Origin of the sequence: Streptomyces sp. NPDC093064 (assembly GCF_044754605.1) — a bacterium.
In the GTDB taxonomy this organism is placed as follows: Bacteria; Actinomycetota; Actinomycetes; order Streptomycetales; family Streptomycetaceae; genus Streptomyces.
The window spans coordinates 113464-170150 of record NZ_JBIVPK010000014.1 but is presented as its reverse complement, the minus strand read 5'-3'; the positions used below and the strand labels follow the sequence as shown (position 1 = coordinate 170150).

49 protein-coding genes, 1 tRNA gene and 1 pseudogene (1 of these 51 running past the window's edge) are annotated in these 56687 nt (G+C 70.9%); 20 read left to right on the top strand and 31 right to left on the bottom strand.

Annotation, left to right across the window (positions count from 1 at the left end):
- From ACIQFZ_RS19440 to bldG, 3 genes are all read right to left on the bottom strand, one after another.
- Positions 1–965, bottom strand: the start of a protein-coding gene (locus ACIQFZ_RS19440) for a sodium-translocating pyrophosphatase (protein ID WP_383055817.1). Its footprint begins 1441 nt before the window's first position; the window shows 965 of its 2406 coding nt (coding positions 1–965); the start codon lies at positions 963–965; the stop codon falls past the left edge of the window.
- A 312-nt stretch (positions 966–1277) separates the two neighbouring features.
- Positions 1278–1709 carry an ATP-binding protein gene (locus ACIQFZ_RS19435; RefSeq protein WP_365429593.1) on the bottom strand — a complete coding sequence of 144 codons (432 nt, stop codon included), beginning with the start codon at positions 1707–1709 and terminating at the stop codon, positions 1278–1280.
- A gap of 106 nt (positions 1710–1815) precedes the next feature.
- Positions 1816–2157 carry an anti-sigma factor antagonist BldG gene (gene bldG / locus ACIQFZ_RS19430; protein ID WP_009189842.1) on the bottom strand — a complete coding sequence of 114 codons (342 nt, stop codon included), beginning with the start codon at positions 2155–2157 and terminating at the stop codon, positions 1816–1818.
- Between the two features lie 82 nt (positions 2158–2239).
- On the opposite strand from bldG, the gene ACIQFZ_RS19425 reads away from it, so the two are divergent.
- A complete protein-coding gene (locus ACIQFZ_RS19425) occupies positions 2240–4756 on the top strand; it encodes a DEAD/DEAH box helicase (RefSeq protein ID WP_402691763.1) in 2517 nt (838 codons plus the stop codon).
- 135 nt (positions 4757–4891) lie between these two features.
- On the opposite strand, the pseudogene ACIQFZ_RS19420 reads toward ACIQFZ_RS19425, so the two are convergent.
- From ACIQFZ_RS19420 to ssd, 7 genes and pseudogenes are all read right to left on the bottom strand, one after another.
- Positions 4892–5320, bottom strand: a pseudogene (locus ACIQFZ_RS19420) (Rv3654c family TadE-like protein); the annotation flags it as partial.
- 16 nt (positions 5321–5336) lie between these two features.
- Complete coding sequence (locus tag ACIQFZ_RS19415) at positions 5337–5684, bottom strand: TadE family type IV pilus minor pilin (RefSeq protein ID WP_402691762.1); 348 nt, start codon at positions 5682–5684, stop codon at positions 5337–5339.
- 49 nt (positions 5685–5733) lie between these two features.
- Positions 5734–5925 carry a DUF4244 domain-containing protein gene (locus tag ACIQFZ_RS19410; RefSeq protein WP_141359645.1) on the bottom strand — a complete coding sequence of 64 codons (192 nt, stop codon included), beginning with the start codon at positions 5923–5925 and terminating at the stop codon, positions 5734–5736.
- Positions 5926–6060: 135 nt separating this feature from the next.
- Positions 6061–6828 carry a type II secretion system F family protein gene (locus tag ACIQFZ_RS19405; protein ID WP_383055810.1) on the bottom strand — a complete coding sequence of 256 codons (768 nt, stop codon included), beginning with the start codon at positions 6826–6828 and terminating at the stop codon, positions 6061–6063.
- 29 nt (positions 6829–6857) lie between these two features.
- Positions 6858–7733, bottom strand: coding sequence for a type II secretion system F family protein (locus ACIQFZ_RS19400; protein ID WP_383055809.1), 876 nt, complete (start codon positions 7731–7733; stop codon positions 6858–6860).
- Positions 7726–8901, bottom strand: a complete 1176-nt coding sequence (locus ACIQFZ_RS19395) for a TadA family conjugal transfer-associated ATPase (protein WP_383055807.1) — start codon at positions 8899–8901, stop codon at positions 7726–7728. Before ACIQFZ_RS19395 ends, ACIQFZ_RS19400 begins: the two co-directional genes overlap by 8 nt.
- Positions 8902–8987: 86 nt before the next feature.
- Positions 8988–10091, bottom strand: a complete 1104-nt coding sequence (gene ssd / locus ACIQFZ_RS19390) for a septum site-determining protein Ssd (protein ID WP_365774563.1) — start codon at positions 10089–10091, stop codon at positions 8988–8990.
- 583 nt (positions 10092–10674) lie between these two features.
- Here ssd and ACIQFZ_RS19385 point away from each other — a divergent pair.
- Entirely contained in the window at positions 10675–11508 is an 834-nt protein-coding gene (locus ACIQFZ_RS19385; protein ID WP_365432943.1) for an HAD-IB family hydrolase, read from the top strand.
- Positions 11509–11878: 370 nt separating this feature from the next.
- On the opposite strand, the gene ACIQFZ_RS19380 is transcribed toward ACIQFZ_RS19385, so the two are convergent.
- Positions 11879–12742 carry an oxidoreductase gene (locus ACIQFZ_RS19380; RefSeq protein ID WP_365432940.1) on the bottom strand — a complete coding sequence of 288 codons (864 nt, stop codon included), beginning with the start codon at positions 12740–12742 and terminating at the stop codon, positions 11879–11881.
- Positions 12743–12842: 100 nt separating this feature from the next.
- On the opposite strand from ACIQFZ_RS19380, the gene ACIQFZ_RS19375 reads away from it, so the two are divergent.
- Complete coding sequence (locus tag ACIQFZ_RS19375; RefSeq protein WP_383055921.1) at positions 12843–13823, top strand: ATP-binding protein; 981 nt, start codon at positions 12843–12845, stop codon at positions 13821–13823.
- A gap of 6 nt (positions 13824–13829) precedes the next feature.
- Here the strand turns inward: ACIQFZ_RS19375 and ACIQFZ_RS19370 are convergent, their stop codons facing one another.
- Complete coding sequence (locus tag ACIQFZ_RS19370) at positions 13830–15092, bottom strand: hypothetical protein (RefSeq protein ID WP_402691761.1); 1263 nt, start codon at positions 15090–15092, stop codon at positions 13830–13832.
- A 319-nt stretch (positions 15093–15411) separates the two neighbouring features.
- Here ACIQFZ_RS19370 and ACIQFZ_RS19365 point away from each other — a divergent pair, with 319 nt between their 5' ends.
- From ACIQFZ_RS19365 to ACIQFZ_RS19340, 6 genes are all read left to right on the top strand, one after another.
- Positions 15412–17817, top strand: coding sequence for a bifunctional SulP family inorganic anion transporter/carbonic anhydrase (locus tag ACIQFZ_RS19365; protein WP_402691760.1), 2406 nt, complete (start codon positions 15412–15414; stop codon positions 17815–17817).
- Between the two features lie 130 nt (positions 17818–17947).
- Positions 17948–19912: an acetate--CoA ligase gene (gene acs / locus ACIQFZ_RS19360; RefSeq protein ID WP_365425322.1), complete on the top strand. Its 1965-nt coding sequence runs from the start codon at positions 17948–17950 to the stop codon at positions 19910–19912.
- A gap of 221 nt (positions 19913–20133) precedes the next feature.
- The gene (nhaA, locus tag ACIQFZ_RS19355) at positions 20134–21576 is read left to right on the top strand and encodes a Na+/H+ antiporter NhaA (protein ID WP_383055802.1); all 1443 of its coding nucleotides are present in this window, start codon (positions 20134–20136) and stop codon (positions 21574–21576) included.
- Between the two features lie 121 nt (positions 21577–21697).
- Positions 21698–22192 carry a phage holin family protein gene (locus tag ACIQFZ_RS19350; RefSeq protein ID WP_402691759.1) on the top strand — a complete coding sequence of 165 codons (495 nt, stop codon included), beginning with the start codon at positions 21698–21700 and terminating at the stop codon, positions 22190–22192.
- The gene (locus ACIQFZ_RS19345) at positions 22189–23139 is read left to right on the top strand and encodes an alpha/beta hydrolase (RefSeq protein WP_358733491.1); all 951 of its coding nucleotides are present in this window, start codon (positions 22189–22191) and stop codon (positions 23137–23139) included. The genes ACIQFZ_RS19350 and ACIQFZ_RS19345 overlap by 4 nt, the downstream gene beginning before the upstream one ends.
- 127 nt (positions 23140–23266) lie before the next feature.
- Entirely contained in the window at positions 23267–23446 is a 180-nt protein-coding gene (locus ACIQFZ_RS19340) for a hypothetical protein (RefSeq protein WP_365425314.1), read from the top strand.
- A gap of 21 nt (positions 23447–23467) precedes the next feature.
- Here the strand turns inward: ACIQFZ_RS19340 and ACIQFZ_RS19335 are convergent, their stop codons facing one another.
- The 3 genes from ACIQFZ_RS19335 to nth form a co-directional block, all read right to left on the bottom strand.
- Positions 23468–24667 (bottom strand): MarP family serine protease, encoded by a 1200-nt coding sequence (locus tag ACIQFZ_RS19335; RefSeq protein WP_402691758.1) that lies wholly within the window; start codon positions 24665–24667, stop codon positions 23468–23470.
- Between the two features lie 99 nt (positions 24668–24766).
- The gene (locus ACIQFZ_RS19330; RefSeq protein ID WP_402691757.1) at positions 24767–25471 is read right to left on the bottom strand and encodes an NUDIX hydrolase; all 705 of its coding nucleotides are present in this window, start codon (positions 25469–25471) and stop codon (positions 24767–24769) included.
- An 82-nt stretch (positions 25472–25553) separates the two neighbouring features.
- Positions 25554–26516: an endonuclease III gene (gene nth / locus ACIQFZ_RS19325; protein WP_402691756.1), complete on the bottom strand. Its 963-nt coding sequence runs from the start codon at positions 26514–26516 to the stop codon at positions 25554–25556.
- 308 nt (positions 26517–26824) lie between these two features.
- On the opposite strand from nth, the gene ACIQFZ_RS19320 reads away from it, so the two are divergent.
- Positions 26825–27499, top strand: a complete 675-nt coding sequence (locus ACIQFZ_RS19320; RefSeq protein WP_100568471.1) for a Crp/Fnr family transcriptional regulator — start codon at positions 26825–26827, stop codon at positions 27497–27499.
- A 71-nt stretch (positions 27500–27570) separates the two neighbouring features.
- Here the strand turns inward: ACIQFZ_RS19320 and ACIQFZ_RS19315 are convergent, their stop codons facing one another.
- The 4 genes from ACIQFZ_RS19315 to ACIQFZ_RS19300 all read right to left on the bottom strand — a co-directional run bounded on the left by ACIQFZ_RS19315 (position 27571) and on the right by ACIQFZ_RS19300 (position 30005).
- On the bottom strand, positions 27571–28401 hold the full coding sequence (locus ACIQFZ_RS19315) for an MBL fold metallo-hydrolase (protein WP_365425306.1): 831 nt from the start codon (positions 28399–28401) through the stop codon (positions 27571–27573).
- 43 nt (positions 28402–28444) lie between these two features.
- Positions 28445–29314: an NUDIX hydrolase gene (locus tag ACIQFZ_RS19310; protein ID WP_402691755.1), complete on the bottom strand. Its 870-nt coding sequence runs from the start codon at positions 29312–29314 to the stop codon at positions 28445–28447.
- A 71-nt stretch (positions 29315–29385) separates the two neighbouring features.
- The gene (locus tag ACIQFZ_RS19305; protein ID WP_365425302.1) at positions 29386–29850 is read right to left on the bottom strand and encodes a RidA family protein; all 465 of its coding nucleotides are present in this window, start codon (positions 29848–29850) and stop codon (positions 29386–29388) included.
- Positions 29847–30005: a DUF4177 domain-containing protein gene (locus ACIQFZ_RS19300; protein WP_009189813.1), complete on the bottom strand. Its 159-nt coding sequence runs from the start codon at positions 30003–30005 to the stop codon at positions 29847–29849. The genes ACIQFZ_RS19305 and ACIQFZ_RS19300 overlap by 4 nt, the downstream gene beginning before the upstream one ends.
- A 106-nt stretch (positions 30006–30111) precedes the next feature.
- Here ACIQFZ_RS19300 and ACIQFZ_RS19295 point away from each other — a divergent pair, with 106 nt between their 5' ends.
- Together ACIQFZ_RS19295 and ACIQFZ_RS19290 are read left to right on the top strand one after the other, a co-directional pair.
- The gene (locus tag ACIQFZ_RS19295; protein ID WP_365425300.1) at positions 30112–31089 is read left to right on the top strand and encodes an ArsA-related P-loop ATPase; all 978 of its coding nucleotides are present in this window, start codon (positions 30112–30114) and stop codon (positions 31087–31089) included.
- Entirely contained in the window at positions 31086–32462 is a 1377-nt protein-coding gene (locus tag ACIQFZ_RS19290; RefSeq protein WP_376652409.1) for an ArsA family ATPase, read from the top strand. The genes ACIQFZ_RS19295 and ACIQFZ_RS19290 overlap by 4 nt, the downstream gene beginning before the upstream one ends.
- Before the next feature lie 174 nt (positions 32463–32636).
- On the opposite strand, the gene ACIQFZ_RS19285 is transcribed toward ACIQFZ_RS19290, so the two are convergent.
- The gene (locus tag ACIQFZ_RS19285) at positions 32637–32975 is read right to left on the bottom strand and encodes a WhiB family transcriptional regulator (protein WP_172632898.1); all 339 of its coding nucleotides are present in this window, start codon (positions 32973–32975) and stop codon (positions 32637–32639) included.
- A gap of 637 nt (positions 32976–33612) precedes the next feature.
- Between ACIQFZ_RS19285 and ACIQFZ_RS19280 the strand changes: the two genes are divergently transcribed.
- Complete coding sequence (locus ACIQFZ_RS19280; protein WP_376652410.1) at positions 33613–35862, top strand: transglycosylase domain-containing protein; 2250 nt, start codon at positions 33613–33615, stop codon at positions 35860–35862.
- A gap of 129 nt (positions 35863–35991) precedes the next feature.
- On the opposite strand, the gene ACIQFZ_RS19275 is transcribed toward ACIQFZ_RS19280, so the two are convergent.
- Entirely contained in the window at positions 35992–36456 is a 465-nt protein-coding gene (locus ACIQFZ_RS19275) for a GatB/YqeY domain-containing protein (protein WP_402691754.1), read from the bottom strand.
- 151 nt (positions 36457–36607) lie between these two features.
- Here ACIQFZ_RS19275 and ACIQFZ_RS19270 point away from each other — a divergent pair, with 151 nt between their 5' ends.
- From ACIQFZ_RS19270 to ACIQFZ_RS19260, 3 genes are all read left to right on the top strand, one after another.
- Positions 36608–37534 (top strand): metallophosphoesterase, encoded by a 927-nt coding sequence (locus ACIQFZ_RS19270; RefSeq protein WP_365432276.1) that lies wholly within the window; start codon positions 36608–36610, stop codon positions 37532–37534.
- Between the two features lie 127 nt (positions 37535–37661).
- Positions 37662–38495, top strand: a complete 834-nt coding sequence (locus ACIQFZ_RS19265) for a Pr6Pr family membrane protein (protein ID WP_376652411.1) — start codon at positions 37662–37664, stop codon at positions 38493–38495.
- Between the two features lie 33 nt (positions 38496–38528).
- Positions 38529–38602 (top strand) — tRNA-Pro (locus ACIQFZ_RS19260).
- Between the two features lie 83 nt (positions 38603–38685).
- Here the strand turns inward: ACIQFZ_RS19260 and ACIQFZ_RS19255 are convergent.
- Positions 38686–39252, bottom strand: a complete 567-nt coding sequence (locus ACIQFZ_RS19255) for a site-specific integrase (RefSeq protein ID WP_402691753.1) — start codon at positions 39250–39252, stop codon at positions 38686–38688.
- A 433-nt stretch (positions 39253–39685) separates the two neighbouring features.
- Between ACIQFZ_RS19255 and ACIQFZ_RS19250 the strand changes: the two genes are divergently transcribed.
- Positions 39686–41026: an alpha/beta hydrolase family protein gene (locus ACIQFZ_RS19250; RefSeq protein ID WP_402691752.1), complete on the top strand. Its 1341-nt coding sequence runs from the start codon at positions 39686–39688 to the stop codon at positions 41024–41026.
- 517 nt (positions 41027–41543) lie between these two features.
- On the opposite strand, the gene ACIQFZ_RS19245 is transcribed toward ACIQFZ_RS19250, so the two are convergent.
- The 7 genes from ACIQFZ_RS19245 to ACIQFZ_RS19215 all read right to left on the bottom strand — a co-directional run bounded on the left by ACIQFZ_RS19245 (position 41544) and on the right by ACIQFZ_RS19215 (position 50176).
- Positions 41544–42431 (bottom strand): prohibitin family protein, encoded by an 888-nt coding sequence (locus tag ACIQFZ_RS19245; RefSeq protein WP_383055776.1) that lies wholly within the window; start codon positions 42429–42431, stop codon positions 41544–41546.
- A 665-nt stretch (positions 42432–43096) separates the two neighbouring features.
- A complete protein-coding gene (locus tag ACIQFZ_RS19240; protein WP_402691751.1) occupies positions 43097–43636 on the bottom strand; it encodes a Pycsar system effector family protein in 540 nt (179 codons plus the stop codon).
- Positions 43637–43722: 86 nt separating this feature from the next.
- Entirely contained in the window at positions 43723–45198 is a 1476-nt protein-coding gene (locus ACIQFZ_RS19235) for a DUF4407 domain-containing protein (protein ID WP_402691750.1), read from the bottom strand.
- A complete protein-coding gene (locus tag ACIQFZ_RS19230) occupies positions 45191–46264 on the bottom strand; it encodes a hypothetical protein (RefSeq protein WP_376652458.1) in 1074 nt (357 codons plus the stop codon). Before ACIQFZ_RS19230 ends, ACIQFZ_RS19235 begins: the two co-directional genes overlap by 8 nt.
- Positions 46261–48537 carry a hypothetical protein gene (locus ACIQFZ_RS19225; RefSeq protein WP_365429901.1) on the bottom strand — a complete coding sequence of 759 codons (2277 nt, stop codon included), beginning with the start codon at positions 48535–48537 and terminating at the stop codon, positions 46261–46263. Before ACIQFZ_RS19225 ends, ACIQFZ_RS19230 begins: the two co-directional genes overlap by 4 nt.
- The gene (locus ACIQFZ_RS19220; protein WP_402691749.1) at positions 48530–49339 is read right to left on the bottom strand and encodes a hypothetical protein; all 810 of its coding nucleotides are present in this window, start codon (positions 49337–49339) and stop codon (positions 48530–48532) included. Before ACIQFZ_RS19220 ends, ACIQFZ_RS19225 begins: the two co-directional genes overlap by 8 nt.
- A 93-nt stretch (positions 49340–49432) precedes the next feature.
- Positions 49433–50176, bottom strand: coding sequence for a Crp/Fnr family transcriptional regulator (locus ACIQFZ_RS19215; RefSeq protein WP_376652477.1), 744 nt, complete (start codon positions 50174–50176; stop codon positions 49433–49435).
- A 1314-nt stretch (positions 50177–51490) separates the two neighbouring features.
- Between ACIQFZ_RS19215 and ACIQFZ_RS19210 the strand changes: the two genes are divergently transcribed.
- The 3 genes from ACIQFZ_RS19210 to ACIQFZ_RS19200 all read left to right on the top strand — a co-directional run bounded on the left by ACIQFZ_RS19210 (position 51491) and on the right by ACIQFZ_RS19200 (position 54940).
- Positions 51491–52225, top strand: coding sequence for a YeeE/YedE family protein (locus ACIQFZ_RS19210; RefSeq protein WP_383055772.1), 735 nt, complete (start codon positions 51491–51493; stop codon positions 52223–52225).
- On the top strand, positions 52225–52641 hold the full coding sequence (locus ACIQFZ_RS19205; RefSeq protein ID WP_326803415.1) for a YeeE/YedE thiosulfate transporter family protein: 417 nt from the start codon (positions 52225–52227) through the stop codon (positions 52639–52641). Before ACIQFZ_RS19210 ends, ACIQFZ_RS19205 begins: the two co-directional genes overlap by 1 nt.
- 250 nt (positions 52642–52891) lie before the next feature.
- The gene (locus tag ACIQFZ_RS19200; RefSeq protein WP_383055770.1) at positions 52892–54940 is read left to right on the top strand and encodes an ABC transporter ATP-binding protein; all 2049 of its coding nucleotides are present in this window, start codon (positions 52892–52894) and stop codon (positions 54938–54940) included.
- A 253-nt stretch (positions 54941–55193) separates the two neighbouring features.
- On the opposite strand, the gene ACIQFZ_RS19195 is transcribed toward ACIQFZ_RS19200, so the two are convergent.
- Together ACIQFZ_RS19195 and ACIQFZ_RS19190 are read right to left on the bottom strand one after the other, a co-directional pair.
- A complete protein-coding gene (locus ACIQFZ_RS19195) occupies positions 55194–55949 on the bottom strand; it encodes a hypothetical protein (RefSeq protein ID WP_383055768.1) in 756 nt (251 codons plus the stop codon).
- Positions 55950–55956: 7 nt separating this feature from the next.
- On the bottom strand, positions 55957–56526 hold the full coding sequence (locus ACIQFZ_RS19190) for a sigma-70 family RNA polymerase sigma factor (RefSeq protein WP_365429259.1): 570 nt from the start codon (positions 56524–56526) through the stop codon (positions 55957–55959).
- Positions 56527–56687: the final 161 nt, after the last annotated feature.

The following is a 56687-nucleotide window of genomic DNA, read 5'->3' as shown; positions in this document are numbered from 1 at the left end:
ATGCCGCTGCGGTCGGCGCGGCGCGGCGCCACCGCGAAGATCCCGATCATGGCGGTGATCACACCGATGGCCGGCACGAGCAGCGGGAAGGCGAGCCCGTCGTTGCCGAAGGCCGCCTTGCCGAGGATCAGCGCGGCGACCAGCGTGACGGCGTACGACTCGAAGAGGTCGGCCGCCATGCCCGCGCAGTCGCCGACGTTGTCGCCCACGTTGTCGGCGATGGTCGCGGCATTGCGCGGATCGTCCTCCGGAATGCCCTGCTCGACCTTGCCGACCAGGTCGGCGCCGACGTCGGCGGCCTTGGTGAAGATGCCGCCGCCCACACGCATGAACATCGCGATCAGCGCGGCACCGAGGCCGAAGCCCTCCAGCACCTTCGGCGCGTCGGCCGCGTACACCAGCACCACACAGGAGGCGCCGAGCAGGCCGAGCCCCACCGTGAACATGCCGACGACGCCGCCGGTGCGAAAAGCGATCTTCATTGCCTTGTGCGAGACGGCGGTGAGATCCTTTTCCGGCTCACCCTCCGCAGGGGTCGCTTCACGGGCCGCCGCGGCGACACGTACATTGCTGCGCACGGCGAGCCACATGCCGATATAGCCGGTGGCCGCCGAGAAGGCGGCCCCGATCAGGAAGAACACCGATCGTCCGGCGCGCTGATTCCAGTCGTCCGCGGGCAGCAGCATGAGCAGGAAGAACACGACCACGGCGAATACGCCGAGCGTGCGCAACTGGCGGCCCAGATAGGCGTTCGCGCCTTCCTGGACCGCTTCAGCGATCTCCTTCATGCTGCTGGTGCCCTCGCCCGCCGCGAGCACTTGGCGCACCAGGACGCCTGCGACCACGAGCGCGGCCAGCGCGACGGCCGCGATGACCGCCACGATGATCCGATTGTCGTTGGTCAGCACTGCAGCTGCGAAGGTTGTGGGGTGGCCCAACTGATGAGGGGTAGAAAGCCCCGCCATTCGTCCTCCTTGACGCTTGGGCTGAGCTCAAGATGTGGACGGATTGTAGGTAGCGGAACCTGATCAAAACAGAGCGCGGCCAACCGAATTGCCCTTCACCTGCTCTTCAGCAAATGATCGACGTCACGCCACGGAACCCGAAAGAGGTAATGGTTCAAAACCATTGACCCTCGATCACTGCTTGATCAAATGATCTGCCGACCGGTCGTGAATTCATTCACGAATTCAATGTACCTGGTGGAGGCGGCCGTGCAACAAGAAGGGCCCTGCGAAGCAGGGCCCTCGTGTGGTGCGCCGAACGGGTGAGGTGCGTCAGGGAAGCGTCGCGACCGGCGGTGTGGTCGGCCAGGTCATCTTGATCAACCCGCCGTGCTCCCCTGCCGAAACCTCCACGTCGTCGACGAGGCCGCTGATGACCGCGAGGCCCATCTCGTCCTCTTCGGCCTCCGCCTCGTCCGCCGTGCCCGGGGCGTCCCCGGCGTGGTACGGCGCGTGCCGGGCCTCGTCGCCGACCTCGATGGAGAACTGCTTCTCCTCCTCGGTCAGCATCACCGTCACCGGTGCCGAGATCCCGCTGTTGCGATGCAGCCCCACGGCCCGGGAACAGGCCTCGCCGACGGCGAGTCTGACCTCGTCGAGGACGGCCTCGTCCACTCCGGCCCTGCGCGCCACCGCTGCCGCCACCAGACGGGCGGTCCTGACGTGCTCGGGCAGCGCGCTGAAACGGAGTTCGACGGTGGCCATGCATCCCCCTCGGAGCTACGGGCGTGCTGTAGGAGGACCGGGCCGCCGAAATGCCCGGCCCCCCGTTTGGGCTGTTCCACCCCGGTCACCTGCCCGGGGCCGGTGGTCAGTCTGTCGCTGCCACCGCTTCGTCCACCGAGGTGTGGATCGGGAACACCTTGGTGAGACCGGTGATACGGAAGATCTTGAGAATGCGCTCCTGGTTGCACACCAGGCGCAGCGAGCCCTCGTGGGCACGCACGCGCTTCAGGCCACCGACCAGCACGCCGAGCCCGGTGGAGTCGAGGAAGTCCACGCCCTCCATGTCGACGACGAGGTGGAAATTCCCGTCGTTCACCAGCTCGACCAGCTGCTCGCGCAGCTTGGGCGCGGTATATACGTCGATTTCGCCACCGACCTCGACGACCGTACGATCGCCGACGGTACGGGTCGACAGGGACAGGTCCACGGATCCTCCAGCACCTTGCTATCGAGCGGTCGCCCCTCAGGACACCTCGGCTTGAAGCCCCCGGGACGGTTCGCCAGCCGCGATGGCATTCAATCACTTACCGGCAGGCGTGCACGACGCCTTGGTCCCATTGTCCTGCACGTCGGTGACAGACTCGGTGCCGATGGCCAAGAATCACCGATCCGATCGATCCCCGGCTGCCCCCGCAACCCGCCTGGCGCCGGGCGCGGTTCTCGACCGGCTCGCCGCGGGGCAGAGCCGGGCTGCGCGCATCACTCATACGGAGCACTTGCCCCCGCGCGCGGGGCGCCATGCCGTCTGGCCCGACCGGATTCGGCCGGAGGTGATCGCGGCGGTCCAGGCGTGCGGGATCGAGCACCCGTGGGCGCACCAGGCGCGCGCGGCGGAACACGCCCTGGACGGCGACTCCGTCGTCGTCGCCACCGGCACCGCGTCCGGCAAGTCGCTGGCCTACCTCGTCCCGGTGCTCTCGACGTTGCTGGACGGTTCCGAGGCGGCCAACGGCCGCGGCGCCACCGCCCTGTACCTGGCCCCCACCAAGGCTCTCGCGGCCGACCAGTGCCGTGCGGTGAAGGAACTCGCCCGGCCGCTGGGCAAGGCCGTACGCCCCGCGGTGTACGACGGCGACACCCCGCCCGAGGAACGCGAGTGGATCCGCCAGTACGCCAACCACGTCCTGACCAACCCCGACATGCTGCACCGCGGGATCCTGCCCTCCCACCCCCGCTGGTCCTCCTTCCTGCGCGCCCTGAAGTACGTGGTCGTCGACGAATGCCACACCTACCGGGGCGTCTTCGGCTCCCACGTCGCCCAGGTCCTGCGCCGCCTTCGCCGGCTGTGCGCGCGCTACGGCGCCTCTCCGGTCTTCCTGCTGGCCTCGGCGACCGCCGCGGAGCCCGCTGTGGCCGCGCGCCGCCTCACGGGTCTGCCCGTGGTGGAGGTGGCCGACGACGCCTCGCCCCGCGGTGAACTGGTGTTCGCCCTCTGGGAGCCCCCGCTGACCGAGCTGCGGGGCGAACGGGGCGCGCCCGTCCGGCGCACCGCCACCGCCGAGACGGCCGACCTGCTGACCGACCTCACCCTCCAGGGCGTGCGCTCGGTCGCCTTCGTACGGTCCCGGCGCGGCGCCGAGCTGATCTCGGTGATCGCCCAGGAGCGGCTGGCCGAGATCGACCGTCCGCTGTCCCGGCGCGTCGCGGCCTACCGGGGCGGCTACCTGCCCGAGGAGCGCCGCGCCCTCGAACGCGCCCTGCACTCCGGCGAGCTCCTGGGCCTGGCCGCCACGACGGCCCTGGAGCTGGGCGTGGACGTGTCCGGCCTGGACGCCGTGCTGATCGCCGGATACCCGGGCACCCGAGCCTCCCTGTGGCAGCAGGCGGGCCGCGCGGGGCGCTCCGGTCAGGGTGCCCTGGCGGTGCTGGTCGCCCGCGACGACCCGCTGGACACCTTCCTCGTCCACCACCCCGAGGCCCTGTTCGACCAGCCGGTCGAGTCCACGGTCCTCGACCCCGACAACCCCTACGTCCTCGCCCCGCACCTGTGCGCGGCCGCCGCCGAGCTGCCGCTCACCGAGGAGGACACCGAACTGTTCGGCCCGGCCTGCGCGGAGCTGCTGCCGCAGCTGGAGGCCGCGAAGCTGCTGCGCCGCCGGACGAAGGCCTGGCACTGGACCCGCCGGGAGCGGGCCGCGGACCTCACCGACATCCGCGGCGAGGGCGGACGGCCGGTGCAGATCGTCGAGGCCGGTACCGGCCGGCTGCTCGGCACGGTCGACGCGGGCGCCGCGCACACGACGGTCCACGAGGGCGCGGTCCATCTGCACCAGGGCCGTACGTACCTGGTGCGCTCCCTCGATCTGGACGACTCGGCCGCCCTGGTCGAGGAGGCCGCCCCGCCGTACACGACGGTCGCCCGCGACACGACGGCGATCTCCGTCCTGGAGACGGACGTCGAGGTGCCCTGGGGCGACGGCCGCCTGTGCTACGGCTCCGTCGAGGTCACCAACCAGGTGGTCTCCTTCCTGCGCAGACGTGTCATCACCGGTGAAGTGCTCGGCGAGACGAAACTCGATCTCCCTCCTCGTACGCTGCGCACCCGCGCGGTGTGGTGGACGGTCACCGAGGACCAGCTCGACGAGGCCCGTATCAACCCGGAGATCCTCGGTGGCGCCCTCCACGCCGCCGAGCACGCGTCGATCGGCATGCTGCCCCTGTTCGCGACCTGCGACCGCTGGGACATCGGCGGCGTCTCCGTCCCGCTGCACCCCGACACCCTGCTGCCCACGGTCTTCGTCTACGACGGCCATCCGGGCGGCGCGGGCTTCGCCGAACGCGCCTTCCACACCGCGCGCGCCTGGCTCTCCGCCACCCGCGAGGCCATCGCCTCCTGCGAGTGCGACTCCGGCTGCCCGTCCTGCATCCAGTCCCCCAAGTGCGGCAACGGCAACGACCCGCTGCACAAGAGGGGGGCCGTGCGCCTGCTGACGGTGCTGCTGAAGGCGGCCCCGGAGGAGAAGGAAGCGGAGATGCAGACGGAGGCGGAGACGCAGGCGGAGGCGGAGATGGATGCGGAGGCTTAGCCCACGCGGGTGAAAGGCACAGGCGCCATCGGCCCTGTGGGAGCCGTAGGCCCCGCTATGGATCCCGCGGAAGCCGTGGACCCTGCCATTCCCTGCCGTGGATGCTGCGGGGGCCGTAGGCCCTGCCATGGGCCCTCCAGGCCCCGCCGGTCCCACCGGGACGTCTGCCTGCGCCGCCGGTCCCGCTCTCGCCCTCACCTCCGCGGTGAAGGGTCCCCGTTTCGCCGCCGCCGTGACGTCCGAGGTGTCGCCCACGATCGCGCACCGGACGAGCCGGGTGCCCTGTGCCCGGGCCACCTCGTCCGCCCGGGCGCACGCGGCGGCACCGCCCTCGGCCCAGTGGCCCGCCGCCGCCAGTGCCGCGAGGTCGGCGGCCCCGGCCGCGCGGTGCCGGTCGACCACCGCCTGCCCCAGGGCGAGACCGATGCCGAACACCACGCAGAGCAGGGCGATCGCCCCGACACTCCACACGGTGGCGGAACCGCGGTCGGACCGACGGCGTGTGCCACGTCCGCCACCGATGAGCCGGCGAAGGCCGCAGAGGACCGGAATGCGGCACCTCATGTCCCCGTCCTCCGCTTCATGTCCCCGTCCCCCGCTGTGCGCGCGTCCCGAGCGTGTCCTCCGCCTCCGCCACGGCCTCCTCGCTCAGCCGGAAGGGCAGCACCCCCAGCCCCGGCGGGTCGGCCACGACGACCACGTGCACGTGGTCTCCCCGGCGGGTCACCGTGACCTTCGCCCCGTGCGGTGCCACGTCCCGCGTCACTCGGGTGACCGCGCCGTCCGGGTCCTGGCGGGCGGCGGCCCGGGCCCCTGCCCGGGCCGCGTCCACGCACTGGATCTGCGCGAGTACGACCAGCAGGACCCAGACCAGCGTCGTCACCACCAGCACCAGCACGGGCAGGACCATGGCCGCCTCCGCCGTCACGAACCCCGCGTCGGTGCCTTGCCGTTCGGCCCGGTGCGCCCGTGCCCGTTCACATCCGCGCACTGAGCGCTCGCTTCACGATGTTCTGCAACTCCGTCTTGACCTGGCCGCTCGTCACCACCTCGTACAGCAGCACGGCGAACGCCACCGCCGCGATGATCCCCATCGCGTACTCGGACGTCACCATTCCCGCGTCCCTGCGCGCCAGGGCACGCAGCCGTGCCCGCACCTTTCCGTACATCTCAACCCCCGTAAGGTCTTGGTCTGTTGGTTGGCTGTTGTCTGTTGGTTGGCTGGTGTCTGTCGGTTGGCTGTTGTGCGCTGGTTGTCTGCTGGTTCTCGACTCGCTGCTCCCGTATCCGTTCCGCCGGTGCCGTCAGCCACCACCTCCGCTCAGCGCTCCGCCCGCGAGGCCGATCAGCACGGGCAGCACGCCCACCGCGACGAAGGCGGGCAGGAAGCACAGCCCCACCGGCGCGGTGACCAGCACGGCCGCCCGGCGCGCCCGGGCCGTCGCGGTGCGCGCCCGGTCGGCGCGGACGTCGGCCGCGAGCCGCGCCACCGGTCCAGCGGCGGGAAGGCCCGACTCGTCGGCCCGCTCCAGCAGCCGTGCCAGGGCCGCGGCCCCCGGTATCGAGGCGAGTCCGCGCCAGGCGTCGGCCGGCTGCCCGCCGAGCCGCACCTGGGCGGCGCCCCGGGCCAGTGCGTCCCCGACGGGGCCGCCCAGGGCCTCCCCGACGGCCTGGGCGGCGATCACAGGACCGGCACCGGCCGCGATGCAGGCCGCCAGCAAGTCGGCCGCGAGCGGGAGTTGACGGGCGGCTTCGGCCGCGCCGGACTCCGCTTCGGGGCGGCCGGCCATACGCCGCCGCCACTGCCACATCCCGGCTGCCCCGGCCAGCCCGAGCGCGAGCCCGGTGAGCCCGCCGACCAGCACCCACCCGGCCCCGGCCACACCCACCGCCGGCAGCCACCGCCGGACGGCACCGGCCGCCAGGAGCCGTGAGCGCGAGCGCCATGCCTCTTCTGCCGAACGCTCCGTCCCCAGCAGCGCGGCCATCCGCCGCCGTGCGCTCCGCTCCCGGCCCATCGCCGCCAGCCATCTCACCGACAGCCACAGGAGCACCGCCACCCCCGCGACCATCCCCAACCTGTGGACAGCACCACCCGCGCTCACATCGCCTCCGCCCCTCGCACGATCCGCAGGGCCCACCACAGCCCCGCGCCCTCCAGCACGCCACCGATGACCAGGCAGCCCAGTCCCGCTCCCGTGTGCAGCAGCACCCGCAAGGGATCGGCTCCCATGGCCGTGCCCAGCAGGAGTCCGAGGACCGGCAGGCCGGCGAGCATGACGGCCGTGGCCCTGGCACCCGACAACTGGGCCCGCAGGTCGGCGCGTTGGTCGCGCTCCACCCGCAGTGCGCCTTCGAGCCGGTCCAGCCCGGCCGCCAGGCCCGCGCCCTGGTCCACCGCCACTCGCCAGCAAGCCGCGAGGCCGCGCAGGCCCTCGGCGCCCGGCTGCCGGGCCGCCGCGGCGAGCGCCGCGGGCACGTCGCCGCCGAACCGGGCCGCCGCCAGCACCGCCGCCTGGGCGTCGCCGAGCCCACCCGAGTCCCGCGCGGCGCACAGCAGCGCCTCGCCCGGCTGCCGCCCGGCCCGCACCTCTCCGGCGAGCGCCCCGCACAGGGCGATCACCGCGTCCGCCCGCCGCTCCTGCCGTCGGCGCGCCGCCCGGGCGAGCCGGGTGCGGCGCAGCAGCGGCACCCCGACCGCCCCCGCGACGACCGGCAGCACCGAGGCACCCAGAACCGCGAGCACCATCCCCGCGGCCGGCGCCCACCACTCGGCGCGCAACCGCCCTCGACCCTGGGCCAGTCCGCGAAGGACCCGGCCCGAGAGCGGCGGCCTCGTGCCCTCCGGCCCGCCGCCGGCGAGCAGCGACCGCGCACGCCGTGCCGCGGAGTGCCGGCCGCCCAGCAGCCACACGGCCGCCCCGGCACACACCGCGCCCGCGGCCACGCAGGCCGAGCCCGAGAACCCCTCATCCATCGCGGTCGTCGCCCCCTCTCCCGCTCTCCGTCCGGAGCAGCCCCCGCAGCCGCTCCCACCCCCGTTCCGCCACGAATGCCTCCGCTCCCCAGCGCAGCGCCGGCACGGTCCGCACCAGTCCCGACGCGTCCCGCTCCAGCACCCGCACCTCGGCGATCCGCCGACGCCCGGAGCGGTCCCGCACGAGGTGCAGCACCACCGACAGCGCGGCCGCCAACTGGCTGTGCAGCGCCGTCCGGTCGAGCCCTGCGGCGGTGCCCAGCGCCTCCAGCCGGGCGGGGACGTCCGCCGCCGCGTTGGCGTGGACCGTGCCGCATCCGCCCTCGTGGCCGGTGTTCAGCGCGGCCAGCAGATGGACCACCTCGCCGCCGCGCACCTCGCCCACGACCAGCCGGTCCGGCCGCATCCGCAGTGCCTGCCGCACCAGGTCCTCGAGGGTGACCAGGCCCGCGCCCTCCTGGTTGGCGGGCCTGGTCTCCAGGCGGACGACGTGCGGATGGTCGGGTCGCAGCTCCGCGGAGTCCTCGGCGAGGACGATCCGCTCGCCCGGCCCGGCCAGCCCGAGCAGCGCGCTGAGCAGCGTGGTCTTGCCGGTTCCGGTCCCCCCGCTGATGAGGAAGGACAGCCGGGCCTCGATCAGCGCCCGCAGCACGCGGTCCCCGCCGGGCGGCACCGTGCCCGCCGCGACCAGTTCCTCCAGCGTGAACGCGCGCGGCCGTACGACCCGCAGGGACAGGCAGGTGCAGCCGACGGCGACGGGAGGCAGCACCGCGTGCAGCCGGGTGCCGTCGGGCAGCCGGGCGTCGACCCACGGCCGGGCGTCGTCCAGCCGGCGGCCGGCCACGGCGGCCAGGCGCTGCGCGAGGCGCCGTACGGCCGCCGCGTCGGGGAAGGCGACGGCGGTCCGCTCCAGTCCGCCGCCCCGGTCCACCCACACCCGGTCCGGAGCCGACACGAGGACGTCGGTCACCGACGGATCGGCCAGCAGCGGCTCCAGCGGACCGCTGCCGATCAGCTCGGAGCGCAACTGCTCGGCTGCGCCGAGCACTTCGGCGTCCCCGAGCACACGGCCCTGTTCGCGCAGGGCCTGCGCGACCCGCGCGGGCGTCGGCTCGGCCCCGCTCTCGGCGAGCCACCGCCGTACGCCGTCCAGCAACTCGGCAGGCATCCGCGACCCGTTGACAGGCGCGGGCTCGCGGAGCGCACCCGCCGGGGCTGTCCGCGGGTCCGTTCGCAGGTGTTCGGCAACCGTCCTCATGCGGCGGCCGCCTCGATCAGCGCCCGCTCCCAGAAGGCGGTGCAGAAGCGGGCGAGCGGTCCGCGCGCCACCGCCCCGGGCGGGGTCCTGCTCTCGCCGGAGCGCCGTAGCGCGGACTCCGCGGGCACCTCGCCCGCCAGCGGCAGACCGAGCAGCCGGGCCACCTCGCGGTCGTCGAGCCCGGGCGCGTACGGCCCCCGGACCGCCACCCGCAGATCGCGCAGGACCATGCCGACCGCGGACGCCACCCGTGCTGCGGCCGCCACGGCGCGCAGCTCGGCGGGGACCACGAGCAGACCGAGGTCGATCTGGGCGAGGGCCTCGGCGGCCGCCTCGTCGACGCGGCGGGGCAGGTCGACCACCACGGCGCCGCCGCGCCGCCGGGCGGCGGCCAGCACCGCCCGGACGGCCTGCGCCGGGACGGCCACGCAGTCGCCGCGGTCCCAGCTGAGCACGCGCAGCGAGTGCAGTTCGGGCAGCGACTCCTCCAGGGCGCCGCCGCCGACTCTCCCGCGCGAGGCGGCGAACGCCGGCCAGCGCAGCCCCTCGGCCGTCTCCCCACCCAGCAGGACGTCGAGGCCGCCGCCCAGCGGATCGGCGTCCACGAGCAGGGTGCGCAGGCCCTCCCGCGCGGCGGTGACGGCGAGCGCGCAGGCCAGCGTGGACGCGCCCGCTCCGCCGCGGCCGCCGATGACGCCCACGGTGAGCGCGGGACGGCCGACACCCTCGGCGACGTCGGCGATGCGGTCGACCAGCCACCGCTCGCCGTCGGGCAGCACCAGCACGTGATCGGCGCCGATCTCGATGGCGCGCCGCCAGATCCCGGAGTCGTCCTGGTCGCGGCCGACCAGCACCACTCCGCGCCGGCGCACCGCCCCGCGCACCCGCCGGGCGGCGTCGTCGCCGACCAGCACCAGCGGCGCCGCCTCCCAGCCGCCTCTGCGCTCGGGCAGGCCGTGGTGGACCTCGGGTGTGGCACCGGCCGCCGCGCACAGGCGCAGCAGGTCGTCGAGGAGCCCGGCGTCCTCGGTGACGATCAGCGGTCTGCCCTGGAGCCCTCCGGCATCGGGCGGTGGATCGTGTGTGACGGTTCCGGCCACGGGTCGAACCCCCTTCGCTGCTTCTTGCGCGCGGCCCGTGCGGCCCCGCGAATCCCGAACGTGAGAAGAACCGGAGACCGGCCTTCCTTTGGGCGGCCGATACGAACCGGCCGCACGCGCCCTGACAATCGGAACCGGCCATGAACTCGCCGGGAACGGTGCGCGTCGGAATCACGGTGCAGTGATCCGGGAAATCGTGTGGATCTTGGTCAAAAACTGTGGACAACTCGATGGCTGTGAATATCGCCATCACCCATACCGGTGACCCCTGTACTGGTTCCCGTACGACTTCCACAGAGCAGCGCCACGACTACACAACGTGACCGATCATGGAAATCCCTAGAAACCCGCGCGGTGCGGCCGATCCGGCTCGGCAACCGCGGACAGAAAGGGAGAAACCCACCCGGACATGCGACGACCCCCGCCGGGGGGGAGAGCGGGGGTCGTCTCCACGGTCGACTCGGGGGGGGAGGAGTCGGACCGGGTTGGCACGGTTCGCGAACGATCCGTGACTTCCATGGTGTACCCGAGAGCCCTCTCAGGCAAACCCACGCGCCCACCTTACGCCGAATGGGCTGCCCCTATGCTCAGGGGCGTGGAAAACCACTCCTTGCCCCGCACAGCGGCCTTCTTCGATCTGGACAAGACGGTCATTGCGAAGTCGAGCACGCTCACCTTCAGCAAGTCCTTCTACCAAGGCGGACTGATCAACCGCAGGGCCGTGTTGCGAACGGCGTACGCCCAGTTCGTCTTCCTCGCCGGCGGCGCCGACCACGACCAGATGGAGCGCATGCGCGAGTATCTGTCCGCGCTGTGCCGCGGCTGGAACGTGCGACAGGTCAAGGAGATCGTCGCCGAGACGCTGCACGACCTGATCGACCCGATCATCTACGACGAGGCCGCGTCCCTCATCGAGGAGCACCACACCGCCGGCCGCGACGTGGTCATCGTGTCCACGTCGGGCGCGGAGGTGGTCGAGCCGATCGGCGAACTGCTGGGCGCGGACCGCGTGGTGGCCACCCGGATGGTGGTGGGGGAGGACGGCTGCTTCACCGGCGAGGTGGAGTACTACGCCTACGGCCCGACCAAGGCGGAGGCGATCCGCGAGCTGGCCGAGTCCGAGGGGTACGACCTCAGCCGCTGCTACGCCTACAGCGACTCGGTGACCGACCTGCCGATGCTGGAGTCGGTCGGGCATCCGCACGCCGTGAACCCGGACCGGGCGCTGCGCCGGGAGGCCGTCGCGCGCGCGTGGCCGATTCTCGACTTCCACCGGCCGGTGCGGCTCAAGCAACGGCTGCCCGCGTTCTCCGTACCGCCGCGTCCGGCCCTGGTCGCGGCGGCGGCCATAGGCGCGGCGGCGGCCACCGCGGGGCTCGTCTGGTACACGAGCCGGCGCCGGAACTCGATCGCCTGATCCGCCGCCCGGCCGCCGGAAAATCCCGCGCGGCACTCGCGCGCCCGTTTAGTTCCCGTTTGAACCTGAAAGTAAAGAAGTGCAGCCAGGGGTTCCGCTTACTCCCGGCTTGCAGTACAAAGGACTCGAAGGCCCGCGAGACCAAAGGACATCCGAAAGGATCACCTTTAAAGCTCAATTGGCCCCACGGACCGAGCATGAACACCGAGCACCCACGCGACGTCGACCCGTCGATTACGGGCCAGCCGCACCAGGTGACGGGCAAAGATCCCGACCTGATGGGCGACATATCGAGGACGCTTGGTAACTCGGTGGTCGTGCCAGCGGCGGTACGAGTCCTCGTACCGCCGCAACCCTGTGTCCGGGTCCGTCACGCCGCCCCGCGCTGGAGGGCCTCGCACACCGCCGTGGACTCGCGCGCACCCAGCTCAACCGCCCTTGCGCAGTGGGCGATCCAGGCCGCCATGCCCTCCGGGGTGCCGGAGACATAGCCGTCGAGGGCGGCCAGGTAGGCCGCGCGACCCAGTTCGGCGTGGCCGACCTCGGCGGGGCAGACCGACTTGGGGTCGAGACCGCTGCCGACCAGAACGATGCGCTCGGCCGTCCGGGCGACCAGTCCGTTGTCGGAGACGAAGGGGCGCAGCGCCAGGAGTTCGCCGTGCACGACGGCCGCCGTCACCAGGGCGGGCGCGGAGCTGCCGGCGATGATCAGCTCCGACAGGCCCTCCAGGCGTCCGGACACCTCCGCGGCGCTCGGCGGCGGCAGCTCGATCAGCGGCTCGCCGACGTCCTCGCCCTCCTGACGCGGCCGTCCGACCGCGTCCTCCTGGCTCGCGGCGGCCACGAGATGCAGCCTGGCCAGCACCCGCAGGGGCGACTGCCGCCAGATGGACAGCAGTTGGCCGGCCTCGGCCGTCAGCCTCAGGGCGGCGCCCATCACCCGCGCCTCGTCGTCGCCGCTGAAGTCGGAGCGCCGGCGCACCTCCTCCAGGGCCCAGTCCGCACCGGACAGCGCCGCGGAGCCGCGCGCACCGCGCAGCGCCGCCTCGGAGGTGACCTCGTTGCTCCGGCGCCGCATGACCCGGTGCCCGTACAGGCGGTCCACGGCCTTGCGCACGGACTCCACGGACTCGGCCACACCGGGCAGCGCACCCAGGGCCGCAAGGGGGTCCTCCCCGCTCGCGCTCGTTCGAGAGCTTGGGGGAGGATCGGCGGCCGCTCCTGTCGTACTCATGAGTACGACCCTACGGGCCCGGGCACCCCGCCCCACGAAGGAGTGGTCTTCTTCACGCACCCCTCCACGCTGAGCAATCAGAGCACTACGGTTCGTGAACATGAAAATTGCTTTCGTCGGAAAGGGCGGCAGCGGCAAGACCACTCTGTCCTCCCTGTTCATCCGCCATCTCGCGGCCACCGGCGCGCCCGTCGTCGCGATCGACGCCGACATCAACCAGCACCTGGGGGCCGCGCTCGGCCTGGAGGAGGCGCAGGCCGCCGCGCTGCCGGCGATGGGCGACCGGCTGCCGCTGATCAAGGACTACCTGCGCGGCACCAACCCGCGCATCGCCTCCACCGAGACGATGATCAAGACGACCCCGCCGGGCGAGGGCTCGCGCCTGCTGCACCTGTGCGGGGACAACCCGGTCTACGACGCCTGCGCGCACCGAGTGGAACTCGGTAGCGGCGCCGCGCGTTTGATGGTCACCGGCCCCTTCACGGACGCCGACCTGGGGGTCGCCTGCTACCACTCCAAGACCGGGGCGGTGGAGCTGTTCCTGAACCACCTGGTGGACAGCCGCGACGAGTACGCCGTGATCGACATGACGGCGGGCTCGGACTCCTTCGCCTCCGGCATGTTCACCCGCTTCGACATCACGTTCCTGGTCGCCGAGCCGACCCGGAAGGGGGTCTCCGTCTACCGTCAGTACAAGGAGTACGCCCGCGACTACGGGGTCGTCCTGCGCGTCGTCGGCAACAAGGTGCAGGGCCAGGACGACCTCGACTTCCTGCGCGCCGAGGTCGGGGACGACCTGCTCGTGACCGTAGGGCACTCCGACTGGGTGCGCGCCATGGAGAAGGGCCGGCCGCCCCGGTTCGAGTTCCTGGAGGACGCCAACCGCCGCGCGCTGCGCCTGCTCCAGGTCGCCGCCGACGCCACGTACGAGCTGCGCGACTGGGACCGCTACACCCGCGAGATGGTGCACTTCCACTTGAAGAACGCCGCCTCGTGGGGAAACGAGCGGACCGGGGCCGACCTCGCGGCGCAGATCGACCCCGGCTTCGTCCTCGGCGAGGGTGTCACCGCCCCGGCGTGAGTACGGCTACGGCTTGGGCGCCCCGGGTACGCCCTTGGGGGCCGGGGCCGGGCGGCTCGACAGGAAGGACGCCCAGCCCTGCGCCGGGGCCTCGCCGACCTTGAGGGTCCGCAGATCGGCGAGGGTCCGCGGGTTCTGGGCGTCCAGCCAGTCGGCCAGCTGACGGAAGGAGACACAGCGCACGTCGGGCTTGTTGCACACCTCCTTCACGACGTCCTCGACGGCGCGCATGTAGGTGCCGCCGTTCCAGGACTCGAAGTGGTTGCCGATCACCAGCGGGGCGCGGTTGCCCTCGTAGGCCCGGTAGAAGCCCTTGAGCAGGCCGTCGCGCATCTGGTTGCCCCAGTAGCCGGACTTGGCGGGGTCGCCCTGGGTCTGCGTGCCGGACTGGTTGACCATGAAGTTGTAGTCCATGGGTAGTTGCTCGTAGGTGTGCCCGGGGAAGGGCACCAGCTGCATCGACAGGTCCCACAGGCCGTCCCGCCTCTTGGGCCACACCTGGTTGTTGACACCGCTGCTGTCGTAGCGGAAGCCCAGTTGGCTCGCCGCCCTGACGAAGTTCTTCTGGCCCTCCAAACACGGGGTGCGGCCGCCGATGAGCTCCTTGTCGTAGTCGAAGGGCAGCGAAGCGGTGTTCTTCATGCCGGTGTTGGTCCTCCAGGACTTCACGAACTGCTTGGCCTGGGCGATCTCGCTCTTCCACTCGTCGACCGACCACGTTCCGACTCCGCCGTCGAGGCCGCAGAAGTGACCGTTGAAGTGCGTGCCGATCTCATTGCCCTCCAGCCACGCCAGACGCGCCTGCTCGACCGTGTCGGCGATGCCCTGGGCGTCGTTGAAGCCGATCTCGGAGCTGCCCGGGGCGTGCTGCGGCGGGCGGTACAGGTCCCGCTTCCCCTGCGGGAGCAGGTACACGCCGCTGAGGAAGTAGGTCATGGTCGCGTTGTTGGCCTTGGCGACCTCGCGGAAGTGGGAGAACAGCTTCTGACTGTCCTCCCCCGCCCCGTCCCAGGAGAACACGACGAACTGCGGTGGCTTCTCACCGGCCTTGAGCCGCTCCGGCCTGGCCAGGTGCGGCTGCGCTCCGGTGTACGCGGTGGACCCGTCGCCGATCAGGCGGACGATGTTCCCGGGCAGTTGCGGGCCCTTCTGCGGGGCGCCGGGCGCGCCCCGCCTGGGCGCCTCGGAGCCGCTCGCGCAACCGGCGAGCGACGAGGCGCAGACCGCGGCGACGGCGACGCCCGCGGCGATCCTCTGGGTGGCGGCCATGTTTCGCCCACCTTCTTCCTTCTCTCGTCCGACGCCGGGACGGCGTGTGCTGGTGATGTGCCGGACGGGCCGACAGCGCCGTCAAGATCGCATGGACTGGAGAAGGAATTAGTATGACAAGCCGATAAAAAGCCCACTTCACTCAACGAGGTGATTTGCTGCCCCATTTGAGTTGACACTTCAGGCATGGCCTTTACGCGGCATTACGATCGCTTTACTCAGCGCTGATTCCGCCGCTCCCGTTGAGCCCCGCTGAGTCAGCCGAAAGTCGAGTCAGCCGAAAGTTCCGCGACCGCGCCACCCCGAGGAGACGGGAAACATGCCGGCCTGCGTCCCCGCCCACACCGCGAAGTCCGCCCGCACAGAGCGTTCCCACCCGCCGCACAGCCCGCCCCGGCGACCGCGTCGCCTCCGCCTCGCGGGAGCCGATCTGTCGGCCTCCGTCGCGGTCTTCCTGATCGCCCTGCCCCTCTCCCTCGGTATCGCCCTGGCCACCGGCGCCCCGCTGCGGGCCGGCCTCGTGGCCGCCGCGGTGGGCGGACTCGTCGCCGGACGGCTCGGCGGCTCACCGCTCCAGGTCAGCGGCCCGGCCGCCGGACTCACCGTCGTCACCGCCGATCTGATCCAGCGCTACGGATGGCGTACGACCTGCGCCGTCACCGTTCTCGCCGGTCTCGCCCAACTCGCCCTCGGCTGCCTGCGCGTGGCCCGCGGCGCGCTCGCCGTCAGCCCCGCCGTCGTGCACGGCATGCTCGCCGGGATCGGGGTGACCATCGCCGTCGCCCAGGTGCACATCGTCCTCGGCGGCAGCCCGCAGAGCTCCGTACTCGACAACCTCCGTGCCCTTCCCGCCCAGTTGACCGGCCTCGACCCGGCGGCCCTCGCCGTGAGCGCGCTGACCCTGGCGGTGCTGCTGACCTGGCCACGCCTGCCCGGCCGGGCGGCGCGCCTGCTGGGCAGGGTGCCGGCCGCGCTCGTCGCCGTAGCCGCGGCCACCGCCGTCGCCTCCCTCACCGGGCTGGTGCTGCCCAGGGTCGATCTGCCGTCCTGGCGCAGCCATGCCCTGGCCGGACTGCCCCAGGGACCGGTGCTCGGGCTCGTCGCCGCAGCGCTCGGCACCACGCTGGTGTGCAGCGTGCAGTCGCTGCTCGGCGCGGTCGCCGTGGACAAGCTGGTCGCGGGCCGCGCCGGGCCGGCCGCCCGGGCCGGCCGCTCGGACCTGGACCGGGAACTGCTCGGCCAGGGCGCCGCCAACGTCGTCTCCGGCGCGCTCGGCGGCCTGCCGGTCGCCGGGGTGGCCGTGCGGAGTACGGCGAATGTGCGCGCGGGTGCCGTGAGCCGGAACTCCACGATGCTGCACGGCGTTCTCGTAGTGATCGCCGCGCTGCTGATGGTCCCGGTGCTGGAGTTCGTCCCGCTCGCCTCGCTCGCCGCCCTGGTGATGGCCGTCGGCATCCAGATGGTGTCCCCGCACCACATCCGCACGGTGACCCGCCACCAGGAGGTGCCGGTGTACGCCGCCACCGCCCTCGGCGTGGCGGCCCTCGGCGTCCTCCAGGGCGTTGCCCTCGGCATCGCCGTGGCCGTCGCCGTCGCCCTGCGCCGCCTCACCCGCACCCGCATCACGCACGAAGAGCGGAAGGGATTCCATCACGTCCATGTACGAGGGCAGTTGACGTTCCTCGCGGTGCCACGGCTCAGCCGGGCCCTGCACCTCGTGCCGCCGGGAGCCGCCGTAGTCGTCCGGCTGGACGGCTCGTTCATGGATCACGCGGCGTACGAGGCACTGCAGGACTGGCAGCGGACGCACACCGCGCAGGGCGGCTCGGTCGAACTCACCGGCCGTCGTACCGGAGTCCGCATCGCCGAGCCCGCCGCGCCGGACGGCGCCCGGTGCCGCTGCCGTCCCTGGACGCCCTGGCGCAACCACCAGTGCGGGAACGCGGCACCGGCACCCGGCGACCGCGGCCACCGGCTGGCGCACGGCATCCGAGCGTTCCAGCACAGCACCGCTCCCCGCGTGCGCGAGGAACTGGCGCGGCTGGCGCGGGAGGGGCAACGCCCGTCCCAACTCTTCCTCACCTGCGCCGACTCGCGACTGGTCACGTCGATGATCACTTCCAGCGGCCCCGGCGACCTCTTCGTAGTGCGGAACGTGGGCAACCTCGTGCCGCCACCAGGGCAGGGCGACGACGACTCGGTGGCGGCGGCCGTGGAGTACGCGGTGGACGTGCTCGAAGTGCGCTCCATCACCGTGTGCGGCCACTCCGGGTGCGGGGCCATGCAGGCCCTCCTCGCCTCGGGCCCTGACTTCGCCTCAGGCACCGACTCCGGCTCCGGACACACCCGTACGCCGCTCGGGCGGTGGCTGCGGCACGGGCTGCCCAGCCTGGAGCGGATGGCGGACGACGGCCGCCCCGGCCCCCGGCCGGCCGGACGGCCGCCCGCCGACGCGGTCGAGCGGCTGTGCCTCACCAACGTGGTCCAGCAGTTGGAGCACCTGCGCGCCCACGACTCGGTGGCCCGCGCCCTGCGGGAAGGGGTGCTGGAGCTGCACGGGATGTACTTCCACGTGGGCGAGGCCGAGGCGTACCTGCTCACGGGGGCGGACGGCGAGGAGACCTTCACCCGGGTCGAGGCGACGGAGATTCCGCAGGCGACGGCGCCGACCCTCACATTGAGCGACACATCGGGCACCCTCAGCGAGAAAACATTCCAGGAGTGAACCTCCGGGGATCGTCGTGCGTGACCCGTGGATGAGCGGGTGTCAGGATGAGAGGGGTTGACCGACACCCTGGGGCCCTCGGAGAATCGGGCACATTGATTGGTCTAAACCACTGGGACGGTGTGCGACGATGGCAGACAACGAGCGTTCTTCACTCTCCAACCTCCTGAAGGAGGAACGACGTTTCGCGCCGCCCGCCGACCTGGCCGCGAACGCCAACGTCACGGCGGACGCGTACGAGCAGGCCAAGGCCGACCGGCTGGGATTCTGGGCCGAGCAGGCCCGCCGGCTGACCTGGGCCGTGGAGCCGACCGAGACGCTCGACTGGTCGAACCCGCCGTTCGCCAAGTGGTTCAAGGACGGCACACTCAACGTGGCGTACAACTGCGTCGACCGGCATGTGGAGGCCGGGCACGGCGACCGCGTCGCGATCCACTTCGAGGGTGAGCCGGGCGACCACCGCGCCCTCACCTACGCCGAGCTCAAGGACGAGGTGTCCAGGGCCGCGAACGCACTGCTCGAACTCGGCGTCCGGAAGGGCGACCGGGTCGCGATCTACATGCCGATGATCCCGGAGACCGCGGTCGCGATGCTGGCCTGCGCCAGGATCGGTGCCACGCACTCGGTGGTCTTCGGCGGCTTCTCCGCGGACGCGCTCGCCACCCGCATCCAGGACGCCGACGCCAGGGTCGTCATCACCGCCGACGGCGGTTACCGGCGCGGCAAGCCGTCGGCGCTCAAGCCGGCCGTCGACGAGGCGGTCGAGCGCGTGGACAACGTCGACCACGTGGTCGTGGTCCGCCGCACAGGCCAGGAGGTGGCCTGGACCGAGGGCCGGGACCTGTGGTGGCACGAGATCGTCGACCGCCAGTCCGCCGAGCACACACCGGAGGCGTTCGAGGCGGAGCACCCGCTGTTCATCCTCTACACCTCGGGCACGACGGGGAAGCCGAAGGGCATCCTGCACACCTCCGGCGGCTACCTCACGCAGGTGGCGTACACGCACTGGGCGGTCTTCGACCTCAAGCCGGAGACCGACGTGTTCTGGTGCACCGCCGACGTCGGCTGGGTCACCGGCCACTCGTACATCGTGTACGGGCCGCTGGCCAACGGTGCGACGCAGGTGATGTACGAGGGCACGCCGGACACCCCGCACCAGGGCCGCTTCTGGGAGATCGTGCAGAAGTACGGCGTGACGATCCTCTACACGGCGCCGACGGCGATCCGTACGTTCATGAAGTGGGGCGACGACATCCCCGCGAAGTTCGACCTGTCCTCCCTGCGCATCCTCGGCTCGGTCGGCGAGCCGATCAACCCGGAGGCGTGGGTCTGGTACCGCAAGAACATCGGCGGCGACCGCACCCCGGTCGTCGACACCTGGTGGCAGACCGAGACCGGCGCAATCATGATCTCCCCGCTGCCGGGTGTGACCGCCGCCAAGCCCGGCTCGGCCCAGCGGCCGCTGCCCGGCATCTCCGCCACCGTGGTGGACGACGAGGCGAACGAGGTGTCCAACGGCGGCGGTGGCTACCTGGTGCTCACCGAGCCGTGGCCGTCGATGCTGCGCACCATCTGGGGCGACGACCAGCGGTTCATCGACACCTACTGGTCGCGGTTCGAAGGCCGGTACTTCGCCGGTGACGGCGCCAAGAAGGACGACGACGGCGACATCTGGCTGCTCGGCCGCGTCGACGACGTGATGCTCGTGTCCGGGCACAACATCTCCACGACCGAGGTCGAGTCCGCCCTGGTCTCCCACCCGTCGGTCGCCGAGGCGGCCGTGGTCGGCGCGACGGACGAGACGACCGGACAGGCGATCGTCGCGTTCGTGATCCTGCGCGGCGCGGTCACCGAGACCGACAACCTGGTCGGCGAGTTGCGCGACCACGTCGGCTCGACGCTCGGCCCGATCGCCAAGCCCAAGCGGATCCTGCCGGTGGCGGAGCTGCCGAAGACCCGCTCCGGGAAGATCATGCGGCGCCTGCTGCGCGACGTGGCGGAGAACCGGCAGCTCGGAGACGTCACGACGCTGACCGACTCCGCCGTCATGGACCTCATCCAGGCCAAGCTCCCCGCGTCGCCCAGCGAGGACTGAGCGGGGAACGCCCGGAAGACGGACGAGGACTGAGTACGGCGTCAAGGGGCACTCGGCGGGACAAGCGCCAGGTGCCCCTTCCGCATCCCGGGAGGACACCGGGACCCGCTCGGCGCCGCCTTGGGTAAGGTGGGCGGGACAACACAACGGAAAAATCCCTCAGGTGCGCCGGGAAGTCTGGTCGGCATGTGATCCGTCATGCCCACCGACCGGAGGTTCCCGTGGCCGCGCCCCGCACCGACACCCCAGCCCGCAAGTTCCTCGGACGCCTGTCCCTGCCCGAGCGGAACTTCGTGGCGGACGCGCTGCGCACCGAGACCGTCGGTGGTGTGATCCTCCTGCTCGCCGCGGTCGCCGCCCTGCTCTGGGCGAACATCCCCGGCCTGCGCGGCAGCTACGAGAGCGTCGGACACTTCCCCCTCGGCCCCGCCTCCCTCGGCCTGAACCTCTCCGTGGAGCACTGGGCCGCCGACGGACTGCTCGCCGTCTTCTTCTTCGTCGCCGGGATCGAGCTCAAGCGCGAACTCGTCGCCGGAGACCTCAAGGACGCCAGAGCCGCGATCCTGCCGGTGATCGCCGCGCTGTGCGGCATGGCGGCACCGGCCGTCGTCTACGCCCTGACCAACCTCGTCTCGGAGGGCTCGCTCGGCGGCTGGGCGGTGCCGACCGCGACGGACATCGCCTTCGCGCTCGCCGTGCTCGCGGTCATCGGCACCTCGCTGCCCAGCGCCCTGCGCGCCTTCCTGCTGACACTCGCCGTCGTCGACGACCTGTTCGCGATCCTGATCATCGCCGTCTTCTTCACCGGAAACCTGAACTTCGCCGCGCTCGGCGGCGCGGCGGCCGGCCTCGTCGTCTTCTGGCTGCTGCTGCGCAAGGGCGTGCGCGGCTGGTACGTGTACGTGCCGCTCGCCCTGGTCATCTGGGCGCTGATGTACAACAGCGGCGTACACGCCACCATCGCGGGCGTCGCGATGGGCCTGATGCTGCGCTGCGCCCCCCACGAGGGCGAGAAGGCCTCCCCCGGCGAGCGCGTCGAACACCTCGTACGGCCCCTCTCGGCCGGTCTGGCGGTGCCGCTGTTCGCCCTGTTCAGCGCGGGTGTCTCCGTCTCGGGCGGGGCGCTGGCCAACGTGTTCACCCGGCCCGAGACACTCGGCGTCGTCCTCGGACTCGTCGTCGGCAAGACGGTCGGCATCTTCGGCGGGACCTGGCTCACCGCCCGCTTCACCAGGGCGTCGCTCAGCGAGGACCTCGCCTGGGCCGACCTGTTCGCCGTGGCGACCCTCGCCGGGATCGGCTTCACCGTCTCCCTGCTCATCGGTGAACTGGCCTTCACCGGCGACGCGGCGCTCACCGACGAGGTCAAGGCCTCAGTCCTCACCGGCTCCCTCATCGCGGCGATTCTGGCGACCGTCCTGCTGAAGATCCGCAACGCCCGGTACCGGAGGCTGTGCGAGTCCGAGGAGCGGGACGACGACCTCGACGGCATCCCGGACGTCTACGAGCAGGACGACCCCGCCTACCACCTGCGCATGGCCGAGATTCACGAACGGAAGGCCGCCGAGCACCGCCGGCTCGCCGAGGCGAAGACCGCCGAACAGGACGGGCGGCTTGCCGAAGTGCCGGACAGGGCAGGCGAGCAGGACGGCGGTCCGGCATGATCTGACGGGACGGTACAAATGACAGGAGCGTTCCCAGTCGGGCAGAAGTCAGGCAGTGACAGCAGCCGGGCAGAGGCCGGACGGAACGCAGTCCGAAGTCAGGCAGGAGAGGAAGAACGCGATGAGCGCACCCGACGGCAGCCCGGTCGGCACCGAACGCAGCATCGGCCAGCTGTTCGCCTCGGCGACCACCGAGATGTCGGCGCTGGTGCACGACGAGATCGCGCTGGCCAAGGCCCAGTTGCGCAAGGACTTCAGGCGCGGCGCGGTCAGCGGCGTCGTGTTGGGCCTGGCCGGTGCGCTGCTGCTGTTCTCCCTGCCGATGCTCAACTTCGCGCTGGCGTACGGCATTCACACCTGGAGCAAGTGGAACCTCGCCCTCTGCTTCCTGCTGTCCTTCGCGGCCAATGTCCTGATCGCCGGCGTACTGGCGCTGATCGGTGTGCTCCTCGGGAAGAAGACGAAGAAGAGCCAGGGCCCGCAGAAGGTCGCCGCGTCCATGAAGGCGACGGCCGGGGTGCTCCAGAAGGCCAAGCCACACCCGCGCCCGGAGCCGACCGCCCTGGAGGACCGCTCCCCCGCGGCCATCGAGGCTGTGGCACGCTCGACCTCATGACGGAGCCCGCCACCCCTTCGGCACAATCGACGCCGGTCGTCCGTATCGACCTGCCCGGCGGCAGGAAGGTGACGCACCGGGACGTCGCGGCCAACGGCGCCCGCTTCCACATCGCCGAGCTCGGCGACGGACCGCTGGTCCTGCTTCTGCACGGCTTCCCGCAGTTCTGGTGGACGTGGCGGCACCAGCTGGTCGCCCTCGCCGACGCCGGTTTCCGGGCCGTCGCGATGGACCTGCGCGGCGTGGGCGGCAGCGACCGTACGCCCCGCGGTTACGACCCGGCCAACCTCGCCCTCGACATCACCGGCGTGGTCCGCTCGCTCGGCGAGCCGGACGCCGCGCTGGTCGGCCACGACCTCGGCGGCTACCTGGCGTGGACGGCGGCCGCGATGCGCCCCAAGCTGGTACGGCGGCTCGCGGTCGCCTCGATGCCGCACCCCAGGCGCTGGCGTTCGGCGATGCTCGGGGACGTCCGGCAGACGGCGGCGAGTTCGTACATCTGGGGGTTCCAGCGGCCCTGGATCCCCGAGCGGCAGCTCACCGCCGACAACGGTGCCCTGGTAGCCCGGCTCGTACGGGACTGGTCGGGACCGCGGCTGCCGGACGACGAAGCGGTGGAGACGTACCGCCGCGCCATGTGCATCCCCTCGACGGCGCACTGCTCCGTCGAGCCGTACCGCTGGCTGGTGCGCTCGCTGGCCCGGCCCGACGGCATCCAGTTCTACCGCCGGATGAAGCGGCCCGTGCGCGTGCCGACGCTGCACCTGCACGGCTCCCTCGACCCCGTCCAGCGCACCCGTAGCGCGGCCGGCTCGGGCGAGTACGTCGAAGCCCCCTACCGCTGGCGCCTGTTCGACGGCCTCGGCCACTTCCCTCACGAGGAGGATCCGGTGGCCTTCTCGACGGAGCTGGTCAACTGGCTGAAAGACCCCGAACCGGATCGGTGACCCGGACGATGCGCCCGGTATCCGAACGTGAACAGCTGTCCTGCGAACTGCCAATTGCCCGGCGCATAGGCCAATTGGTGAGTCCGCGGGCGGTTATCGACCTTGGGGCGGGGGCAGACGTCCCGGTATGGGCTGGACGCACGACTACAACGACGTAGCAGGCACCCGCCGTTCGGTGAGCGGTCCCAACTCCCATCAGCGCGGAGCTCCGCAGCTGACGGACACGGACCCACGGGTGGGCATTCCCCGCATCCTGCGCCGCCGAGCGCGCTGGGTCTCGGTACGCCTGCGTCACAGCCGCGGCTGACCCGGCACCGGCCGGCACGGCCTACAGCGCGCAGTCGTCGCTGCCCACCTGCTGGTTCGCGGTACGACCCTGCGCGATGTCCTGCTGGATCTCGTCGATCGTGAGCGCGTAGCCGGTGTCGGCGTCGTCGAGGGACTTGGCGAACACCACGCCGTACACCCTGCCGTCGGGCGTGAGCAGCGGGCCGCCGGAGTTGCCCTGGCGCACGGTCGTGTACAGCGAGTAGACATCACGGCGCACCGTGCCGCGGTGGTAGATGTCCGGGCCGCTGGCCGTGATGCGCCCGCGTACGCGCGCGGCACGGACGTCGTACGACCCGTTCTCCGGGAAGCCGGCGACGATCGCGCCGTCGCCGCTGTGCGCGTCCGTGCCGGTGAACTTCAGGACCGGCGCCTTCAGGTCCGGCACGTCCAGCACGGCGATGTCGCGGTGCCAGTCGTACAGGACGACCTTGGCGTCGTACTTCCGTCCCTCGCCGCCTATCTGGACGGTGGGTTCGTCGACCCCGCCCACGACGTGCGCGTTGGTCATGACGCGGCGGTTTCCGAAGACGAAGCCGCTGCCCTCCAGCACCTTGCCGCAACTGCGCGCGGTGCCCATGACCTTGACGACGGACTGCTTGGCGCGCAGGGCCACGGCGCTGTTCGCCAGCGCCGGGTCCGGGGGCTGTACGTCGGTGATGGGCTCGTTGGCGAACGGGCTGAAGACCTGCGGGAAGCCGTTCTGCGCGAGGACGGAGGTGAAGTCCGCGAACCAGGTGTCGGCCTGCGCGGGCAGCACCTCCGAGACCCCGAGCAGCACACGGGAGTTGCGCACCCACTTGCCCAGCGTCGGTATCGTCGTGCCGCCGAGGGCCGAGCCGATCAGCCAGGCGACCAGCAGCATGGCGACGACGTTGACCAGGGCGCCGCCGGTCGCGTCCAGGGCGCGGGCCGGGGACCAGGTGATGTACACGCGCAGCTTGCTGCCGAGGTGGGTGGTCAGGGCCTGGCCGACCGAGGCGCAGACGATCACGACGATGACCGCGACGACGGCCGCGGTGGTGCTGACCGGTGTGTTGTCCGTCATCGCGTCCCAGATGACCGGGAGCGTGTACACGGCGAGGAGTCCGCCGCCCAGGAAGCCGATCACCGACAGGATGCCGACGACGAATCCCTGGCGGTAGCCCACGACCGCGAACCACGCGGCGGCGATCAGCAGCAGGATGTCCAGCACGTTCACCGCGTCGAGCCTCGCCTCATCATGTTCCGATCACCCCAGGTCGGCCTGTGTCCTCCTGGAGTTCCGCCCCCCGGCAGCACCGACGCGGTGCCCACCCTGTCACGACCGCCAGTCGAGCGGGACCTGCTTGCCGCGGTCCCAGGGCCGCTCCCAGCCCGCGTAGTGGAGCAGGCGGTCGATGATCCCGGCGGTGAAGCCCCACACGAGGGCCGATTCGACCAGGAATGCCGGACCTCGGTGGCCGCCGGGGTGGACGGCCGTGGCCCGGTTGTCGGGGTTCGTGAGATCCGCCACGGGCGCGGTGAACACGCGTGCGGTCTCCGCCGGGTCGACGACACCGACCGGGCTGGGCTCTCGCCACCAGCCGAGCACGGGTGTGACGACGAAGCCGCTGACCGGGATGTACAACCGGGGCAGCGCGCCGAACAACTGGACGCCGCCCGGCTCGAGCCCGGTCTCCTCCTCGGCCTCGCGCAGCGCGGCCCGCAGCGGGCCCTCGCCCTGCGGGTCGCCGTCCTCGGGGTCGAGCGCCCCGCCGGGGAACGCCGGCTGGCCGGCGTGCGAGCGCAGGGAGCCGGCCCGTTCCATGAGCAGCAACTCGGGGCCGCGCTCGGCCTCACCGAAGAGGATCAGGACGGCGGACTGGCGCCCCGCGCCGTCCTCCGGCGGCAGGAAGCGGCTCAGCTGGACCGGCCGGACCGTCTCGGCCACGCGCACGACCGGCCCGAGCCAGCCGGGCAGCCCCTCCGTGCTGAGCGCCACCGAGCCGCCCTGCGTCCCGCTCGCCTCACTCGCCCGCGTCATCGCCACCCCCGTTCCCCTCGCCGTCCTGCCGTGTCCAACGCCCCACGGCACCGAGATCGTTCCGCGTCATCCGGCCCCGGTGTCATCCGGCCCCCAGCGGCGGTGCCGGCCTGCCGCCCGCGTCCAGGTAGGACTGCGGCGGCTTGAGGCGCTGGCCCGGGAAGCCGCCCTTCTCGTACTTGAGCAGCTTCTTCGCCTTATCCGGATCCGTCTCGCCCTCGCCGTAGGCCGGGCAGAGCGGGGCGATCGGGCAGGCGCCGCACGCGGGCTTGCGGGCGTGGCAGATGCGGCGGCCGTGGAAGATCACGTGGTGCGAGAGCATCGTCCAGTCGCTCTTGGGGAAGAGCGCGGCGACGGCGGCCTCGATCTTGTCGGGGTCGGTCTCCTCGGTCCACTGCCAGCGCCGCACCAGCCGCTGGAAGTGCGTGTCCACGGTCAGTCCGGGCCTGCCGAAGGCGTTGCCGAGGACCACGAAGGCGGTCTTACGGCCGACGCCGGGGAGCTTGACGAGATCCTCCAGCCGCCCCGGGACCTCGCCCCCGAACTCCTCCGCCAGTGCCTGGGACAGGCCTATCACCGACTTGGTCTTGGCCCGGAAGAAGCCGGTGGGCCGCAGGATCTCCTCGACCTCCTCGGGATTCGCGGCGGCGAGGTCCTCGGGGGTGGGGTACCTGGCGAACAGCGCGGGCGTGGTCTGGTTGACCCTCAGGTCCGTGGTCTGGGCCGACAGGACCGTGGCGACCAGAAGCTGGAAGGGGTTCTCGAAGTCCAGCTCGGGGTGGGCGTAGGGGTACACCTCGGCGAGCTCGCGGTTGATGCGGCGGGCCCGACGGACGAGAGCCGTGCGCGACTCGTTCTTCGGCGGTTTCGGGGCGAGCGTCTTCGCCGGCGCGGCCTTCTTGACGGCGGCGCCGGCCTTCTTCGGCGCGACCGTCACCTTCTTCGGGGCCACGGCCTTCTTAGCGGGGGCCGTCTTCTTCTGAGGTGCTGCCTTCTTCGCAGGTACTGCCTTCTTCACGGGTGCCTTTTTCGCCGTTTTTGCCATGTTCGTTCCATCGTCGGCCCCTTGTTCGCCCACAGCGGAATCCTCACGTACAACCACCCGCCCAGCCCCCTCGGCCTGCGCTCTCACCGGCGATTTGGACACCCGGCCAGCCTAAAGCCCAGCACCGACATCCGCTCCGGACCCCGGAGATCGGACCCCGATTGGACCCCTGCCGCGTAAACGGGCACACCTGTGCGGCATCCTTGTGACAGATCACACTGTTTGGACCGTCCGGCAAAATGGGGAACACGGACCCCTGGCACACGGGGGAGCAAGATCCTCTGAGCAGGTCGACAAGGAGAGAACTCGTGGACGACGTTCTGCGGCGCAATCCGCTCTTCGCGGCGCTCGACGACGAGCAGGCCGCGGAGCTCCGCGCCTCCATGACGGAGGTGACACTCGCACGTGGCGACTCGTTGTTCCACGAGGGCGACCCGGGCGACCGGCTCTACGTGGTCACCGAAGGCAAGGTCAAGCTGCACCGCACGTCCCCGGACGGCCGCGAGAACATGCTGGCCGTCGTGGGCCCCGGCGAGCTCATCGGTGAACTGTCGCTGTTCGACCCGGGCCCGCGCACCGCGACCGCGACCGCGCTGACCGAGGTCAAGATGCTGGCCCTCGGCCACGGCGACCTCCAGCCCTGGCTGAACGTGCGGCCCGAGGTGGCCGGCGCCCTGCTGCGCGCCGTCGCCCGGCGCCTGCGCAAGACCAACGACCAGATGTCGGACCTGGTCTTCTCCGATGTTCCGGGCCGTGTCGCCCGTGCTCTGCTGGACCTCTCCCGCCGCTTCGGCGTGCAGTCCGAGGAGGGCATCCACGTGGTGCACGACCTCACACAGGAGGAGCTGGCCCAGCTGGTCGGCGCCTCCCGCGAGACCGTGAACAAGGCCCTGGCCGACTTCGCCCAGCGCGGCTGGCTCCGCCTGGAGGCCCGCGCGGTGATCCTGCTGGACGTGGAGCGCCTCGCGAAGCGCTCGCGCTGACCCGTCGCGGTCCTGTGGGCCCCGTTCCCGGCCGGGATGGGGCCCTCGCCGTCGGCCCTCGTCGTCGGCCGTCAGATGAGACCGTGCTCCCGGAGGTACTCCAGCTGGGCGCGCACCGAGAGCTCGGCCGCCGGCCACAGGGAGCGGTCCACGTCGGCGTACACGTGGGCGACGACCTGGGACGGGGTCCGGTGGCCGGACTCGACGGCCGTCTCGACCTGGGCGAGCCGGTGGGCCCGGTGGGCGAGGTAGAACTCGACGGCGCCCTGGGCGTCCTCCAGGACGGGTCCGTGACCGGGCAGGACCGTGTGGACGCCGTCGTCGACGGTGAGGGACCTGAGCCGCCGCAGCGAGTCCAGGTAGTCGCCCAGACGGCCGTCGGGGTGCGCGACGACGGTCGTGCCCCGGCCCAGGATCGTGTCGCCGGTGAGCACGGCGCGGTCGGCCGGCAGGTGGAAGCAGAGGGAGTCGGCGGTGTGGCCGGGGGTCGGTACGACCCTCAGCTCCAGGCCGCCCACCTTGATCACGTCACCCGCGCCCAGGCCCTCGTCGCCCAGCCGCAGGGCCGGATCGAGCGCACGCACGCGCGTGCGGGTCAGCTCGGCGAAGCGGGCGGCGCCCTCGGCGTGGTCGGGGTGGCCGTGTGTCAGCAGGGTCAGCGCGATCCGCTTGCCCGCCTCCTCGGCGGTGGCGGCCACCTGGGCCAGGTGGCCCTCGTCCAGCGGCCCGGGGTCGACCACCACGGCCAGGTCGGAGTCGGGCTCCGAGACGATCCAGGTGTTGGTGCCGTCCAGGGTCATGGGGGACGCGTTGGGCGCGAGGACGTTGACGGCCCGCGCGGTGGCGGGGCCGGCCAGTACCCCGCCCCGGGGCTGACCGGGTAGCGCTGCTGCGTCCGTCATGCGAGAGGGCCTTCCTCGACGTCGGCCGGGCGGGAGCGGCGGCTCACGCGCGGGCCGTGCCGCTCGGGATGTGCTTGGTGAACTCGTCGTGCCCCGGCCAGGTCAGGACCACCTCGCCGGCCACCAGGCGGGCCTGCGCGAGCACGGGGGTCAGATCGCGGGACCGGGCGGCGGTGAGCGCCTCGGCGGGGCTGGCGCAGGGCACCAGCTGGCGCAGGGTGGCGATGGTGGGCGGCATCATCAGCAGCTCGCCCCGGTCGTACCCGGCCGCCGCCTCCGCGGGCGCCATCCACACCGTGCGGTCGGCCTCCGTGGAGGCGTTCCGGGTGCGCTGGCCCTCGGGCAGCGCGGCCACGAAGAACCAGGTGTCGTAGCGGCGGGACTCGAACTCGGGGGTGATCCAGCGGGTCCAGGCCCCCAGCAGGTCCGAGCGCAGGACCAGGCCCCGGCGGTCCAGGAACTCCGCGAACGACAGCTCACGGGCGACCAGGGCGGCACGGTCGGCCTCCCAGTCGGCACCCGTGGTGTCGCCGACGACACTGTCCGCGTCGGGGCCGGCGAGCAGGACGCCGGCCTCCTCGTACGTCTCGCGGACGGCCGCGCAGACGATCGCCTGGGCCGCCTTCTCGTCGACGCCGAGCCGGTCGGCCCACCACGCGCGCGAGGGCCCCGCCCAGCGGACGTGGTGGTCGTCGTCACGGGGGTCGACGCCACCGCCCGGGTACGCGTACGCGCCTCCGGCGAAGGCCATGGAGGCGCGTCTGCGCAACATGTGCACCGCGGGGCCGGAACCGGTCTCCTTCAGGAGCATGACGGTGGCCGCGCGCTTCGGCGCGACCGGTGTGAGGCTGCCGTCCGCGAGCGCGCGGATACGGTCCGGCCAGTCCGGGGGAAACCACTGCCCATTCGCCATGGGCGGAGGCTATCCCGTGGTGCGCGAATGTTCGAGAGGTGACCGAGGTCAGAGCCGGTTCCGGGCTCCGCCTACGGCTCCAGCTCGACCTGGATCTCCACCTCCACGGGCGCGTCCAGCGGCAGCACCGCCACACCGACCGCGCTGCGCGCGTGCACGCCCTTGTCGCCGAGGACCTCGGCCAGCAGCTCGCTGGCGCCGTTGACGACGCCCGGCTGGCCGGTGAAGTCCGTCGCCGAGGCGACGAAGCCCACGACCTTCACCACGCGCGCGACACGGTCCAGATCGCCCGCGACGGACTTGACGGCCGCCAGGGCGTTCAGCGCGCAGGTGCGCGCCAGCTCCTTGGCCTCCTCCGGGGTGACCTCCAGGCCCACCTTGCCGGTGACCGGGAGCTTTCCGTCCACCATCGGCAGCTGGCCGGCGGTGTAGACGTACACGCCGGACCGCACCGCGGGCTGGTAGGCGGCCAGCGGCGGCACGACCTCCGGCAGCCTCAGACCCAGCTCCGCCAGCCTCGCCTCGACCGCGCTCATGCCTGCTTCTCCCGCTTCAGGTAGGCCACCAGCTGCTCGGGGTTCGGTCCGGGCACGACCTGGACGAGCTCCCAGCCGTCCTCGCCCCAGGTGTCCAGAATCTGCTTCGTGGCATGGACGAGCAGCGGCACGGTTGCGTATTCCCACTTGGTCATGTGGCCGACTGTATCCGCTGCCGCCGGCGGGCCACGGGGCGACCACGACGCCGGTTGTCCACAGCCTCCCGCGTGACCCGAGCGCGAACTGGTTAGTCTCGAATACGTGAGCAGGCTCCAGGTCGTCAGCGGCAAGGGCGGGACCGGAAAGACGACGGTCGCCGCCGCCCTCGCGCTGGCCCTGGCCACGGAGGGGAAGCGGACGCTCCTCGTCGAGGTCGAGGGCCGGCAGGGCATCGCACAGCTCTTCGAGACGGAGGCGCTGCCCTACGAGGAACGGAAGATCGCCGTCGCTCCCGGGGGCGGGGAGGTGTACGCGCTGGCCATAGACCCCGAACTGGCCCTGTTGGACTACCTCCAGATGTTCTACAAGCTGGGCGGTGCCGGCCGGGCCCTGAAGAAGCTCGGCGCCATCGACTTCGCCACCACCATCGCGCCCGGGCTCAGGGACGTCCTGCTGACCGGCAAGGCGTGCGAGGCGGTGCGGCGCAAGGACCGCAGCGGACAATTCATCTACGACTACGTCATCATGGACGCGCCGCCCACCGGGCGCATCACCCGCTTCCTCAACGTCAACGACGAGGTGGCGGGCCTGGCGAAGATCGGCCCGATACACAATCAGGCCCAGGCGGTGATGCGGGTGCTGAAGTCGCCCGAGACCGCCGTGCACCTGGTGACGCTGCTGGAGGAGATGCCGGTCCAGGAGACCGTCGACGGCATCGCCGAACTGCGTGCCGCCCGGCTCCCGGTGGGGCGCATCATCGTGAACATGGAGCGCCCGCAGGTGCTGGACGCGGGCGACCTGGAACTCGTACGGACCGCTTCGCGCACCGCGCTCGCCCGGTCGCTGTCCTCCGCCGGGCTCGGCGGAGGACAGCGCGGTCAGAACGCCGAGCGGCTGGTGGGTCCGCTGCTGGAGCAGGCCGAGGAGTACGCCGAGCGTTACACGCTGGAGGAGGAGCAGCGGTCGGTGCTGAGCGAGCTGGGTCTGCCCCTGCACGAACTGCCGCTGCTCGCCGAGGGCATGGACCTGGCGGGCCTGTACGAACTGGCGACCGAGCTGCGGAAGCAGGGGATGTCATGAGCCCGGACCCGGCACCCGCGCGGGAGACCGCACGCACCTCCGCCCCCGCGCACGACGGCGTCCGCCATCTGGCACCCACGCGCGCGCTCGAGGTCGACCCGCTGCTCGACGACCCGACGACCCGGATCGTGGTGTGCTGCGGCTCGGGCGGGGTCGGCAAGACCACCACCGCGGCGGCCCTCGGCCTGCGCGCCGCCGAGCGCGGCCGCAAGGTGGTCGTCCTGACCATCGACCCGGCCCGCCGGCTCGCCCAGTCCATGGGCATCGACTCCCTGGACAACGTCCCGCGCCGGGTGAAGGGCACCGAGGGCGAGGGCGAGCTGCACGCCATGATGCTCGACATGAAGCGCACCTTCGACGAGGTCGTCGAGGCGCACGCGGACCCCGAGCGGGCGGCCGCGATCCTGGCCAACCCGTTCTACCAGTCGCTCTCCGCCGGCTTCGCGGGCACGCAGGAGTACATGGCGATGGAGAAGCTGGGCCAACTGCGGGCCCGGGACGAGTGGGACCTCATCGTCGTCGACACCCCGCCGTCCCGCTCGGCCCTGGACTTCCTGGACGCGCCCAAACGGCTCGGCTCCTTCCTCGACGGCCGGCTGATCCGGCTGCTGACGGCCCCGGCGAAGCTGGGCGGGCGCGCGGGGATGAAGTTCCTGAACGTCGGGATGTCGATGATGACCGGCACGCTCGGCAAGCTGCTGGGCGGCCAACTGCTCAAGGACGTCCAGACGTTCGTGGCCGCGATGGACACGACCTTCGGCGGCTTCCGTACCCGCGCGGACGCGACGTACAAGCTGCTCCAGGCGCCGGGAACCGCGTTCCTGGTGGTCGCGGCCCCGGAGCGGGACGCGCTGCGCGAGGCCGCGTACTTCGTGGAGCGACTGGCCGCGGAGAAGATGCCGCTGGCCGGTCTGGTGCTCAACCGGGTGCACGGCAGCGGCGCCGGTGAACTGTCGGCCGAGCGGGCACTCGCCGCCGCGGAAAATCTTGAGGAGTCCCGCATTGTGGATCAGCGGGACGGGAAAGCTGGAATTCGTAACTCTCCCGAAACGTACGGCAGTTCAGACTCTCCCGCTGCTCATCCCGATTCCGGTGCGCCTCCCGCGGACCCCGAGGCGCCCACCGACGACGACTTCGAGCCGGAGTCGTCCGTCGACCAGGTCACCGCGGGCCTGCTGAGGCTGCATGCCGAGCGCATGCAGCTGCTCTCCCGTGAGCAGCGCACGCGTGACCGCTTCACCGCCCTGCACCCCGAGGTGGCGGTGGCCGAAGTGGCCGCGCTGCCCGGGGACGTACACGACCTCACGGGGCTGCGGGACATCGGAAACCGGCTCGCGGAACACCGCCGCGAGCTGCCCGAGCCGGGCGCCTGACACGCGCCCGCCGGGTGCTTCGGCAGTCCCTCCCCGCGGCGGGACGGCCACGGACTCACGAACACACGGACAACCGCGGCCCGCCCAGGAGGGACGACTCCGCCGCCCCCGAAGGCAGACCGCCCAGAAGGGGCGGCGCCGCCGCCCAGGAAGGACGACGCCTCAGCCGACCCTTCAGCCCACCGCCGCGTAGTCCTCGTACACCTGGTCGTCGGCGAGGGACACCAGTCCCGCGCCCCGCTCGTACTCCATGCGCGCGGTCTCCAGCAGCCGGCGCCAGGAGGTCACGGTCGGCCGCCGGCGCAGCAGTGCGCGGCGCTCACGCTCCGTCATTCCCCCCCAGACGCCGAACTCGACGCGATTGTCGAGCGCGTCGGCGAGACATTCGGTGCGAACCGGGCATCCGGTGCACACCGCTTTGGCCCTGTTCTGCGCTGCTCCCTGAACGAACAGTTCATCCGGATCGGTAGTGCGACAGGCCGCCTGCGCACTCCAGTCGGTTACCCAGCCCATACCGGCGCCGTCCTCTCCCGAATCGAGGCTCCCCCACGGCGGCAGCGGCATATTCACCGCCGCCAGTTGAGGACGTTACGGAAGGTGGGCACGGCGCAACACCCCCAGCGGGCCCAATCTTGAATGGCCCGAACGGACTATGGGTAAGCGGCAGATCACCCGGGGGAGTGAGCTGGCGGCATGCGCGACATTCCCGGCGCATTAGGGCAGTTGCGGTGTGCCGCAATGGACACCAGGTGACACACAGGGTGAATTCAGGCACGTATCCCACACACCCCGACCGCGCGCCCCGACACCACCCGGACCACCCGACCAGAAAAGTCGAGCGGGGCCGGAACGTTTCGGAGCTGCCGGACGTACTGATACGTCGCCGCACCGCTGTGACAGTCGAGAGCAGCTTAGGCCAAGGCATATACGCGTGTCCGGCGAATGAGAACGTAGACACCTCACGTTGCTACGCCTTGCGGCACCGGGGGGCCGTGTTCGACAGCCGGGGTGGCGAACTGCGCCTGAGAGGTCACCGTGCGCGTTGAGGTGTTGCCTGCCCAGGGCCCTCGGATGTCACGATCCTGTATTCGAACATTCCGAGGAGCCCCGCTCCGTCGGATCGCTCATCACTACGGATTAGGCTGCCCCCATGCCAAAGAAGCGCTCGGGCGGTGGTCTGTCGTCAACGCAGCAGGCCGCCAAGTTCCTCGGTGTCAGTGTGCTCGCGGGAGCCGTGATGGCGGGCATCGCACTGCCCGCGGCCGGCGCGCTGGGCCTGGCCGCCAAGGGATCGGCCACGGGGTTCGACGACATCCCGGCCAACCTCAAGCGTCCGCCGCTCAGTCAGCGGACCACGATCCTGGACAACAAGGGCGAGCAGATCGCCCAGGTCTACTCCCGCGACCGTACGGTGGTCCAGCTGAAGGACATCTCGCCGTACATGCAGAAGGCGCTCGTCGCGATCGAGGACTCGCGCTTCTACGAGCACGGCGCGATCGACCTGAAGGGCGTGCTGCGCGCGCTCAACAAGAACGCGCAGAGCGGCGGGGTCTCCCAGGGCGCCTCCACGCTCACCCAGCAGTACGTGAAGAACGTCTTCGTCGAGGAGGCCGGCGACGACCCGACGAAGGTCGCGGAGGCCACCCAGCAGACCATCGGCCGCAAGATCAAGGAACTGAAGTTCGCGATCCAGCTCGAGCAGGACCTGGGCAAGAAGAAGATCCTCGAGAACTACCTGAACATCACGTTCTTCGGCCAGCAGGCCTACGGCGTCGAGGCCGCCGCCCAGCGCTACTTCTCCAAGCGCGCCAAGGACCTGACCCTGCCCGAGGCGGCGCTCCTCGCCGGCATCGTCCAGTCCCCGAGCCGCTACGACCCGGTCAACGACGAGGCCGAGGCCACCAAGCGGCGCGACGTCGTCCTGCAGCGGATGGCCAGTGTCGGCGACATCTCGCAGGCGGAGGCCGACAAGGCCAAGAAGGAACCGCTGGGCCTGAAGGTCACCCAGCCGCGCAACGGCTGCATCACGGCGATCAGGGGCGCGGGCTTCTTCTGCGACTACGTCCGCGAAGTGTTCATGAACGACCCGGTGTTCGGTAAGACCCGGACGGACCGGGCGAAGATCTGGAACCGCGGTGGTCTGACGATCCGCACGACGCTCGACCCTCAGGCACAGGATTCCCTGGGGAAGGCCGTCCGCGACCACGTCAACGCAAGCGACGCCGTGGCCACGGCCGCAACCATCGTCGAGCCCGGCACCGGCAAGATCCTCGCCATGGGCCAGTCCCGTCCGTACGGCTTCGGCAAGAACGAGACCCAGATCAACCTCTCGGTGGACAAGGCCATGGGCGGAGGCGCGGGCTACCAGCCCGGTTCCACGTTCAAGCCGATCGTGGCCGCGGCCGCCATCGAGGGCGGCAAGCCCGCGACTCAGGAGTACTCCTCGCCCTACCGGATGCAGTACCCGAGCCCGGTCGCCGCCTGCGACGGCAAGAACTGGGTGAACACGAAGGGCTCCGATCTCACCAACGAGAACGAGTCGGAGGTCGGCCCGTACGGCATGAAGGAGGCGACCGCCAAGTCGGTCAACACCTACTACGTGCAGCTGATCAGCGACATCGGCATCTGCCCGGTGAAGAACATGGCCGGCAAGCTGGGCGTGCGGCGCGCGGACGGCACACCGATCCAGGAGAACCCGTCGATCGCGCTCGGCACCCAGGAGGTGTCGCCGCTGACCATGGCGAGCGCGTACGCCACGTTCGCCTCCCGCGGCACGTACTGCACACCGATCGCCATAGAGTCGATCACTCAGACCACCGGCAACCAGAAGAAGTCCCTGACCGTCCCGAAGTCGACCTGCTCGCGCGCGATGTCGGAGACCACCGCCGACACGGTCAACACGCTCCTGAAGGGTGTCGTCGAGGACGGTACGGGCACACAGGCCGGCCTCGGCGACCGCGCCAGCGCCGGCAAGACCGGTACGACGGACTTCCGCTTCGCGGCCTGGTTCGTCGGCTACACGCCGAACATGGCGGGCGCGGTCTGGGTCGGCGACCCGGCGCACGAGCGGCGCATGGTCAACATCACCATCGGCGGCACCCCCTATGCGAAGGTCTTCGGTGGCCAGGTCCCCGGCCCCATCTGGCGCGACATGATGTCGGGTGCGCTGGCGGGCAAGGACGCCCCGTCCTTCAACCTCGTGAACATCCCGGACCCCAAGAAGGACAAGGACAAGCACAAGGGCAGGGACCGGGGAGACGGACACGGGAACGGGGGCGACAACGGCGGGAACAACGGCCGTGGCCCCTTCCCGAACCCGTCCATCACGATCCCGGAGGGCTTCTTCCAGGGCCCGAACGGCGGACCGCGGGGCAACGGCAACGGAGGACGCCGCGGCTGACGGGCAGGTGGCCTGACGGGCGGGCGGCGGGGACGCCGTCCTGCGCCTCGGCCACAGCGAAGGGGCGCCGGCGGATGGCAGGCGCCCCTTCGTCGTACGTACCCGGTCCGTCCCCGAGGACCGGCCGGGTCAGCCGGCCAGAAGCTTCTTGACCGCGGCGGCGACACGGCCGCCCTCGGCCTGACCCCCGACCTTGGGGTTCACGATCTTCATGACCGCGCCCATGGCCCGCGGCCCCTCCGCACCGGCGGCCTTCGCCTCCTCCACGGCCTGGGCGACGATCCGGTCGAGCTCCTCGTCGGACATCTGCTTGGGCAGGTACGCGGCGAGCACCTCGCCCTCCGCCTTCTCCCGCTCGGCCGACTCGGCGCGACCACCCTGCTCGAAGGCCTCGGCCGCCTCCCGGCGCTTCTTGGCCTCCTTGGTGATCACCTTGAGGACCTCGTCGTCGGAGAGCTCACGCTTCTCCTTGCCGGCGACCTCCTCCTTGGTGATCGCGGCGAGCGTCAGCCGGAGCGTCGAGGAGCGGAGCTCGTCACGCGCCTTGATCGCGGCGTTGAGGTCATCGTGCAGCTTCGACTTGAGCGTGGTCATGAGTTTGATTGTCGCAGGTACGGCAAGGCTCCCGCGCGCCGATTTACGGAGCCCGGCGGCACGCCGATCCCCGGGCGGAGCCCGCGCGTTGGCGCCGTCGCAGCCCACGGGCGATTTCCGCGCCACGGCATGGGCCTGAGACGATGGACACATGCGCGCGCGATACGGAGTACCCCTGGGCATCACGGCGGTCGCGGCCGCCGGTCTCCTCTACTCGGCGGGGTTCGAAGCCCGCTCTTTCCGCCTGAGGCGGGTGACCGTCCCGGTCCTGCCCTCCGGCATGCGCCCCCTGCGTGTCCTCCAGGTCTCCGACATCCACATGGTCGGCGGCCAGCGCAAGAAGCAGCGCTGGCTGCGCTCGCTCGCCGGACTGCGCCCCGACTTCGTGATCAACACGGGCGACAACCTGTCCGACCCGGAAGGCGTGCCGGAGGTCCTCGACGCCCTCGGCCCGCTGATGGAGTTCCCGGGCGCGTACGTCTTCGGGTCCAACGACTACTACGGCCCCAAGCTGCGCAACCCCGCCCGCTACCTGCTGGAGAAGACGAGCGGCCGGCACGGCCTGAACGGCAACGCGCCCGCCGTCGGGGTGATCCACAACCCGTGGGAGGACCTGCGGGACGGCTTCGACGCGGCCGGCTGGCTCAACCTGACGAACACGCGCGGCACCCTGAAGCTCGAGGGCCTCTCGGTGGAGCTGACGGGCCTGGACGACCCGCACATCAAGCGGGACCGCTACGCCAGGGTGGCGGGTGGCCCGTCCACCGCGGCGGACTTCTCGATGGGCGTGGTGCACGCCCCGTACCTGCGCGTCCTGGACGCCTTCACGGCCGACGGCTACCCCCTGATCCTGGCCGGGCACACCCACGGCGGCCAGCTCTGCATCCCCTTCTACGGCGCCCTGGTCACCAACTGCGACCTGGACACCGGCCGGGTGAAGGGCCTGTCCACCCACACCGCCGAGGGCAGCACGTCCTACCTGCACGTCTCGGCCGGCTGCGGCACCAACCGCTACACCCCGGTCCGCTTCGCCTGCCCGCCGGAGGCGACGCTGCTGACGCTGGTGGGGCGGGAGTGACGCGGTAGCGGTACGGGCCTGGGGGCGGGGCGGCGACGGTTTCTCACCGCACGGCAATCCGTAACCCGCGTAACCCAAACGGGCTACCCGAATCGCCCCCTATGTCCGCCCTCCCTACCGTGAGGGCATGGCCGCCGAGACCCCCGAACTGCCCGAGGTGCCGGAGATACCTCCGACGCCTTCCATACCTCGGGACATACCGGAGCTTCCCGCAGTCCCGGGCATCGTCAAGCTGATGCCCTCCTCCTTCGTCCCCCCGACCGCCGTCATGGCGCCCACCCGCCACCCCGGGGCGGCGGCCTACCGCCTCCTCACTGCCGCGGTGATCACGGCCGCGGTGGCCGTGGAACTGCACCTCGGCTCCCCGGCGCGCGTCCTGAGCGTGTTCGCGATTCAGAGCAACATCCTCCTGGCCCTGGTCCTCTTCCTCTCGGCCCGCAGGGCCCGGGCGGCCCGCCAGCCCCTGCCGGCCACGCTGACCGGAGCGACCGTGCTCTACGCCCTGATCACGGCCCTCGTGCACCACGCGATCCTGGCCCGCACGTCGCCGGCGTTCTCGATCACGGGCGAGCCCGGCACCCACCCGCTCTGGCAGAAGGCCGCCACCGTGATCCTGCTGACGGCGGCCCCGATCGCCGCCCTCCTGGACTGGCTCCTGCTCACCCAGCCCGACCGCCTCCACCTGCGCCAGGCCGCACCGTGGCTGCTCTACCCCCTGGCCTACCTGGTCTTCTCCCTCACCCGCGGCGAACTGCTCCCCGCCGACGCCCCCGATCGCTACCTCCACCCCTTCCTGGACGTCTCCCAGCACGGCTACAAGCACGTCCTGGCCAACGCCCTCCTCCTGGGCCTCGCCTTCTACGCCCTGGCCCTCCTCCTCGTAGCGGTCGACCACACCCGCCCGAACCCGATCCGCCGCCGCTCCAAAACCGGATTTCGCCTCTGGCCACCAGTGGGCTAAAGTAAACGTCGTCGCCGCGACAAGCAGCGACATCGGGGTGTAGCGCAGCTTGGCAGCGCGCTTCGTTCGGGACGAAGAGGTCGTGGGTTCAAATCCCGCCACCCCGACGCTGGTCAGAGGCCGCATACGGATATCCGTATGCGGCCTCTGTCGTGCTCGTGGGGCCAAACAGGGGGCCAACGGATTCTGATCAAGCGTCGCGCTCGGTCGTCTCCCGTGGCCGCGCAAAGATCACATCCATAGCCTCAGCCCCCTCGGTGATGACCGGACGGAGCTGCTTCCGGTAGACGGCCCCCGTCGTCGCCTGGCTGGTGTGCCCGACAAGCTGAGCGATCCGCTCCAGCGGGATGCCGTGGTCCGAGAGCAGCGAGACGAAGCTGTGCCGCAGCTCTCGCGGCGTCCACTCCGGTTCCGGTCCGGCCCTCTTAACGATCCCCTTGAAGTCGCGCCGGACGTTCGCCGCGTCGAGCGACTCCCCGCTCCGGGTCGTGAAGACGCGACCGGTCGGGCTCCACTCCATCCCTCTCGATGCCCGCTCCTGCTTCTGCCACCGCTTGTGCTCGTCGAGGACGGCGACCACCTGCCTTGGCAGAGCGATGGTGCGGCGGCTCTTCCTGGTCTTGGTCTCACCATGCTTGCGCACTGATCGCCATACGGCGACGTGAGGCGGGACGCCATCCGCCGTGTCCAGGAAGACGTGATCCCAGGCGAGGGGCCGCGCCTCTTCCGTGCGTACGCCACTGAGGAGCGAGAGCACGAGATAGGCGTACAGCCGTGACGGGCGCGGCAGTGAGTACGGCTTTCGCCTGCTCCAAGTTCAGCGCCTTGCTCGGACGTCCGCGGCGCCCGTCTACGCCCCGCTCCAGCCCGCGGCGCCCGCGCCGCGCGCTGAGCAATATGCCGCTTGCTGCCAGAGAAGGGGTGCATCGCGGCTGGTGCTACCCCCACCCTCACCGCGGGGGCGCTCCTCATGGATCACCGGATTTCTGTGGGCGAGGCTGACGGGACGGAATCGACGGCCGCCCGGGGCGGCCCACAGCTCGGGGGTGGCCTGCATGCGCGTGCTGGGAGTCAGGAAGCAACAAAGGGACGGATTGCTCAGCGTGAGGCTCAGTGCGATCTGCTGCCGCGGATTACTTTTCGCGGTCCTTCTGTGCGTCACGATCGTTCTTCTACCCGCAGGTTCCGCGGTGGCCCGCCCCGCAGACCTCGCCACCACCGAGGTCTCCTTCGTGGGGGCCGGTGGCGTCGAGTTGCACGGGACGGTGGTGGCTCCGCCATCGCGGGGCACGACTGGGCTGCACCCCGGTCTGGTCATGCTGCCCGGAGCAGGGCCCGGCGAGCGGGCGGAGCTGCGGACCGCCGCGGAGGCCTACGCGCGCCACGGCGTGGTCACCCTGATCTACGACAAGCGAACGACCGGGTACTCGATGGTCCACCGGGACTACTCGGTGCTCGCTGACGACGCTTTGGCCGCCTTCCGCCTCCTGCAGAAGCGGCCGGACGTCGACCGGGGAAAGGTCGGGCTCTGGGGACTCTCGGAGGGAGCATGGTCGGCCTCCCTTGCCGCCAGTCGCTCTGCCGACGTGGCGTTTCTGATCACCGCAGGTGCCGTGGGCCTCACCCCTGCCCGGCAACAGGCCTGGGCCTATGGAGAGTTCCTCCGCCATCACCGGGTGTCCGGTTCCCTGGCAGACACCATGCAGGACACCGCCACCAGGCAGCTGGTCGGTGCGGGGTTGTTTCCCGAGGCCGACTACAACCCGGTGCCCGCGTGGGAACGCGTCCACCAGCCGGTCCTGGCGCTCTGGGGGGTGCTCGACCGCGAGGCAGCTCCCGCGGAGAGCGCCCAGATCATCCGAAAAGCCCTGGCCCGGGGCGGCAACACCCACTACACGATCCGCTTCGTCCCAGCAGTCCGCCACAACCTGAACCTGTCCGAAGGCGACGGCTTCGACCGGCCCTCGGCGCTTCCGGCCGACTACGCCGATTTCGAGTCCTCGTGGATTCAACGGCTGAGCGACGGCGGCGGCCTTCCACCGGTCAGCGTCGACCCCGCTCCACAACAGGACCGGCTCAGCCAGGCGCTCGCCCCGCTGGCCTGGTACGAGTCGTCCTGGCTCCAACTCGTGGCCATCTCGTTGTTCGTTGTCGCCTTCGCCGGGTACCCATTGGTGGGTGCGGTGCGAAAGCTTCGCGGTGACAGGCACCCCGCACCACTGGGCCGGTCGGCCCACTGGCTAGCAGGAGCCGGTCTGGCCGCCTCGGTGGGGACTCTCGGCTACCTCCTGTTCTGCGTCATCACCGCGGCCAACATCATCGGCCCGGTGCTCCTGGGCCGAACGGTGCCCTGGCTCGCCCTCCAGGGCCTGGCGGTCGCCACCGTTGTGGCGGCCGTGTGCACCGCGGTCACGTGGCGGCGCTCTCGGCCTGTGCTGTCACGATCGGAGCGGGCTCGCCTCGGCCTTCTGCTGACCGCTGGAGCCGTATTCGTACCCTGGGCTGTCCAGTGGGGTCTTCTCCTGCCCTGATACCCCTCCCTCGTCTGGGACGCCGCTGAGCAGGCAGGGAACCGACCCTGTGCACGCTCACGGACGCCCCCGGACCAAGATCGGACAACTCGTAATGCGTAGGTCCCGGGTCCTGAGTCCCAAGACGGCTTCACTGAGCCTCAGGCCAGACAGCGTTTGAGCTGGGACTCCGCGTTCAGCGGACGCGGCGACGACGTCGAGCGCGGGCTGAACGCCAAGCCCGGAGCCTCAGCAGCCGTACGACCCGACGCCGCCGGGCCTGACCGATGCGGGCGTCGAGCAGGTCGCGGACGGCGTCGCAGGGGGTGTGCCGCCACGGCGGATTTCCAGGACTTCGCGGACGTCGTCGAGGTGGAGACCGAGGGCGCCCGGCGGATGAAGGTCAGCAGCTCGACATCGGCCGTGTTGCACGCTCCGTGACGGACTGCCACAGAGGTGCGGCTGGGCCCGGGAACAGGTTCACCGGGCGTGCCTGTGCGGCCCGAGCACGATGTGCCGGCTCGGCCGGCAAGAGGAATCAGTTCCGGCCGCTGCCGCCCACGATGACCGGGGTGCCGTTGCCCGAGCCGCAGGGCACGGCGTAGACCGGGTTCTCCTTGGCCGCTTCCCTGTACGCGTCGATGCACTGGTTCATCAGAACCTTGTCGGTCAGAGAGTCGTTGAGGATCTTGTTGGCGCGGGCGATGCCCTCGGCCTCGATCTTGCGGCGCTTGGCCTCCTCTTCCGCCGTGCGGGTTGCCTCGGTGGCCCGCTCGGTGGCCTCCTTTTGCTGGATCTTGCGGTCGATCTGCTTCTGGAGGGCGTCCGAAGGCTTGACGTTGCGCAGGTTCACGGCGGTGATGTGGATACCGCGGGGCGCGAGTCGCTCCTTGATCAACTCGCCGATCTCCGCGTTGATCTTCTCCCGGGCCGAGGCGTAGCCCTGCTCGCTGGTGTAGCGGGCGAAGACGTTCCGGACGATCTCCCGGCTGTCCGGGTAGACCAGTCGCTGCTGAATAGCGTCCTCGCTCCCTGCCAGCCGGTACAGCTCTCCCGCCTTGTCCGGTGTGACCGCCCACTTCACGGTCAGCTCCGCGTACATCACACCGCCCTGGGAGGACCGCACCTCGACGACATCCTTGTCGGAGAGGTTGAGGTCGACCGGACGGGTCGAGAAGGACGTGACATCGGTGAATGGCGCCTTCAGATGCATCCCGGACGTCATCGGCGCACCCACTTTGCCGAACGTCACCGGCACGCCGACCTCGTAGGCGCTGACCACGTACACAGTGCTGGCGATGCCACAGAGCACGCTGCCGAGCAGTGCGGCGCCGGCACCCAGCCGAAGCGGGAACGAGTCTTGGGCACGGGCGACGAAGTACATCACCACGGCGGCGAGAACGAGTAGGCATGACAGTACGAGCACGGTGACTCCCCCCTGAGAGACCCTGAGCGGTACCCCCCGGTACCGCGCGCCAGAGGAGGATATGGCATCCGAAGTGCGGAGAGACCAACGGGCGTTCGCAAGCGGCGTCGCTGCCACGGCGCCGGCCTGCGTGCTGTTGTCCAGCACCTGCGTCGGCATCCTTCCCAACCACATCGCCTGGCCCGCCGCTCCGTTCCCGGTGCCCGCCGATCGCACGTCCGTCGCCCGCACCCAAACGCGGGAAAGGCCCGCCTGCTGGCGGATGCAGGGTGGGCGGCTTGCGGCCGAGCCAGTCGACCTGGTGGCTCCAGGGTCCGCACGGCCCCAGTTCAGGGGGCCAAACGGGGGGCCAAACGGCATGAACGATCGGCGACGGTTCTGGACGTCCACGGACGATGACCACGGCCAACTCCCGGGCCAGCTAAGCGGCTGGGAAGGTCAGGCATGGGGTTGATCGCGTTCGGGACGAAGAGGTCGTGGGTTCAAATCCCGCCACCCCGACAGTGAAGTAACAGGTCAGGGGCCTGATCCGCGAGAGCGGGTCGGGCCCCTGAGTCGTTGTGGGGGCCGTTTCGGGTCTGGTCGGGCGGCGCCTCGGCCGTCATCAGCGGCCGAGGCTCGTTGAGCGTGTCGCGATCGGAAGGCCCTCCTGAGCCGGTGTGCCGCTAAGTCGACGCTCCTGTCACTATGCCCAGCAGCGTGAGCGCCAAGAAGGCCGTGCCCCAGGCCAGTGCGTGGCGTATGCAGCGGTATTTGGTCCAGACGATCTGGGACAGCGCCGCCAGTTGACTCAGGTCGCGGGACACGAGGTCGGTGCGGCGGACCGTCCGCTCGAGGTGCGCGACCGACATCGCGAGCCGCGCGTCGCCGAAGTAGTGGGTGCGGGAGTAGCGGGGGTTTCCGAGCCGTGGGGTCACGGCCAGGCCCAGCAGGACGAGTGCCGGTACGCAGGCGGCGCAGCCCACCCAGAGAAGGAGCTGCGGGACGACGGCGTACTGCCGTGGGGCGATGGCGCCGCTGCCGATCGCGCCGAGCAGGGCGGTCAGGGCCGCGCCCAGGGACGCCAGCATGAGGCCGGCCTTGTTGTCGGCCTTCATGAGTTCCTCACGGGCCTCGGACAGCAGGACCCTGGCGAGTTCCGTGCCGCGGTCGGCTGCGGAGTCGATGGCCGGGTTCGTGTCGGCGTCGCCTCCGGGTGTGGACATGCTTCCCCTCCGTTCCGTAGGTGTCAGGCGGCCGCCCCGGCGTGCGGGGCGGCCGTGGTGCTGTGTTCCTGGTGCAGGCGGGTGCGTCAGACCGTCGACGAGCGGCGGATCTCGTCCTCCAGCGCGTTCACCGCCTGCCGGACCCGGATGTTCATCGCCGCCGTGTGTTCCCGGAACGCCGCCTCCGACTCTGCGCGGTGGCGCCGGACCTCCTGTTCGATGGTGTCCTGGGCGATCTCGAGGTTCGCCATGGCCCGACGCTCGGCGAGCCGGATCTCCTCATCGTGGATCTTGACCGCGCTGTTGCTCGCGCTGGTGAGCATCCGGTCATACGCGGACTCGCCGCTCAAGTACTTCACCAGCACGGGGAGTACGTCGAGGACGACGAACAACAGGCGGACCAGCCAGATGCCCACGAACAGCACCGGGTTCCCGGTCGCAAGTTGATCAAGCGCCCGCATCCGCTCCAGGACACCGATCTCCTTCTGCTTGGCGCGCTCCTGGTCCAGCCGCCGCTCGATGCCGTCGGCCCGGGCTTTGAGGAAGTCGCCCCGTGACGCGGTCTGCTCTGCCTCGATCTTCGAGATGCGGCTGTTCATGCCGGCCAGTCGCTTCTCGTTCTCATCGGTGCGATGGGTGGTCCTGTAGTCCTGTGCCTTGTCGCGCAAGCGCAGGCACTCGGACGTCCGCTGATACAAGCCGGTGGCGGCTATACGGATGAGCCGGCGACACTCGTCCCGTACCTCGGAATCGATGGCCTCCAGCCTGGTGGTATCCCGGTCCACTCGCTTCTGAAGGGCAGCGGCGTCCGAGCGCAAGGCGGTCAGTTCCTCGGCCCGTTCACCGGGCGTCTTGCCGAAGGAGAGGACGTACGTCCTGTCACAGCCCTCCGGGGTGGCCGTCTGCGCCGTGGAGGGTACGGGGTTGCAGCGGACCAGATTCGTGCGCAACTGGTCGAGCGCGTCCGTACGTTCGTCTGCGACGTGCTCTTCGACGGCCGTCTGGAAAATGCGCAGCACCAGGGGCTCTGCGATCACCGCGCCGAGCATCAGGGCGATCAGCAGGCGCGTGAGGAGGGGTCCGACCCGCCGCCGAGCGTTCGGCTGTGGAGTGACCAGCCAGCGGTCGAGGTTGAGCACGAACAGCATCCAGATGACCGTCGGAACGAGGGCCACGAGGGAGACCCTGCCGAGCGCCTCGGTCGCGAAGTTCCACATGGAGAACGCCGCGATGACGGAGGTACCGAGCACCACCCCGCCGAGGGCCGTGTACTTGCTCCGCTCGTACCTGACCCTGGCCAGCAGTTCCTCGTCGACGCCGGTCAGGGTGCGCAGCCGTCGTGCGGCGTCGAAGCCGAAGGGGCGGCGGGTGGTACGGGCACGGGCCCCGTCACCGGTGGTGCGGGCAGCGGGCCCTTCCTCCGTAGTGCGGGCAGCGGGCCCTTCCTCCGTAGTGCGGGCGGTGGCCCGTCTGTTTGCGGTACGCGCGGCAGCATCATCGCCAGTTCCATGGCCATCCGCCGTGCCGGGGGCCGTCACTTGGTTCGTCAGGAAGTCAGTCAAGGAGATCGTCCTCGTCCTTGACGTAACCACCCTGCGGGTCGCGCGAGCCGTTCCGGCTCACTTCCGTGCGACCGGGGCGCGCCGGCCCCGACTCGACCATGCGGGCGGCGCCGGCGGCGGTTCCGACGCCGGGCGCTGCCTGGCCGCCCGTCTCCCGCAGGACCTGTTCCAGGACCTGGTGATAGTCGACGTACTCGCTGCCACCCATCTGCCGCAGCAGTGTCAGCAGCATCTCGCGGCGCATCTGCGCCTCCGCTGTCTCCCGCGACTGTGCGTGAGCCCGCTCCGCCGTCTCGGCCTTGTGGCGGCGGGCCGACTCCTCCTCGGTGATCCGATGGATGCGAGCCGCCGCCTCGGTGACGTCGATCTCCTTCCGGGCGATGCCGAAGGCGTCCACATGGTCGGACCCCTGGGAGAGGAGTTCCGCGATCCGGAGTGCGTCCTGGGTCTCGAAGTCGCGCTGCCCCCGCTGGAGTTCCCAGGAGCGCCGCTCGTCGCGCAGCTTCTGTTCCCAGTCCCGCAGGTCGTCCGACGCGTGCACCTCGGCGCTGACGAACTCCACACTCATGCCCGCGACCCGCGGCGGCACTATCGCGCTGTAGGCGGTCATACGGTGGCCGACCTCGGTCCGTACCGCGTTGACCTCCTCCACGCGGTGGCCGGCGCTCACCCTCGGCAGGTCGCCGTCGCCCATCAGGTAGGCGCGCAGCGCAACGGTGACGTCGATGATGCCCTGCCGGGCGATGACGGTCGGGTCGGTCACCTGGCAGGTGAAGGACGCCCGCACCGTGAAGTTGTCCGCCTCGCTCAACGACGGGAGCGTGCGCTCCACCTCGACCAGGCGCGCCCGGGTGTCGACCAGGCTGACCGAGGAGGCGTCGAGCACGTCGGGGTGGGACGGGTCGAACACCATGCCCTCGGGGAACGGACGGTAGTTGCCGCCGACCCTGAAGACGTAGACCGCGCCGGGCGGCAGATGCGGCACATCGTCGCGACGGCGACGCCGAGACCACCAGGTGCCCTCGACCGTGGCCAGGATGTGCTCGGCGATGACCGGGTAGTTCACTTGCTTCGGCCTCCTTGAGCAGAAGTGAAGGGAGGGGTGGGGATGAGGGACGCGGTGGAGCGCCGAGGGTCCGCCGGGGGTCGGCCGCGTAGCGATCCGAGAAGCACCTGAGCCAGTTGGCGAGCTCCGGGGATCGCATAGTCGGGGTGCTTCAAGGCGATGGACAGGTGCCGGCACAGCGCGGCCCACTGACGCCCGCTCATGGCGTTCCGCATGGCCTCGCCGAGTTCGCGTACGACACCGGTGACGCAGGGGTCGTCCCGCAGTTGCACCAGCGTCCGGCACAGCGCGCCGACCGCCCGGCTCCGGTTGCCGCCGTGCAGGACATCCGCCCACAGGGACCCGAGGTGGCGGGCGCTGTCCGGGACGGTGCGCAGGAGTGCCGCCGTGACGGGTTCGGGGGCCTCCAGCCGCTCGGCTTCCAGGAGCTGAACGGCGATCCGCAGCGCGATCGACCGCTCCCGGGACCTCGGCGCCGCCTTGGCGATCACAGTTCGTACGTACCGGAGGATGAACAGCGCGCGTTCCGGGTCCTGTTCGGCGGTCTGCAGCAGCAGGACCAGCGAACGGCGGGCCGAGAACGCGATCCGCTCCCCGCGCTGCGTCAGGAACCAGAGTCGGTTGAGCGCCTCCAGGCGATAAAGGGAGCCCAGGCGGCCCGTCAGCGCCATGGCCGCCGTCACGGCACGGCCCTGCCCACTGTTGTCCGTCCAACTCAAGGCAATGTTGAGGGCCTGCGGCGCAAGATGCTCCACGTCGCACATGAACTGCAGCGTCAGCGCGGCGGTCACCCGCTGGTTGGTGAGTCCTTCGGACCACACCTTCAACATGTTCTCGTCGACCTCGACGAGCGCGTGCCGGGCCAGGAGCGCGACGCCGCGAGCCACCTCTGTGCGAGTGTCCAGGTCGCCCCACCGGGCCAGCTCGCCCAGCCATTGGCGCAGCGGGTACCAGAGCGCGTAACCGTACAGGTCGTGCAGCTCCGCGATGACGAGCTCACGGATGCGCGGCGAGGTGAAGACCAGGCACCGCTCACTGCGCCCGGCATCCTGGCTCGGGCCGAGTCGGAACTCGGTTGTCACGAGTCCCACCGCCCGTTCTCGCCACCGGGCCCGGGACTGGTCGGTCACGGCACCGCTCAACGGTGCTCCGGTCGAGCCGTCCGGCTCCGCGACCGGCGTCTCGCCGCTCTGCTCCCAGTTGCGCACATGAGCGGCGAGCGCGGCGCACTCCTTCTCGAACGTCCGCTCCGGGATGCCCTCCAGGAAGGCCAGGGCTGCGAGCGGGAGCAGATCGTCCGCCGCCGGCCGCTTGCGGAACCACTCCTGGACCCGCTCCCGGTGCCGGTCCCGCAAGGTGTCCAGCGCTGCCTCCGCGCCGTCCCGGGCCAGGGCCACGGCCGCTTCGACCACGTCCGCCGGTCGTCGCTGTTCGCCGACCCGTTCCAGCAGCTCCTTCTCGATGTCCGGGTCAAGACCGATGTGCGGCAGCTGCCCCTTGCAGTGGTCGAACAGCTCATCGGGGTTCGGGGCCCGCCAGGGCACGCAGTGGTCGCGCAGCGCCAGCCGCCGGCGAGCCGTGTCGCCTGCCGTGATCACCAGGTACGACCCGTTGCGGCCGAGTTCCTCGCTCAACCGCCCGATCTCGTACGCCTGTACGGCCTCGGCACGCAGCTCGCCGACGTAGTCGAGGATGACGTACCCCTGACCCGGCTTGAGGTCCCGCGACACGACCAGCTCCGCGAGGGCGTTGGCGGGCGACAGGCTGCGCAGCCTGGCCTCCGCACCCAAGATCTCCCTGAGCAGGGCGAGGGAGCCTGCGCCCCGGCCGCAGTTGTCCTGACCGGTCAGCACAACGAGAGCGTCCTCGCGCAGTTTGCCGAGCGCCTCGTCGAAGCAGGGCTGCGGCGGGAGGTAGAACCGCAGGGCGCGGTCCCTCTCCTCGGGCTCGATGGTGCCGGGGGCGAGACCGGGGGACGAGACGGCACCGAAGCCGAACGCCGCCCCGGAGGCGTCGACGACACCGTAGAAGTTGTTGTTGACGAGCTGCTGGACGCGACGCAGATCGTCGTAACCCCGGTCGTCCTCCTCGCGGTCGTCCGGTTCCTGACACCGCTCGGAAGCCGCGTCGGGTCCGGCACCCGGGCCGAGGGCGTCCTCCCCGGCTTCTGGCACACCGCGGGCGTCGTCCGGTGCGGACGGTGCGACGTCCTCGTCGGGAGCGGGTACGGGCGGCACGGCCGGCCCGTCGTCCCGGTCCGGTTCGTCAGCCACCGGCGCTCCCGAAGCCGAAGACGGCACCCCGGGCGTCCACAGGGCCGGCGACATTGGTGACGTTGATCTGGTCGGCCCGGTACTCGTTGCTGATCCCCGACCCGCCGGCTCCGCCCGCGGCGGGCGGTCCGGGCCGGACCGCCGCGGGCTCCCCCGACGCCAGGTCCACGGGCTTCCCCGTCTCCGCGGACCTGGGCTCGTGTGAGGCGACGGCCGGCACGCCGAGCACGGGTACGCGCAGCCAGGCCGTGGCCTCGTACTCCTTTACCTGGACGGTGACGCGGGTGAAGTCTCCCGGGGTCAGGGTCGTGTGACCGCCCGCCACCGTGGACCGGAAGACTTCGTCGGACAGCAGCAGCACCAGGTCGGCCCCGGGATGCGCGGCCAGGGCGTCGTAGAGCGGACGCGCGTTCAGCAGGCGCGCCGTGGCCACCACTGCCGTGCCGGCGAAGCCGTTGTCGGCCAGCTCCACGAGTCCCTGGTGGATGACGGCCCGCAGCCGCATGCGGGCCTCGGGAACTCGCTGGGCGTTGTACTCGCGCAGCTCGGCGACTAGATGGCGGATGTAGTCGTCGACCAGACGCGGTTCCTTACCGTCGACGGGCCGCACCGCCAGTTGCTCGTCGCCCTTGCGTTGGATCTGCCACTGTGCGCGGTCCAGGCCGGCGCCCCTGGCAGCGCGGTCGAGGAGCCTCGGCAGATCGTGCTGGATTTCGGACTGCCTACGGTCGTTGTTGCTTCCGTAGGCCTGTGCGTCCACGGCTATGCAGGTGCAGGGATGGAAGTCAGGCCACGCAGCCACCCGATCATTTCCTCTCTGGGCAGGCGGTGGGCAGACACTGCCCACGAAGTGCTGCCCGAGAGGCTAGGAGAGAGTGCGTGAGGTGATCCCGTATCAGTACGGGTTGTCAGCAACAACTTTGGCGAATTCGAGCAACTTCGGAACGTCACAGATGGTTATGTTTCGGTAACTGCGCTCCACCAGCCCCTGAGCTGTCAGCGTGGCCAGGCTCTTTTCGGCCGTGTTGAGCTTCAGGCCGGCCAGCGACGCGAGCTCCCTCTGCGTCAGCGTCACGCCGAGGTCGCACCGCCTGCCGTCGCTGTCCGGCGCGGGCTGGGCGTAGCCCTGGCACAACTCGGCCAGGACCCGGGCCAGCCGGGTCAGCGAGTCGTAGGCCTGGAAGTCGATCCGTCGCCGGTTGGCCCAGCGCAGCCGGGCGCACAGCATGTGAAGGACGGCTCGCATGGCGTCCGGGTGGCGGGAGAGAAAGGTCTCCAGCGCCCGCATCTGGATGATCCGCGCAGTTACGTCACTGCACGCGACCACCGTGCCGGACCTGGGGCGCTCTTCGAAGGCCGCCATCTCACCGACCAGGTCACCCGCTATGCGGACGGCGAGCAGCATGTCGTAACCGCTCTCCGCGCTGGCGACGATCTTCACGACTCCGCTCGTGATCAACAGGACGTGCCGACTCTCGTCGCCCTGCTGGAGCAGGGCGCGATGCGGTGGATAGGTCATCAGGGTGCCCTGGCTCAGGAGTTCTTCCCGCGTCGCGTCCCGCAACCGGCCGAGAAATGTGGACGGCGGCCATGCGTGATTCACCAGCACCCCCGACGATCTCACTCCGCGGCGCGGCACGCCGCCCAAGCCTGACCATGCTGCCGTCGAGCCGAGGGCCGGCAAACAGACAGGACGGGATGTGGCCTGTTTTCTTGCTTCTCAGCCAGAATCGACCGAACATGCATGCGACACGCGGGGAAAAATTGACCTGATCGCGATCTTTCGCACGCCGGCACACTGGAGTACTCGACGGTCGGTGATCGAGGCCCCACCAAGAGTCATCCGGCAGCGCCTCGGCGAACTCCTGAGCGAAAAACCGGGCGCGAGAATTCGGTGATCGGGAAAGCTTCGCGGGGGCCGAATTCTCTCGTCCGGACCTCCGGTCGGATACAGGTGAAGTGCCCGGAAGAGGCCCGCATTCACTAAGCGGTGATTGATCTCCGCGCTGCCTCAGGGCGGGCTGATCTGCAATATTCACGCCCTCGCCACAACCTGGTCGAACATTCGCACCCTCTCCACAAACGACCGGCTCAGGCCCGTACTGGACGGGATCATGAGACCTAATCGCGATCAAAGGCCCCGCTGTCGGCCGGCAAATATCCGGACATCAGAGGCAGGCGAGCAGATCTTTCGCGTGGCGCAGCTCACTGAGCAATGTCAAGCGGTTCGGCCGGAAAACTCGTTCGGGTTGCCCGGGGCACCCGGGAAGTGGTTCCATCACGGCTGAACGCGGTGACTGGCAGTCACAATACGGCTCTGTGCCGATATTCCCCCGACGTATTGAGATCGTCGAGCGGGCGCGGCAAGGACAAGAACCAGGAAACGGCGACCCCCCTTGTGAACGGGCGGTCTGCGCCGGTCAGGAGGGAGCAACGTGGGTTGCTCGCACGCCGTGGGATGCCCGCTTTTCCCCCTGCTCAGGGCGAGCTTGCAGGGTTGGCGCGACTACTACTGCGACAGCGCGGACCAGTGGCACGACTGCGCCCGCTACCAGTTGTCGCTCACCGGCGAGCGCGTGCCGATCAGCCTGCTGCCCAACGGAGCGACCGCGCGGCACCTCGAAGGCACGGCCGGTGCGAACCGGTCCAGCGCGACCAACCCCACGCAGGCACCCCGGCAGGCTCCGCAGCCGCAGCCCGACGCGTGGTCCCGGCCGGTACCGGCCGGACCGCCTGAGCCGGCGTCACCTGGTCCCGGACAACCGGAGGGCACGGCCTGGTTCGGGGCGGCACCGCCCCCAGCACCGCACCCGGCACCGGTCCCGTCTTACCAACCGTCACCCCACACACCGACTCCCCACCCCTCGAACCGCCCTGCTCGGCACACGGCGCAGGCCTCCCGCGCGAAGCGCGGCTTGTGGGGTCGGCTCGCCGACTGGATGAGAGGTCCGGCATGAACTACTGGCCCTGGTGGGCGGGCGCGGTCGGGCTCGCTCTGGTCACCGTCAACTACACCCTCACCACCGATCGTTCCTTCGGGGTGTCGTCGGCCTGGGACCGTGTGCTGCACTGGCGCAGCGAACGCCGTCTCGAGCAGATGGACGACGAGTTCGCCGACGATCAGGAGCTCGCCGAAGCGCTCGCCGCGGCCACCGCCGAGCACTTCGGAACGCTGCCCGGTGCACCGGCCTCGCCCCAGGCCCCGTACGCAGAGTCCCAGCCCCCGTACGCGGACCCGCAGGCCTCGTACGCGGACCTGCACCCGTACACGGACCGGCAGGCCCCGTACGCAGCACCGCAGCCGCCGGCGCCGGACGTCGAACCCGTGGCGCCGGAGGGTTCCTCGGTCACGAGCCAGCGCCCGGCCCCTCTGGTCACCCAGGCCGCCCTGCTGGTGTCGATCTTCCTGGGCGGACTGATCGCGTCGCTCGCGTCCGGGCGGTTCGAGCTCCGCTACGACATGGGCCCGGGTTTCCGCGATCTGGTCACCAGCGATCCGATCACCATGGTCGTCCTGTTGTTCCTCGGCGGCGTGCTGGTCGGCTTCGGCACCCGGCTGGCCGGCGGGTGCAGCTCCGGCCACGGACTGAACGGCTGCGGCCGGCTGCGCCCGGTCAGCATCGTCGCGACCGCCGTGTTCTTCGGCACCGCCGTCGGGGTGTCGTTCCTCCTGTGGAAGGTGATCTGATGCGTACCCGGGGCGCGATTCTGCTGGCCAACATCATCACCGGACTGGCCCTCGGCTTCACGGTCTCCAACATCGGCTTCGGCGACTACGCCGAGCTGAACCGCATGTTCACCTTCCAGGACCTGCGGATGTTCCTGTCCTTCGCGGGCGCCGTCGCAATCATCGTGGTCGCGTTCGCCCTGCTGCGGGTGCGCCGGACCCCCGGGCGGATCCACGCCGGTGTGATCCCCGGCGCGGTGTTGTTCGGTACGGGGTGGGCGATCTCGGGTGGCTGCCCGGCTATCCCGATCATCCAGGTCGCCGGCGGTTACCTGCCCGCCCTGGTGACCATCGCCGGCGTCGCCGTCGGTATCTGGCTGTGCCGCTGGGCCAACGCCCGCTTCTTCCACCTGGACCGCGGCTCCTGCGGGCTGTAACCAGGTCGACCGGCCTGTGCTCATGTCCTGACGCACCGCGCACCGTGAGGTCCCGCCGTCACTGGGAACGGCGGGACCTCGCGCGGTCTCCGGCAGAGAAGCGAGGATGTTTGCCGCGTTTTGACCTAAATCGCCATCCGATTCCCGGTCTTGGACGTATCCACTCAGAGACAAGTTCCAGCAGGAGGAATTATGGCGATCTTCAACGCACTCTTCCCCACGCTGAACCGGGACTACGGTGAACGCGGCGGTGGCGGCGGACACGGCGGCGGCGGACACGGCGGCGGACGCGGCGGACGCGGCGGACGCGGCGGACGCGGCGGACGCGGCGGACGCGGCGGCGGCTACGGACGTGGCGGCGGCTACGGACGCGGCGGAGGCTACGGCCGCGGTGGACGCTACTAACAGCGACACGGAGCGGAGCGGACCGGTGCCCGAAGGAGCCGGTCCGCTCCGTCGGCATGTCCTGAGGCGTCTACTGTCCGTGGTCACGGACGCCGACGACGTGGTGGCTGCCGCCCCGCCGCTGCCGCCGCGCGAGATCTTCCGGCGTTTCTGGCCCTATACCAGCGGGCGCCGACGCTGGCTTCTGCCGCTCGTCCTGCTCAGTCTGACGGGGCCCGTCATCGACGCGGCCGAACTGTGGCTCTTCAAGGTCATGGTGGACGAGGTACTCGTCCCGCGGGACCTCCACCCCTTCGTCTGGATCGCGCCGACGTATGTCGGACTCATCGTCGTCGGCGGCATCCTGGGCTTCGCCGACGAAGTGACCTCCGCGTACGTCAGTGAACGCTTCCTGCTCGCCCTGCGCTCCGACGTCTTCCGGCACCTCCAGGGGCTGTCGCTCAGGTTCTTCGAACGGCGGCGGCTGGGGGACGTGCTGTCGCGGATCACGGGGGACGTGGACGCCGTCGAAACGTTCCTGCTCTCGGGCGTCGTGGACGTGCTCTACGACGTGGTCCGGCTGGGCATCTTCCTCGGCCTGCTCTTCTACCTGAGCTGGGACCTCACGCTCATCGCGATCGTCATCGTGCCGCTGTTCTGGGGCGCCGCCGTCCACTTCTCGCGGCTGATCAAGCAGGCGTCGCGCGAGCGCAGGCGCCGCAGCGGCTCGCTCAGCGCGGTCGCCGAGGAGTCGCTGGGCAACATGACCCTGGTGCAGGCGTACAACCGGCAGGACTGGGAGCAGCGCCGCTTCGAGCGGGAGAACCTGGGCCGTTTCCACGCCGCGATGGCCTCGACGCGGATCGGGGCGGTCTACGAGCCGCTCGTGGAGCTCATCGAGGTGTGCGGCGGCGTCGCCGTCATGGCGCTCGGCACCTGGCAGCTCGCGCAGGGGCACCTCACACTGGGCGGGCTGCTGGTCTTCCTGGCGCTGATCGGCAAGCTCTACAGCCCGGTCCGTGACCTGTCCCATCTCGGCGCCACCTTCTACTCCGCCTCCGCCTCCGCCGAGCGCATAGCGGAGCTGCTGGACCAGCGGCCCGAGGTCCGGGAGGCCGCGGATGCCCGGCGGATCGGCCGGGCGCGCGGCGAGGTCGAGTTCGACGGCGTGTCCTTCCGCTATCCGGACACGTCCTGCTGGGCGCTGTCCGACGTGTCGTTCCACGTCCACCCCGGCGAGACCCTGGCCCTGGTGGGAGCGAGCGGGGCCGGGAAGTCCACGGTGGCCAAGTTGCAACTGCGGTTCTACGACCCCGACCAGGGCGCTGTCCGCCTCGACGGCACCGATCTGCGGGAGCTGCTCCTGTCCGACGTGCGCGACAACGTCGCGGTGGTGCTGCAGGAGACGCTGGTCCTGCACGGCACGGTGCGGGAGAACATCGCCTACGGCCGGCCCGACGCGACCGACGCCGAGATCGTGGAGGCGGCCCGCGCCGCGGACGCCGACGAGTTCATCCGGCTGCTCCCGGAGGGTTACGACACCGTGGTCGGCCAGCGCGGCCAGACACTGTCCGGCGGACAGCGCCAGCGGCTGGCCATCGCCCGCGCGATGATCAGGGACGCGCCCGTACTGCTCCTGGACGAGCCCACCACCGGCCTGGACATGCAGTCGAGCCGCCGGATCATGGACCCGTTGCGCCGACTCATGGCCGGCCGGACGACCATCGTCATCTCCCACAACCTGCTCACGGTCCGCGACGCCACCCGGATCGTGGTGCTCGATCACGGCCGGGTCACCGAGTCCGGGACCCACGACGAGCTGTTCGTGCGCGGCGGCACATACGCTCGGCTGCACCGGCTGCACAACATGGCCTCGTCCGCCGGGCCCCCGTCGCAGGGCACGGTGCTGTCATGACCGCCGTCACGCAGACGGCCGTGGAGCCGCCGCTGCCCGCGGGCTCCGGCGGACCGGCCCACACTCCCCGAACTGGTCACGGCTCTGGGCACAGGGCTTCCAGCCCCGGCCCGCCCGGTTGGCTCTAGTGCTGTGACCGGGACCGGAAAGGTTTGCCGGAAAGCTCGCGGCATCCGGTGCCGGGGGTACCTCCCACGCCGTTCAGGCTGTGAGGGAGTATCGCAAGGCAGTGGCCCGGCCTGACCGGCAACCCTCAGGAAGTCTCCTCGCCCGTGGCGAAGTGGGCCCTCGCCAGGACAGTGCCGTCGGGGGCGATCACCCGCGCGCCGGCCAGCTTCGCGGGGTCGATGGTGGCCGGGCCGCCCCACGAGCCGCGGCCGTGGTGCAGGGTGAAGTCGCCGACGCGGATGGTGGTGCCGTCCTTGCGCACCAGCCGGCAGGTGACCCTGCCCTCGTGGGGAGCGCCGGTCTTGGCGAGGTCGACGTTCATGTAGATCCAGCCCGGGGAGCCGGGATGGGCGTAGACCTCGCCGGCCGGCTTTCCGGCCGCGTCGGCGGAGGTGAACCCGCCCCACAACATGCCCGACCCGACGGCGGCGGTCGAGGCGGGCCCGGCCACGGTGGACTCGATCGCCGTGCCGACCGCCCAGCCACCGAAGCCGACGGCGAGGAGGACCGCGCCCGCGGCGGCGGCGACCCGTGGCCGTATCCGGCCGAGCACGCCCGGACGCGGGATGCCCGGCGCCCGGGCGTGCGCACGCCCGTCGTGCGCCGCCCGCTGCGTCAGTGCCTGCGCCACCCGGCTCTCGAACCCGACCGGCGGCTCGCTGCCCGGCAGGAGCCCGATCAGCCGGTCGCCCAGCAGAGTCAGCTGTCCGATGTACTCGCGGCAGTCCGCGCACCTCTCCAGGTGCGCGACGGCACCGGCCCGCTCGCGGCCGGGCAGCACGCCCAGCGCGAGCTCGGCGCCGATCTCGCGAAGCTTCTCGCAGCTGATCTCACTGGCCATGGTCGCCTCACTGGAAGGAGGCGAGGGTGGTGCGCAGCTTCCCCATTGCCGTCCTGACCCGTGTCTTGGCGGTGCCCAGCGGAATGTGCTCCCAGTCGGCGATCTGCTGGGCGGTCATGCCGTAGATGCCGGCCATCACCAGGGCACGGCCCTGTTCGCGCGGCAGCTCAGCCACGGCGGCGCGCAACCGGGACGACGCCTCGTCGGCCAGCGCGTGCCGCTCGGGGGTGTCGCTGACGACGTCCAGAATCGCGTCGAGGTCCTCCGGCGCCACTGGCTCCTGACGCCGTGACCGTACGGCGTCGATGGCGAGGTTGTGGGCGATGGTGGTCAGCCAGGTCGTGACCGACCCGCGGCGCGAGTCGTAGATCTGCGCGTGCCGCCACGCCCGCTCGAATGTCTGCTGAGAGATGTCCTCCGCTAGTTGGGGGTCACCGGTGACCGCGACGGCGACACCGAAGACCCGGTGCTGAAACCTGCGTACGAAACTGACCGCGAGTTCCGGATCACCGGTCGCCAGCCCGGACAGCAAAGCCTCGTCCGGGAGCCGGCCCACCGGGAACCGGATTCTCGACACATCCGTATATACGGACCATCCCCGCGCAGGGATTGCCCGACCGAAACGGAATCCCATGCTCCGATTCTCCCGCGGGACCGCTCTCCGCGCGCTCTGTCGCTGAGCGGTTTCGTGCAGAGGGCCCGCGGTGACCGTGCGGGAGCCGGGTCGATGGTGGAACC

Bases quoted from the DNA above. Each gene is read 5' to 3' on its own strand.
- ACIQFZ_RS19435 (WP_365429593.1), bottom strand. From the start codon at position 1,709: ATGGCCACCGTCGAACTCCGTTTCAGCGCGCTGCCCGAGCACGTCAGG.
- ACIQFZ_RS19425 (WP_402691763.1), top strand. From the start codon at position 2,240: ATGGCATTCAATCACTTACCGGCAGGCGTGCACGACGCCTTGGTCCCA.
- ACIQFZ_RS19410 (WP_141359645.1), bottom strand. From the start codon at position 5,925: ATGTACGGAAAGGTGCGGGCACGGCTGCGTGCCCTGGCGCGCAGGGAC.
- ACIQFZ_RS19405 (WP_383055810.1), bottom strand. From the start codon at position 6,828: ATGGTCGCGGGGGTGGCGGTGCTCCTGTGGCTGTCGGTGAGATGGCTG.
- ACIQFZ_RS19400 (WP_383055809.1), bottom strand. From the start codon at position 7,733: ATGGATGAGGGGTTCTCGGGCTCGGCCTGCGTGGCCGCGGGCGCGGTG.
- ACIQFZ_RS19395 (WP_383055807.1), bottom strand. From the start codon at position 8,901: ATGCCTGCCGAGTTGCTGGACGGCGTACGGCGGTGGCTCGCCGAGAGC.
- ACIQFZ_RS19385 (WP_365432943.1), top strand. From the start codon at position 10,675: ATGCTCAGGGGCGTGGAAAACCACTCCTTGCCCCGCACAGCGGCCTTC.
- ACIQFZ_RS19380 (WP_365432940.1), bottom strand. From the start codon at position 12,742: ATGAGTACGACAGGAGCGGCCGCCGATCCTCCCCCAAGCTCTCGAACG.
- ACIQFZ_RS19375 (WP_383055921.1), top strand. From the start codon at position 12,843: ATGAAAATTGCTTTCGTCGGAAAGGGCGGCAGCGGCAAGACCACTCTG.
- ACIQFZ_RS19370 (WP_402691761.1), bottom strand. From the start codon at position 15,092: ATGGCCGCCACCCAGAGGATCGCCGCGGGCGTCGCCGTCGCCGCGGTC.
- ACIQFZ_RS19365 (WP_402691760.1), top strand. From the start codon at position 15,412: ATGCCGGCCTGCGTCCCCGCCCACACCGCGAAGTCCGCCCGCACAGAG.
- acs (WP_365425322.1), top strand. From the start codon at position 17,948: ATGGCAGACAACGAGCGTTCTTCACTCTCCAACCTCCTGAAGGAGGAA.
- ACIQFZ_RS19350 (WP_402691759.1), top strand. From the start codon at position 21,698: ATGAGCGCACCCGACGGCAGCCCGGTCGGCACCGAACGCAGCATCGGC.
- ACIQFZ_RS19345 (WP_358733491.1), top strand. From the start codon at position 22,189: ATGACGGAGCCCGCCACCCCTTCGGCACAATCGACGCCGGTCGTCCGT.
- ACIQFZ_RS19340 (WP_365425314.1), top strand. From the start codon at position 23,267: ATGGGCTGGACGCACGACTACAACGACGTAGCAGGCACCCGCCGTTCG.
- ACIQFZ_RS19330 (WP_402691757.1), bottom strand. From the start codon at position 25,471: ATGACGCGGGCGAGTGAGGCGAGCGGGACGCAGGGCGGCTCGGTGGCG.
- nth (WP_402691756.1), bottom strand. From the start codon at position 26,516: ATGGCAAAAACGGCGAAAAAGGCACCCGTGAAGAAGGCAGTACCTGCG.
- ACIQFZ_RS19315 (WP_365425306.1), bottom strand. From the start codon at position 28,401: ATGACGGACGCAGCAGCGCTACCCGGTCAGCCCCGGGGCGGGGTACTG.
- ACIQFZ_RS19310 (WP_402691755.1), bottom strand. From the start codon at position 29,314: ATGGCGAATGGGCAGTGGTTTCCCCCGGACTGGCCGGACCGTATCCGC.
- ACIQFZ_RS19305 (WP_365425302.1), bottom strand. From the start codon at position 29,850: ATGAGCGCGGTCGAGGCGAGGCTGGCGGAGCTGGGTCTGAGGCTGCCG.
- ACIQFZ_RS19300 (WP_009189813.1), bottom strand. From the start codon at position 30,005: ATGACCAAGTGGGAATACGCAACCGTGCCGCTGCTCGTCCATGCCACG.
- ACIQFZ_RS19290 (WP_376652409.1), top strand. From the start codon at position 31,086: ATGAGCCCGGACCCGGCACCCGCGCGGGAGACCGCACGCACCTCCGCC.
- ACIQFZ_RS19285 (WP_172632898.1), bottom strand. From the start codon at position 32,975: ATGGGCTGGGTAACCGACTGGAGTGCGCAGGCGGCCTGTCGCACTACC.
- ACIQFZ_RS19280 (WP_376652410.1), top strand. From the start codon at position 33,613: ATGCCAAAGAAGCGCTCGGGCGGTGGTCTGTCGTCAACGCAGCAGGCC.
- ACIQFZ_RS19275 (WP_402691754.1), bottom strand. From the start codon at position 36,456: ATGACCACGCTCAAGTCGAAGCTGCACGATGACCTCAACGCCGCGATC.
- ACIQFZ_RS19270 (WP_365432276.1), top strand. From the start codon at position 36,608: ATGCGCGCGCGATACGGAGTACCCCTGGGCATCACGGCGGTCGCGGCC.
- ACIQFZ_RS19265 (WP_376652411.1), top strand. From the start codon at position 37,662: ATGGCCGCCGAGACCCCCGAACTGCCCGAGGTGCCGGAGATACCTCCG.
- ACIQFZ_RS19240 (WP_402691751.1), bottom strand. From the start codon at position 43,636: ATGTCCACACCCGGAGGCGACGCCGACACGAACCCGGCCATCGACTCC.
- ACIQFZ_RS19210 (WP_383055772.1), top strand. From the start codon at position 51,491: ATGAACTACTGGCCCTGGTGGGCGGGCGCGGTCGGGCTCGCTCTGGTC.
- ACIQFZ_RS19205 (WP_326803415.1), top strand. From the start codon at position 52,225: ATGCGTACCCGGGGCGCGATTCTGCTGGCCAACATCATCACCGGACTG.
- ACIQFZ_RS19195 (WP_383055768.1), bottom strand. From the start codon at position 55,949: ATGGCCAGTGAGATCAGCTGCGAGAAGCTTCGCGAGATCGGCGCCGAG.